At 68.5% G+C, this 56,765-nt stretch carries 54 protein-coding genes and 1 tRNA gene (2 of these 55 cut by a window edge); 27 read left to right on the forward strand and 28 right to left on the reverse strand.

Features of this window, described 5'->3' with window-relative positions; all coding sequences use genetic code 11:
* Positions 1-1,592: the 5' portion of an SdrD B-like domain-containing protein gene (locus BM417_RS17310; protein ID WP_143138684.1), read on the reverse strand. It extends 1,018 nt beyond the left edge of the window; the window shows 1,592 of its 2,610 coding nt (coding positions 1-1,592); the start codon lies at positions 1,590-1,592; the stop codon falls past the left edge of the window.
* Positions 1,593-1,763: 171 nt separating this feature from the next.
* On the opposite strand from BM417_RS17310, the gene BM417_RS17315 reads away from it, so the two are divergent.
* The 4 genes from BM417_RS17315 to BM417_RS17330 all read left to right on the forward strand — a co-directional run bounded on the left by BM417_RS17315 (position 1,764) and on the right by BM417_RS17330 (position 4,932).
* Positions 1,764-2,195 carry a helix-turn-helix transcriptional regulator gene (locus BM417_RS17315; protein ID WP_218164494.1) on the forward strand — a complete coding sequence of 144 codons (432 nt, stop codon included), beginning with the start codon at positions 1,764-1,766 and terminating at the stop codon, positions 2,193-2,195.
* 10 nt (positions 2,196-2,205) lie between these two features.
* Entirely contained in the window at positions 2,206-2,616 is a 411-nt protein-coding gene (locus tag BM417_RS17320; protein ID WP_093594657.1) for a VOC family protein, read from the forward strand.
* Positions 2,617-2,773: 157 nt separating this feature from the next.
* Positions 2,774-3,481, forward strand: a complete 708-nt coding sequence (locus BM417_RS17325) for a class I SAM-dependent methyltransferase (RefSeq protein ID WP_245821970.1) — start codon at positions 2,774-2,776, stop codon at positions 3,479-3,481.
* 29 nt (positions 3,482-3,510) lie between these two features.
* Complete coding sequence (locus tag BM417_RS17330) at positions 3,511-4,932, forward strand: M28 family peptidase (protein WP_093594660.1); 1,422 nt, start codon at positions 3,511-3,513, stop codon at positions 4,930-4,932.
* On the opposite strand, the gene ypfJ is transcribed toward BM417_RS17330, so the two are convergent.
* The 4 genes from ypfJ to BM417_RS17350 form a co-directional block, all read right to left on the reverse strand.
* Positions 4,929-5,825: a KPN_02809 family neutral zinc metallopeptidase gene (gene ypfJ / locus BM417_RS17335; RefSeq protein ID WP_093594663.1), complete on the reverse strand. Its 897-nt coding sequence runs from the start codon at positions 5,823-5,825 to the stop codon at positions 4,929-4,931. The genes BM417_RS17330 and ypfJ overlap by 4 nt on opposite strands.
* Before the next feature lie 575 nt (positions 5,826-6,400).
* Positions 6,401-7,165, reverse strand: a complete 765-nt coding sequence (locus BM417_RS17340) for a hypothetical protein (protein ID WP_093594666.1) — start codon at positions 7,163-7,165, stop codon at positions 6,401-6,403.
* 55 nt (positions 7,166-7,220) lie between these two features.
* A complete protein-coding gene (locus tag BM417_RS17345) occupies positions 7,221-7,784 on the reverse strand; it encodes a hypothetical protein (RefSeq protein ID WP_093594669.1) in 564 nt (187 codons plus the stop codon).
* Between the two features lie 97 nt (positions 7,785-7,881).
* Positions 7,882-9,594 (reverse strand): bifunctional metallophosphatase/5'-nucleotidase, encoded by a 1,713-nt coding sequence (locus BM417_RS17350; RefSeq protein ID WP_093594671.1) that lies wholly within the window; start codon positions 9,592-9,594, stop codon positions 7,882-7,884.
* Between the two features lie 164 nt (positions 9,595-9,758).
* Between BM417_RS17350 and BM417_RS17355 the strand changes: the two genes are divergently transcribed.
* Together BM417_RS17355 and BM417_RS17360 are read left to right on the forward strand one after the other, a co-directional pair.
* On the forward strand, positions 9,759-10,190 hold the full coding sequence (locus tag BM417_RS17355; protein ID WP_245822022.1) for a MarR family winged helix-turn-helix transcriptional regulator: 432 nt from the start codon (positions 9,759-9,761) through the stop codon (positions 10,188-10,190).
* Positions 10,191-10,218: 28 nt separating this feature from the next.
* Positions 10,219-10,303, forward strand: a tRNA-Ser gene (locus tag BM417_RS17360).
* A 216-nt stretch (positions 10,304-10,519) separates the two neighbouring features.
* On the opposite strand, the gene BM417_RS17365 is transcribed toward BM417_RS17360, so the two are convergent.
* Together BM417_RS17365 and BM417_RS17370 are read right to left on the reverse strand one after the other, a co-directional pair.
* The gene (locus BM417_RS17365) at positions 10,520-12,028 is read right to left on the reverse strand and encodes a M28 family metallopeptidase (protein WP_093594677.1); all 1,509 of its coding nucleotides are present in this window, start codon (positions 12,026-12,028) and stop codon (positions 10,520-10,522) included.
* Between the two features lie 78 nt (positions 12,029-12,106).
* Positions 12,107-12,739, reverse strand: coding sequence for a GNAT family N-acetyltransferase (locus BM417_RS17370; RefSeq protein ID WP_093594680.1), 633 nt, complete (start codon positions 12,737-12,739; stop codon positions 12,107-12,109).
* 45 nt (positions 12,740-12,784) lie between these two features.
* On the opposite strand from BM417_RS17370, the gene BM417_RS17375 reads away from it, so the two are divergent.
* Positions 12,785-13,750, forward strand: a complete 966-nt coding sequence (locus tag BM417_RS17375) for an NAD(P)H-quinone oxidoreductase (RefSeq protein ID WP_093594683.1) — start codon at positions 12,785-12,787, stop codon at positions 13,748-13,750.
* On the opposite strand, the gene BM417_RS17380 is transcribed toward BM417_RS17375, so the two are convergent.
* Both BM417_RS17380 and BM417_RS17385 read right to left on the reverse strand, forming a co-directional pair.
* Positions 13,734-14,378, reverse strand: coding sequence for a class I SAM-dependent methyltransferase (locus BM417_RS17380; protein ID WP_093594686.1), 645 nt, complete (start codon positions 14,376-14,378; stop codon positions 13,734-13,736). The genes BM417_RS17375 and BM417_RS17380 overlap by 17 nt on opposite strands.
* 17 nt (positions 14,379-14,395) lie before the next feature.
* Positions 14,396-15,595, reverse strand: coding sequence for a cysteine desulfurase-like protein (locus BM417_RS17385; protein ID WP_093594689.1), 1,200 nt, complete (start codon positions 15,593-15,595; stop codon positions 14,396-14,398).
* Positions 15,596-15,685: 90 nt separating this feature from the next.
* On the opposite strand from BM417_RS17385, the gene BM417_RS17390 reads away from it, so the two are divergent.
* The 9 genes from BM417_RS17390 (at position 15,686) to BM417_RS17430 (ending at position 23,011) form a co-directional block, all read left to right on the forward strand.
* Positions 15,686-16,162, forward strand: coding sequence for a bacterial proteasome activator family protein (locus BM417_RS17390; protein WP_245822023.1), 477 nt, complete (start codon positions 15,686-15,688; stop codon positions 16,160-16,162).
* A gap of 56 nt (positions 16,163-16,218) precedes the next feature.
* Entirely contained in the window at positions 16,219-17,070 is an 852-nt protein-coding gene (locus BM417_RS17395) for a class I SAM-dependent methyltransferase (RefSeq protein ID WP_093594694.1), read from the forward strand.
* 59 nt (positions 17,071-17,129) lie between these two features.
* On the forward strand, positions 17,130-18,044 hold the full coding sequence (gene wzm, locus BM417_RS17400; RefSeq protein WP_093594697.1) for a galactan export ABC transporter permease subunit Wzm/RfbD: 915 nt from the start codon (positions 17,130-17,132) through the stop codon (positions 18,042-18,044).
* 17 nt (positions 18,045-18,061) lie between these two features.
* Positions 18,062-18,880 carry a galactan export ABC transporter ATP-binding subunit Wzt/RfbE gene (gene wzt / locus BM417_RS17405; protein ID WP_093594700.1) on the forward strand — a complete coding sequence of 273 codons (819 nt, stop codon included), beginning with the start codon at positions 18,062-18,064 and terminating at the stop codon, positions 18,878-18,880.
* A gap of 3 nt (positions 18,881-18,883) precedes the next feature.
* Positions 18,884-19,786: a galactofuranosyltransferase GlfT1 gene (glfT1, locus tag BM417_RS17410; RefSeq protein WP_093594703.1), complete on the forward strand. Its 903-nt coding sequence runs from the start codon at positions 18,884-18,886 to the stop codon at positions 19,784-19,786.
* Between the two features lie 76 nt (positions 19,787-19,862).
* Entirely contained in the window at positions 19,863-20,057 is a 195-nt protein-coding gene (locus tag BM417_RS17415; RefSeq protein ID WP_093594705.1) for a hypothetical protein, read from the forward strand.
* A gap of 40 nt (positions 20,058-20,097) precedes the next feature.
* Positions 20,098-21,327, forward strand: coding sequence for an ABC transporter substrate-binding protein (locus BM417_RS17420; protein WP_245821971.1), 1,230 nt, complete (start codon positions 20,098-20,100; stop codon positions 21,325-21,327).
* Positions 21,324-22,202 carry a carbohydrate ABC transporter permease gene (locus tag BM417_RS17425; protein WP_093594708.1) on the forward strand — a complete coding sequence of 293 codons (879 nt, stop codon included), beginning with the start codon at positions 21,324-21,326 and terminating at the stop codon, positions 22,200-22,202. Before BM417_RS17420 ends, BM417_RS17425 begins: the two co-directional genes overlap by 4 nt.
* The gene (locus BM417_RS17430) at positions 22,199-23,011 is read left to right on the forward strand and encodes a carbohydrate ABC transporter permease (RefSeq protein WP_093594711.1); all 813 of its coding nucleotides are present in this window, start codon (positions 22,199-22,201) and stop codon (positions 23,009-23,011) included. The genes BM417_RS17425 and BM417_RS17430 overlap by 4 nt, the downstream gene beginning before the upstream one ends.
* Here the strand turns inward: BM417_RS17430 and BM417_RS17435 are convergent, their stop codons facing one another.
* The 4 genes from BM417_RS17435 to BM417_RS17450 form a co-directional block, all read right to left on the reverse strand.
* The gene (locus tag BM417_RS17435) at positions 23,012-23,755 is read right to left on the reverse strand and encodes a class I SAM-dependent methyltransferase (protein WP_093594714.1); all 744 of its coding nucleotides are present in this window, start codon (positions 23,753-23,755) and stop codon (positions 23,012-23,014) included.
* 83 nt (positions 23,756-23,838) lie between these two features.
* A complete protein-coding gene (locus BM417_RS17440) occupies positions 23,839-25,743 on the reverse strand; it encodes a glycosyltransferase (protein WP_281251330.1) in 1,905 nt (634 codons plus the stop codon).
* A 173-nt stretch (positions 25,744-25,916) separates the two neighbouring features.
* Positions 25,917-27,101 (reverse strand): UDP-galactopyranose mutase, encoded by a 1,185-nt coding sequence (gene glf, locus BM417_RS17445; protein WP_093594717.1) that lies wholly within the window; start codon positions 27,099-27,101, stop codon positions 25,917-25,919.
* A 147-nt stretch (positions 27,102-27,248) separates the two neighbouring features.
* Positions 27,249-28,154: an LLM class flavin-dependent oxidoreductase gene (locus BM417_RS17450; protein WP_093594720.1), complete on the reverse strand. Its 906-nt coding sequence runs from the start codon at positions 28,152-28,154 to the stop codon at positions 27,249-27,251.
* A 67-nt stretch (positions 28,155-28,221) separates the two neighbouring features.
* Here BM417_RS17450 and BM417_RS17455 point away from each other — a divergent pair, with 67 nt between their 5' ends.
* Positions 28,222-29,025 (forward strand): HAD family hydrolase, encoded by an 804-nt coding sequence (locus tag BM417_RS17455; RefSeq protein ID WP_093594723.1) that lies wholly within the window; start codon positions 28,222-28,224, stop codon positions 29,023-29,025.
* Between the two features lie 10 nt (positions 29,026-29,035).
* On the opposite strand, the gene BM417_RS17460 is transcribed toward BM417_RS17455, so the two are convergent.
* Complete coding sequence (locus tag BM417_RS17460; protein ID WP_177320472.1) at positions 29,036-30,049, reverse strand: lysylphosphatidylglycerol synthase transmembrane domain-containing protein; 1,014 nt, start codon at positions 30,047-30,049, stop codon at positions 29,036-29,038.
* Between the two features lie 227 nt (positions 30,050-30,276).
* On the opposite strand from BM417_RS17460, the gene BM417_RS17465 reads away from it, so the two are divergent.
* Both BM417_RS17465 and BM417_RS17470 read left to right on the forward strand, forming a co-directional pair.
* Entirely contained in the window at positions 30,277-31,374 is a 1,098-nt protein-coding gene (locus BM417_RS17465; protein ID WP_093594730.1) for a DegT/DnrJ/EryC1/StrS family aminotransferase, read from the forward strand.
* Positions 31,371-32,342: a Gfo/Idh/MocA family protein gene (locus BM417_RS17470; RefSeq protein WP_218164495.1), complete on the forward strand. Its 972-nt coding sequence runs from the start codon at positions 31,371-31,373 to the stop codon at positions 32,340-32,342. Before BM417_RS17465 ends, BM417_RS17470 begins: the two co-directional genes overlap by 4 nt.
* Positions 32,343-32,561: 219 nt before the next feature.
* Here the strand turns inward: BM417_RS17470 and BM417_RS17475 are convergent, their stop codons facing one another.
* Complete coding sequence (locus tag BM417_RS17475) at positions 32,562-34,808, reverse strand: alpha-N-acetylglucosaminidase (RefSeq protein ID WP_143138685.1); 2,247 nt, start codon at positions 34,806-34,808, stop codon at positions 32,562-32,564.
* Between the two features lie 184 nt (positions 34,809-34,992).
* Here BM417_RS17475 and BM417_RS47810 point away from each other — a divergent pair, with 184 nt between their 5' ends.
* Positions 34,993-36,597, forward strand: coding sequence for a hypothetical protein (locus tag BM417_RS47810; RefSeq protein ID WP_177320473.1), 1,605 nt, complete (start codon positions 34,993-34,995; stop codon positions 36,595-36,597).
* 57 nt (positions 36,598-36,654) lie between these two features.
* Here BM417_RS47810 and BM417_RS17485 read toward each other — a convergent pair whose 3' ends face one another.
* A complete protein-coding gene (locus tag BM417_RS17485) occupies positions 36,655-38,781 on the reverse strand; it encodes a glycosyltransferase family protein (RefSeq protein ID WP_143138686.1) in 2,127 nt (708 codons plus the stop codon).
* 254 nt (positions 38,782-39,035) lie between these two features.
* Between BM417_RS17485 and BM417_RS17490 the strand changes: the two genes are divergently transcribed.
* The 3 genes from BM417_RS17490 to BM417_RS17500 all read left to right on the forward strand — a co-directional run bounded on the left by BM417_RS17490 (position 39,036) and on the right by BM417_RS17500 (position 42,790).
* Positions 39,036-39,782, forward strand: a complete 747-nt coding sequence (locus BM417_RS17490) for a glycosyltransferase (protein WP_093594739.1) — start codon at positions 39,036-39,038, stop codon at positions 39,780-39,782.
* 163 nt (positions 39,783-39,945) lie between these two features.
* Positions 39,946-41,109, forward strand: a complete 1,164-nt coding sequence (gene lhgO / locus BM417_RS17495; RefSeq protein WP_407656158.1) for an L-2-hydroxyglutarate oxidase — start codon at positions 39,946-39,948, stop codon at positions 41,107-41,109.
* Positions 41,110-41,239: 130 nt separating this feature from the next.
* Positions 41,240-42,790, forward strand: a complete 1,551-nt coding sequence (locus tag BM417_RS17500; RefSeq protein WP_093594744.1) for a hypothetical protein — start codon at positions 41,240-41,242, stop codon at positions 42,788-42,790.
* Positions 42,791-42,846: 56 nt separating this feature from the next.
* Here BM417_RS17500 and BM417_RS17505 read toward each other — a convergent pair whose 3' ends face one another.
* From BM417_RS17505 to serS, 8 genes are all read right to left on the reverse strand, one after another.
* Positions 42,847-44,073, reverse strand: a complete 1,227-nt coding sequence (locus tag BM417_RS17505) for an acyl-CoA reductase (RefSeq protein ID WP_093594748.1) — start codon at positions 44,071-44,073, stop codon at positions 42,847-42,849.
* Positions 44,070-45,125, reverse strand: coding sequence for a LuxE/PaaK family acyltransferase (locus tag BM417_RS17510; protein WP_093594751.1), 1,056 nt, complete (start codon positions 45,123-45,125; stop codon positions 44,070-44,072). Before BM417_RS17510 ends, BM417_RS17505 begins: the two co-directional genes overlap by 4 nt.
* Positions 45,122-46,495, reverse strand: a complete 1,374-nt coding sequence (locus BM417_RS17515) for an AMP-binding protein (RefSeq protein WP_093594754.1) — start codon at positions 46,493-46,495, stop codon at positions 45,122-45,124. Before BM417_RS17515 ends, BM417_RS17510 begins: the two co-directional genes overlap by 4 nt.
* A complete protein-coding gene (locus BM417_RS17520) occupies positions 46,492-47,226 on the reverse strand; it encodes an SDR family NAD(P)-dependent oxidoreductase (protein ID WP_093594757.1) in 735 nt (244 codons plus the stop codon). The genes BM417_RS17515 and BM417_RS17520 overlap by 4 nt, the downstream gene beginning before the upstream one ends.
* Positions 47,219-47,458, reverse strand: a complete 240-nt coding sequence (locus tag BM417_RS17525; RefSeq protein WP_093594760.1) for an acyl carrier protein — start codon at positions 47,456-47,458, stop codon at positions 47,219-47,221. The genes BM417_RS17520 and BM417_RS17525 overlap by 8 nt, the downstream gene beginning before the upstream one ends.
* A gap of 31 nt (positions 47,459-47,489) precedes the next feature.
* Positions 47,490-48,188: an acyl-ACP--UDP-N-acetylglucosamine O-acyltransferase family protein gene (locus BM417_RS17530; protein ID WP_093594763.1), complete on the reverse strand. Its 699-nt coding sequence runs from the start codon at positions 48,186-48,188 to the stop codon at positions 47,490-47,492.
* Between the two features lie 110 nt (positions 48,189-48,298).
* Complete coding sequence (locus tag BM417_RS17535) at positions 48,299-49,666, reverse strand: hypothetical protein (protein ID WP_143138687.1); 1,368 nt, start codon at positions 49,664-49,666, stop codon at positions 48,299-48,301.
* 95 nt (positions 49,667-49,761) lie between these two features.
* Complete coding sequence (gene serS / locus BM417_RS17540; protein WP_093594768.1) at positions 49,762-51,009, reverse strand: serine--tRNA ligase; 1,248 nt, start codon at positions 51,007-51,009, stop codon at positions 49,762-49,764.
* 95 nt (positions 51,010-51,104) lie between these two features.
* Here serS and BM417_RS17545 point away from each other — a divergent pair, with 95 nt between their 5' ends.
* Positions 51,105-51,479 (forward strand): hypothetical protein, encoded by a 375-nt coding sequence (locus BM417_RS17545; protein WP_143138688.1) that lies wholly within the window; start codon positions 51,105-51,107, stop codon positions 51,477-51,479.
* A 189-nt stretch (positions 51,480-51,668) separates the two neighbouring features.
* On the opposite strand, the gene BM417_RS17550 is transcribed toward BM417_RS17545, so the two are convergent.
* Genes BM417_RS17550 through BM417_RS17560 form a run of 3 tightly spaced genes read right to left on the reverse strand, consistent with a single transcriptional unit; the run spans position 51,669 to position 53,975 of the window.
* A complete protein-coding gene (locus BM417_RS17550; protein ID WP_093594774.1) occupies positions 51,669-52,118 on the reverse strand; it encodes a DUF350 domain-containing protein in 450 nt (149 codons plus the stop codon).
* Positions 52,119-52,139: 21 nt separating this feature from the next.
* On the reverse strand, positions 52,140-53,303 hold the full coding sequence (locus BM417_RS17555; protein ID WP_093594777.1) for a glutathionylspermidine synthase family protein: 1,164 nt from the start codon (positions 53,301-53,303) through the stop codon (positions 52,140-52,142).
* Positions 53,304-53,309: 6 nt separating this feature from the next.
* Positions 53,310-53,975, reverse strand: a complete 666-nt coding sequence (locus BM417_RS17560; RefSeq protein WP_245821972.1) for a hypothetical protein — start codon at positions 53,973-53,975, stop codon at positions 53,310-53,312.
* 207 nt (positions 53,976-54,182) lie between these two features.
* On the opposite strand from BM417_RS17560, the gene BM417_RS17565 reads away from it, so the two are divergent.
* Together BM417_RS17565 and BM417_RS17570 are read left to right on the forward strand one after the other, a co-directional pair.
* The gene (locus tag BM417_RS17565) at positions 54,183-55,190 is read left to right on the forward strand and encodes a septum formation family protein (RefSeq protein ID WP_245821973.1); all 1,008 of its coding nucleotides are present in this window, start codon (positions 54,183-54,185) and stop codon (positions 55,188-55,190) included.
* On the forward strand, positions 55,187-55,537 hold the full coding sequence (locus BM417_RS17570) for a metallopeptidase family protein (protein WP_093594783.1): 351 nt from the start codon (positions 55,187-55,189) through the stop codon (positions 55,535-55,537). The genes BM417_RS17565 and BM417_RS17570 overlap by 4 nt, the downstream gene beginning before the upstream one ends.
* 24 nt (positions 55,538-55,561) lie before the next feature.
* Here the strand turns inward: BM417_RS17570 and BM417_RS17575 are convergent, their stop codons facing one another.
* Positions 55,562-56,164 carry a TetR/AcrR family transcriptional regulator gene (locus tag BM417_RS17575; RefSeq protein ID WP_093594786.1) on the reverse strand — a complete coding sequence of 201 codons (603 nt, stop codon included), beginning with the start codon at positions 56,162-56,164 and terminating at the stop codon, positions 55,562-55,564.
* An 86-nt stretch (positions 56,165-56,250) separates the two neighbouring features.
* Between BM417_RS17575 and BM417_RS17580 the strand changes: the two genes are divergently transcribed.
* Positions 56,251-56,765, forward strand: partial view of an MBL fold metallo-hydrolase gene (locus tag BM417_RS17580; protein ID WP_093594789.1) — the 5' portion only. It continues 268 nt past the right edge of the window; the window shows 515 of its 783 coding nt (coding positions 1-515); its start codon is at positions 56,251-56,253; the stop codon falls past the right edge of the window.

The raw sequence follows: 56,765 nt of genomic DNA on the forward strand, positions 1-56,765 counted from the left end.
CCGCCGGAGGCCTCCACCAGGACCTCGGGTGCGGCCTCGCCCGGATCTTGCTGGCCGTTGCCGTTCTTGTCGGCGTAGACCACACCGGTGATGTCGCCCCGCGTCTCCACGACGTCGGCCACGGCGCGGTAGCCGCTGGTGATCTCCTCCTGACCGAGGTAGTGCAGCTCACCGTTGACCACCAGCTCGCCGTCCCACGTGTCGACGATCCTTCCCGAGACGCTGAACGTGCGGGACTCCCCTGCGGCGAGCCGGATACCAGGACGGTTCGTCAGGAAGTCGCCCCACTGCTCCGGGGCGACGTCCAGCACGGTGACATCGCCCCACAACTTGACCTGCTCGGCCGTCTTGCCGCCGACGTTCGTGATCGTCAGGTCCAGGGTGACCGTCTCGTGCGACTCGTAGCTCTGCTTCCCGAACTTGGCGGACGCGCGCACGTCCGCGGGGTTCGCGTGTTTCAGCAACCCGTAGGCGAAGCCGCCCTGCTCGGTGACCTCCACCTGCTCCTGGCCGGCATCGCTGAACCCCCATGATCCGAGGACCGCGGCCCGGTAGACGCCGGCCTTGACGCCGAAGAACTCGATCCTTCCGTCGGCGTCGCTCGTGCCCTCCGAGACCTGGCCCCTTGCCTTCGGATCCAGCAGGACGACCTTCACGCCGCTGACGGCCTCGTCACCGTCGATGCGGTCGTCGGCGTTCTTGTCCTCGCCCACGACCATGGAGTAGTTGGTGCTGCTGCTGACCTTCGCCCTGGCCCGCGCCCACACTCCGTCGCTGTTCCAGTCGGGGTTCGGCGCGAACTCGCAGTCGAGCATGACGTTGCCCGCCCTGCCGGCACCTTCCGGAATCACCTCGGTGACAGGGATCGACCGCCGCTCACCGGGTGCGAGCGAAACACCGTTCGTCACCAACGCGTTCCAGGCCTTGCCGCGGCCGAGCGCGTTCGGGAAGCCCTCGTGGTCGCACCTGGCCCGGATGTTGCTGATCTTGTTGTTGGTGGCGTTGGCGAACGTCAGCGTGACGGTCGCGGTCGCCGGCATGCGATAGCTGTCGCGGTCGAGCGACGCGCTCACTGAGAACTGCTCCGCGTAGGGCCGCTCCGCGCGTGCCACGACCTGAGCCGTCTTGTCCGGCTCGACGGTGATCAGGTCACCGTCGCTCCCGACGCGGTGCACGATCCACGGGTCTTCCAGCCAGTAGGTCGCGTCGTACCTGCCGGGCGCGAGGTCGTGGAAGCTGAACTTGCCTTCGGCGCCGGTGGTCGTCCGGTGCTCAGCGCCCTTGGCGGAGACCATGAGTTCGACGTCGGGTGCCGCCTCCCCCGCGTCCTGCTGCTTGTTGCCGTTCTTGTCCGTGTAGAGGACACCGTCGATGTCGCCGGTGGCCGCGGCGGTCACGACCGGGGGCGGTGCCGGTTCGCTGCTCGGGGTCGGCGCGGGCTCCGAGGACTGCGGCGCCGACGTCTCGGTGGGCGTCGGCGGCGTGCTGCTCGGGTCGTCCTGCGCGAAGGCGGCAGTGCTGAACGCCAGCACCGCGACAGTGGCCAAAGCACCGATTCCGAGCACGGCACGACTGACAGATCTATCGGACAACGGATCCCCCCGAGTCCCCAGTGATCTGCGGAAAGTACCGCAGGCCCATGCCGTCCGAAAAGGGTCGATGAGATGGGAAAACGCATTCAAGATTTTCTTCTGGCGAGGGCAACCGATGGTGTTCGGAAAGCGTGAGCGTCGCGGGGACTCGTCTGCTCTCGTTTCGGTGGCATGCTGTTGTTCGTGACGCCGGAGGATCTCGCGCACCTGCGCCGGGCACGTGACCTGATGGACCGCGAGTACGCGCGGCCGTTGGACGTGCCGGCGATGGCCCGTGCCGCGCTGATGTCGCCGTCGCACTTCGCCCGCCAGTTCCGCGTGGCGTACGGCGAGACGCCGTACGGGTACCTGATGACGCGGCGGATCGAGCGGGCCAAGGCGTTGCTGCGGCTCGGAACGCTCTCGGTGACCGAGGTCTGCGTCGAGGTCGGCTGTACATCGCTCGGCTCGTTCTCGGCCCGGTTCACCGAACTGGTCGGGGAGACGCCGTCGGCCTACCGGGCGCGTGCTCACGATTCGCTGGCCGCGGTTCCCGGATGTCATTTGATGGGGCTGACGAGACCGAGCAGATTTCGAGAAGCGACGCGTTCGCGGCGTGCCTAGGGTTTCGCCCATGAAGCTCTCGCACACGTTCCTCTTCGTCCACGACCAGGACGCCGCGCTGAAGTTCTACCGCGACGTCATCGGGCTCGAGGTGCGCACCGACGAGTCCGTCGAGGACTACCGCTGGCTCACCGTCGGGCCCGCCGACCAGCCCGACGTCGAGATCGGCCTGTCGCGCATCGGGCCGCCGGTCCCGCCGACCGACTACGAGGCGCTGCACTCGTTGCTGGCCAAGGGATCGCTGCAGGGTGTCATCTTCGAGCTCGACGACGTGGACGCGAAGTTCGAGCAGGTGCGCGCGGCCGGTGGCGAGGTGTTGCAGGAGCCGGTCGACCAGTTCTACGGCGTTCGCGACTGCGCGTTCCGCGACCCGTCCGGCAACATGATCCGCTTTTCGACGCCGCGTTCCGTCCGACCGTAAATCGCTTTCGCTCTCGTGAGCGGGCGTGCTTCAGTGGCACCTTCAGGCGTTCTCAGAGACAAGGTCGATGCCATGGGCAGCCCCGGACACACCGGGTGCCTTCGCAGTACCCGGTGACTCTCGCGTTCTGTTTCTCGCGATCACCAGGAGCACCACCTTGACTTGGTACACCTCTTTCTTCACCGATCTCGCCAACGGCTTCTGGCGCGGTGCGGTCCAGCCTTCGCAGACCTCGGCCGAGGTCGACTTCCTCGTCGGCCTCGGCGCAGGTCCGCGCGTGCTGGACGCGCCGTGCGGCAGTGGCAGGCACAGCATCGAACTGGCCCGCCGCGGCTACACGGTCACCGGCATCGACATCTCGGACGAGGCCATCGCACACGCACGTGTGCTGGCTCCCTCGCTCGACTGGCGGCAGGGCGACCTGGCGTCACTGGGCTCGTTCGGCGTGACGGCCGATCTGGCCGTGTGCATGGGCAACAGCTTCGGCTACCTCGACCACGCCGGTTCGCAGCGGTTCCTGCGTGATCTGGGCGCCGCCGCACCGGTGCTGGTCATCGACTACGGCTGCGCGGCCGAGGCTTTGCTGCCCTCGTTGCCGGGCGAGATCCGGATGTCCGCGGGCGGCGTCGACATGGTCGCCGTCAACACCTACGACGTGGCGACGGCGCGTTTGCTGATCGACTTCACGTTCACCGATGGCGAGCGGACGCAACAGTCGGCCTGCGTGCAGCACGTCTACACGGCCGGTGAGCTGACCCGGATGCTGAACGACGCCGGGTTCTCGTCGGTCGAGTTGTTCGGCGACACCGACGGTGGTGCGTTCGAGGTCGGCAGCCACCGGTTGCTGGCTGTGGCGCGCCGCTGATCTCACTTGGCCCAGGTGGTAGCGCTCTCATGGCCACCTGGGCCAAGGTCGAACTCATGCGTGCCAACATCGCGGTAGCAGCCCTCGCCTCGTCCATGGTGCTGCTCGGCTCCACAGCGAGCGCCGCCACCGATCCCGCCCGCGACCTGTCCACCCGAGTCAGCGCGGAGGGTGCACACCGCCACCTGATCGCGTTCCAGCGCATCGCCGACACCCACGGCGGCAACCGCGCCGCGACGACCAGCGGTTACGCGGCCAGCGTCGACTACGTGGCCGGGCGGCTGCGCGACGCCGGGTTCGACGTGACGACACCGGAGTTCGAGGTCAGGCGGAAGGTCGACGACGCGGGCCGGGCGACCGTGGGAACGGTGTCGCACGAACTCGTGCCGTTCGGCGACACCCCGAACACCCCGGACGGCGGCCTCACCGCGCCGCTGCGGGTCGTGCCCGAGGACGGCACACCGGGCTGCGAGGCCACTGACTTCGCAGGTCAGGACTTCAAGGGGGCCGTCGCACTGATCCGGCGCGGCACCTGCACGTTCGTCAGCAAGTACGCCAACGCCGTCAACGCGGGCGCCGCCGCCGTGATCATCTCCAACAACGTCGACGGCCACCTCGACCTGCGCGTCCCCGGCACGATCCCGGGTGGCAGCGCCTCGAAGACCGATGGCACGGCGCTGGCCGCTCTGGCAGGACAGGCCGTCACCCTCGACCTGCGCCACCACGACGAGGTCCACCTCGACCGCAACGTCATCGCGCAGACGCGCACGGGTCGCACCGACAACGTCGTCGTGGCCGGCGCGCACCTCGACAGCGTCGACACCGGTCCCGGCATGAACGACAACGGTTCGGGATCCGCCGCACTGCTCGAGGTCGCGCTGAAGATGGGCGCCCGGCCCAAGCTGCCCAACGCCGTCCGCTTCACCTGGTGGGGCGCGGAGGAGGCCGGTCTGATCGGTTCGCGTGCCTACGCGTCGGCGCTGTCGTTCGAGCAGCAGCTCGACATCGCGCTGTACCTGAACTTCGACATGGTCGGCTCACCCAACCCCGGCTACTTCGTCTACAACGACCCCGGCCTGCCGTACGGGTCCAAGCACGTCGAGAAGGCGTTCAGCGACTTCTACACGGCCCGCGACCTCGGTCCCGAGGGCCTGAACGTGCGCGGTGCCAGCGACTACGGCTCGTTCACGGCGCTCGGCATCCCGGCCGGCGGCATCATCTCCGGCGGCGGCGAGGTCAAGACCGAGGCGCAGGCCGCCAAGTGGGGCGGCACGGCGGGGATGGAGATGGATCCCTGCTACCACCGCGCGTGCGACAACCTCGGCAACATCAACCGTGAGGCGATGGGCCGCAACGTCTCCGCCGCGGCCCACGTCATCGCCTCCTACGCCGTCACCACCGAGGGCGTGAACGGCGTCCCGTCCCGCAAGGAACGGGCCTCTCTGCGTTAGCCCAGGTTGTTCGTGTCGAACGTGTTGCAGCGGGCGGGGTCGCCCGTCTGCAACCCGGTCGTGAACCACTTCTGCCGCTGCTGCGAGCTGCCGTGGCTGAACTTGGTCGTGTCGACCCGGCCGCCACCGAGGTTGCTCTGGATGAAGTCGTCACCGATGCGCGCCGCCGCGTCGAGGGCGGCGTCGATGTCCGCCTGGGTGATGTTCGAGATGAGGGGCTGGCCGTTGGCCGACGGGATCGTCGTCGCGGCCTTGCCCCAGGCACCCGCGTAGCAGTCGGCCTGGAGTTCGAGGCGCACCGAGCCCGAGGTGGGGCCGGTCTCGCGGCCGACCCGGTCCGAGGTGCCGAGGAGGTTCTGCACGTGGTGGCCGTACTCGTGGGCGAGCACGTAGGCCTCGACGAACGGGCCGCCGGTCGCGCCGAACTTGGTCCGCAGCTCGTTGAAGAAGTCCAGGTCGATGTACACCTGGGAGTCCGCGGGGCAGTAGAACGGGCCGACCGCGGAGGTGGCGTTGCCGCAGCGGGTGTTCACGCTGTTGCGGAAGAAGTTGGTCTTGGTGACCTGGTAGGTGTTGCCCGAGCGGGCGAACTGGTCGGTCCAGAAGCCCTGGATCGAGTTGATCGTGGCCACGACCCGGCAGTCGCTGTCGCGGTTCGCGTCAGCGCCGGTCTTGCACTTCTCGAGCAGCTGACCGGACTCGACCTGGGTGTTGTTGCCCAGGCCCTCGAGCCCGCCCGCCGGCAGCTGGATGCCGGTGAACTGCTGGATCAGGAAGTAGATGATGAGGCCGACCACGCCGAGACCACCGCCGACACCGGCGACTCGGCCGCCGACGCCTCGTTGGTCCGACACCTGCGAGAGGTCGAGTTCCGCGCCTTCGTTGAACTGCACCGCGTGCCTCCATGCCAAGGACCCGTAGGCGGCACACGATAAAGCACAAAAGACGCCCAGGTGCGGGACCCGACGTCGGGGCACCGCACCTGGGCTTTCCCATTTGGAAGTGACGACTACGGCCCACGAAGGTTGGCGTGGCGCTCAGCCGGTGACGCCATGAGACGACACCGAAGCCGAGCTCAACAGCGTCGAAGTGCGCCGAGCGACGCCTGATGGCGCCTGGGCACCCGAAACCTCGTGTCCATCGCTACACAGTCGCGACCGGACCGGTCACGTCCAGTCCACTCGCGGGGATGCGACAGACCGCGTTTCGCCACAGCGAGGAGATACCTGCACAGCACCACCTACCCCTTCTGGGCGTGGCCTCCGGGTGGTCTTGTTCATTCACCTACCGGTTGCCAGCTCGTTATCGACTATGCGCTTGATCGCCACATTTCTCAACACCTCACGCGAAACCTGAATTGGTGAAGTCGGACGGGTGACCTGCGGAGATCGACACTGCAGACAGCAATCGCCCGGCGAGAGAATCTCTCGCCGGGCGATTGGGGAAAACGATCAGATATTGATCAGGATCAGGCCTTGGTGATTCGGCGCGCGCCGCGGCGGGCCATCACGCCGGCCGTCATCAGGCCGAGGCCCACCAGCAGGAACTCGAGCGGGTCCGCGCCGGTCCTCGACAGGTTCGGGATGAGCGCCGAGGCGCGCTGCGAGGCCTTGTCGCCGGTCTGCGGGGTGCCGGCGCCGGAGTCGTCGCCCGTGTTGCCGCTGCCGGAGTTGTCGCCGTTGTTGTTGTTGCCGCCGTTGTTGTTGCCGCCACCGGGGTTGCCGTTGCCGGGGTTCTCGTTGCCCGGGTTCTCGGGGTTCTCGCCCGGCTGCTCGGGCTGCTCCGGCTGTTCGGGCTGCTCCGGCTGCTCGGGCGTCTCGGTCTTGCCGCAGTCGCCGCTCGCGGTGCCGAGCACCGCGGCGCTGGTGCCGCAGACCGTGATCGGGGCCTCGACGGTGCCGTTGGGCTCCTCCGGCTTGGTCTCGCCGCAGCTGCCGGTGCCACCGCCGGCGACGCCGGCCGAGTTGCCGCACACCGTGACGGGCGCGGAGACGAGGGCCTTGTCGGCCTGGGTGCGCGCGGCGGGCTTCTCCTCGCAGGTGGCGTCGCTGTTGCCCAGGACGTTGATCGCGTTGCCGCAGACCTTGACGGGAACGCTCACGAGGTTGCCGACGCGGACCTCCTCGTCGATGTCGAGCGGCACCGGGATGGCCTGGGCCCAACCGGCGGACGCGACCATCAGGCCGCCGGTCAGCAGGGCCGCGGACATGGTGCGGTTGAGGTTCTTGCGCATGACTGTTCTCCCTGAAGTGTGGTGACGGATCCCTCTGCTGGTGCGGCAGGCGGGATCAGTCCGGGGAGAACGTCGGTTCCTCCGCGCGCACGACGTGCGGCACGTCCTGCTGTTCGGTGTTGACAAGAGACGCCGTGGTGGCGGGCGGCCGCATCGCGTGCGGCAGCGTGCCCGCCGGAATCTGGTTGCTCGTGCTCGAACCCGCGCCGCTCTGCGGGAGCGTGCCGGGGATCGGCTGCTCGGCCTGCGGTTGCGGCTGGTGCGGGACGGGCACGGGGTTCGTGGGGCGCGTCGTCAGCGTCGTCGGCGGCTGCGGTGTCGTCTGCTGCTGGAGCACCTCGGTCTGAACAGGCGCTTCGACTGGACGCGCCGGCGCCGGTGCCGCAGGTGGTTCTGGTGCCTCGACGCGCGGGTCCGGCTTCGGCGGAACGGGCGCTTCGGGTTGCTGCTGCGGCCTGGTCTCGACCTTGAGTCCGATGTCGACGACGGGGAGCTTGACCTCGACCTTGAGCTGGTCGATCTCGACCCGGACGTCGGCGTTCGCCTCGCCTGCGGCGCCCAGCAGCCAGGCGCCGGTCACCAGACCGGCGAGCAGCAGGAGCCGACGCAACCACGACATCGGCCCTCACCCTAGATCAAATGGAGCAATCAGGCACACGAAAAGGGCCATCCCGGCGCCTTGCGTCGCCGGGATGGCCCTTGGCCGCGTTCCGCGGTTACGGCAGCTGCGTGATCCGGCCGGTAGCCGGGGGCAGCTGGCCGGGGTGCGTCGCGAGGTACGCGGCGAACCCGTCGAGGTCGATGCCACCACCGGTGATCTCGGTGCCCTTGGTGAACTCGGCGAAACCGTCACCGCCGCCCTGCAGGAAGCTGTTGATCGTCACCCGGTAGTTCGCGTTCGGATCGACAGGGGTTCCGTTGAGCGTGATGCCGGAGATCTTCGAGCCGATCGGCGCGGACAGCGACCAGCTGTAGGTGAAGCCGGACGAGGGCTGCAGGATCGTGGTCTTGCCCACGACGAACTGCTGCTCCAGCGCGTTCTTGATCTGCGCGCCGGTCAGCGTGACCGTCTGCAGGATGTTGCTGAACGGCTGAACGCTGAACGCCTCGTCGTACGTCACCACACCAGGGCCCTCGGTGCCCTTCGGCGCGTAGGTGAGGTCGGCGCGCACACCACCGGGGTTCATCAGCGCGACCACGGCACCGTTGGCCTTGGTGGCCTCGAGCTGGGAGTCGGCGATCAGGTTGCCCAGCGGCGAGTCACCGGAGGCGGCCGCGGCCCGGACGATGTCCGCGCCGATCGAGCCGATCGGCCGGTTCGCGATCGGGCCGGACTTCGTCTTGGCCAGGTCGATCACGGACTGGATCACCGGGTCCGGCGCGACCGTGCGCGTGACGATCTTGTTGTCGGCCTTCGTCTCGCCGCGGACGACGTCGCGCGTCCGGCGGTCGATCTTGAGGTCGACGACGCTCAGCTCACGCCCGAAGGCCAGGCCCTCGATGAACGGCCGCGGGTTGCCGGCCGGGTCCTTGACCACGCAGTTGTAGTGCTGGTGGCTGTGGCCGGAGAAGACCGCGTCGATCTTCGGGCTGACGTTCGTCGCGATGTAGCTGCCGGGGTTCTCCGGAGCCACGTTGCACGCGTTGGGGCCGCCACCCGTGGACGTGACCTGGTCGCCCTGGTGCACGAGCAGCACGATCGACTTCACGCCGATGGCGTCGAGGAGGTTGGCGTACTTGTTGGCCGCCTTCACCTCGTCGCCGAACTTGAGCTCCTTGATGCCGTTCGGGTCGACCAGGATCGGCACGTCCTTGAGCGGCATGCCGATGAAGCCGATCGGAATCCCGTCCCGGATCTCCACCCAGAACGGCGGCAGAGCCGGCAGCCCGGACTTGGCGTGCGTGACGTTCGCACCGAGGATCGGGAACTTCGCACCCTCGTACGTGTCGCGGAACTGGCAGCCGTCCACGGGGTGGCAGCCCCCGCGCTGCATGCGCAGAAGCTCCTTGTAGCCCTCGTCGAACTCGTGGTTGCCCGCCGCGGTCGCGTCCATGCCGACCTTGTTGAGCACCTCGATCGTCGGCTCGTCGTGGAACAACGCCGACACCAGCGGCGATCCACCGATCAGGTCGCCCTGCCCGACGATGACGGAGTTCTTGACCTCCTTCTGGAGGTTCTTGATGTGCGTCGCGTTGAAGGCGGCGCCACCGGCGTCGACGGTCGTGCCGTCCGGCAGGATGACGCGCCCGGACGACCCGGTGGGCGGCTCGAGGTTGCCGTGCAGGTCGTTGATGCCGATCAGGCGCACGTCAACCGTGCCCCGACCGCGCAGTGACTGGGCATCGGCCTGGGCTGCCCCGGTAGAGCTGATGACAGTGGCCGCGGCGGCGGTGATCGCCAGAACGGAAAGCCGTCTGAACGAACTCATGCGTGGAGCCTTTCGATGGCGTGGTTAACGCGCGTGTACGGCGCAGGAGTCTGCCTTCCGAACGCCACGTTTTCCAGAGCAATGACTGGATCGTCATGCTCAGGACTAACCTTGTTCGCGTGACACCAAGTGAGCAGGAGCCGCACTGGCTCGACGAGGGCGAGATGCGCGCGTGGCGCACCTACGTGAACGGTTCCTCCATGCTCATGGACCGCCTGCACCGAGAGCTTCAGGACACCCACGGAGTGTCACTGGCGGACTACGAAATCCTCGTGCGTCTGTCGGAACAGCCTCATCACCGCATGCGAATGACCCAACTCGCCGAGGATGTCGCCTCCTCGAAGTCACGCGTCTCGCATCAGGTCGCACGCATGGAGAAGGCGGGACTCGTCTCCCGTCGTGAGTGCACAGAGGACGGTCGAGGCGTGCTGGCCGAACTGACCGCCGCCGGGATGGCGCAGCTGGTCGCGGCCGCCCCCACGCACCTGCGCGGGGTCCGGGAGCACATCGTCGACCTGATCACCCCCGAGGAGGGTGAGGTGCTGGCCAAGGTGTTCGACCGGGTCATGACACACCTGCGGGAGTCGAACGGCTAGGCTTTGACGCTGACACCGGTGGTGTCTGGGAAGCGTGGCAGAGCGGCCGAATGCACCCGCCTTGAAAGCGGGAGACGGGCAACCGTCCGGGGGTTCAAATCCCTCCGCTTCCGCGAGTGGGTGAGGTGTGTCGACGGAAAGCGTCGACCGGAACTCGCTCCAGGTGTTTTTTGGGGGCTGGTGCCCCATTGCTGCCCGGCTCGGCAATAGCTAAGCGGGCCGAACGTGCGCAAGGCGCGTTCCTGGCTGCGGCACGGGGCGAGTTGAGGTGCTGAACGAAACGGCGGCGGTGCCCGAAGGCGCCGCCGCCGTTTTCGATCAAAGAGCTGCTACGAGGCGGCCAGGTGCGTGTGGTCGTCGTGCACTGCGGTCTTCTGCAGTGCCGCCGACTTGCGGGCCTCGGCACGCTTCGCGCGTGGCGGCACGCCGTTGACGTCCTCGGTCGAGACGCCGTAGGCCGCGGTCACGAACGCGATGGCGCCCGCGTTGCGGCCGAGGGCCACTCGGTCGATGTTGCCGAGGTTGTCGCACTTCGAGTGGTAGCACGGGTCGTAGGCGATGCCTGCCGTGCCGCCCCACTTGGCTGCCTGTGCCGCGGTCTTGACGCCTTCGGCGCCGGTGAAGAGGCCGCCGGCCGGGATGCCCTGCGCGATGAACTCGCCGTAGTCGGAGCGGCCCGAGAAGTCGGTGCCTTCGGTGGGGACGCCCTTGGCGGCGAAGTAGTCGGCGAAGGCCTTTTCGATCTGGGCCGAGCCGTACGGGCCCGGGCCCGCGCCCGTTGCGTCGGAGTCGTCGCCGTCGTAGATGAAGTACGCGGCGTTCGGGGAGCCGACCATGTCGAAGTTCAGGTACAGCGCGATGTCCAGCTGCTGTTCGAACGTCTGCTGGCGGACCCATTCCTCGGAGCCGATCAGGCCGCGCTCTTCGGCACCCCACCAGGCGAACCGGATGGCGTTGTCGACCTTCGGGCGGGAGCCGAGCTGCAGCGCGGTCTCCAGAAGCGCTGCGGAGCCGGAGCCGTTGTCGTTGATGCCGGCGCCGAGTTCGACGCTGTCGAGGTGCGAGCCAGCCATGACGACGTTGTTCTTGCGGCCGGTACGGGTCTCGGCGATGACGTTGCGCTCGGTGCGGGACTCGGTGTGCGAGCGCATGTCGACGGTGACGGACGCGCCTGCCTTGCCGGCGAGCGTGGTGCCGTCGGCCTGGGAGATGCCGCCGGTCGGGATCTTGCCGGGGTTGGTCAGCGTCACGTTCGACAGCGGGCCCGCGGTGTTGTTCGCGACCAGCACGGCGATGGCGCCGGCGGCGAACGCGTTGAGGTGCTTCTGCTCGAACGTGCACGCGCCTCGGCGGATCAGGGCCACCGAGCCGGTGAAGTCCTGGCCGGCGAAGTCGCTGGCCTCACAGCCGGGGGTGGCGTCCTCCGGGACCACGCGCAGCGGGCCGGTCACGCCGCCGACTGGGGTCTGCGGCGACTGGACCAGGATCAGCGACTGGTAGTTCACGCCGTCCACGCGGGCCGTCTCGGCGTCGTTGACGTTGATGTCGTACGTGAACGTCGGTGTCGTGACGATGAAGCCCTCGTCGCGGAGCTTGCCCGCCACGTAGTCGACGCTGGCGTTGTAGCCGGGCGTCAGGGCAGCGCGGTTGCCGCCGTTGCGGTCGGCGAGGCGCTGGAACGCGATCAGGTGCCGGTTGACACCCTCGACGGTCACCTTCTTCGCGAGCTTCTTGGCGAGTGCGGGGCCTGCCGGTTCGGCGGCGGACGCCGTGGCGGTAGGGGCTGCGACTAGTGCCGAGATGGCAAGCACAGTCGCCAGCTTGGTTCTGCCGGACATGAACGTTCCCCTTCGTTCGAGATGGCTGAACCCTCACAAAAGGGAGACCCAGGACACAATCCGTCGGTCGGCGGGAGTTCACCTGGTGATCAGCTGAACACACTCCGCTAGCCCGTCGACAGCGACCTTCCACTCCGGTCGCACGAAGTTCGCCTCATCCAGACGCAATCGCACGTGCTCAAGGCGTTCGCCGCGCGGTGCTGCGCCGATCGTGCCGTCGTGCACGTATCCGAGCTTGGCGCTGACACGGTTGGACGCGTGGTTTCCCTGCCAAGCCGCCGAACGAGCGATGTGCGCGCCCAGGTGGTCGAACGCGAACTGGAGCACGGCGACACGCATCTCGGTACCGAAACCGTTGCCCTGGAACTCCTTGCCTAGCCACGAGCCGGTGTTCACCTCGCGCAGCACGCCGAAGTCGCGCGCGCCGACGTCCTGCACGCCGATCGCCCTGCCCTCGTGCCGGACGATGAAGCTGATCACCCAGTCGTTCGCGGCGAACTTCGCGCGCTGACCCCAGAAGTGCTGGAGCAGGCCGAGCCCGCGGTCGTCGGGAAGCGTGTCGGTCCACGGCACGTAGAACGGCATCTCCGCCGGGTCGTGCACGCCCGCGAGTGCCACGTCGATGAGCTCGACCAGCCCGGAGTCGTCGTCCGGGCGCAGCTCCAGGCGCGGGGTGCGGAGGACCAGATGTCGTAGCGGCCAGGCGTCCATGATCCGATGGTGCCGGACCTGTCGAACGGTATTACGGTCGACTGTATGCGTGCCATCACTGTTCGCGAACCCGGCGGCCCGGACGTGCTCGAGTGGACCGAGGTCGCAGACCCGGTGCCCGGCCAGGGCGAGGTGCTGATCGACGTCGCCGCGAGCGCGGTCAACCGTGCGGACCTGTTGCAGCGGCAGGGTTTCTACCCGCCGCCGCCCGGTGCGCCGGACATCATCGGACTGGAGTGCTCCGGCACGATCTCCCAGCTCGGCGAGGGCGTGACCGGCTGGAACGTCGGCGACGAGGTGTGCGCGCTGCTGGCCGGCGGCGGCTACGCGGAGAAGGTCGTCGTGCCCGCGGCCCAGCTGCTGCCCGTCCCCCAGGGCGTCGACGTCGTCACGGCGGCCGCGCTGCCCGAGGTCGCGTGCACGGTGTGGTCGAACGTCGTGATGGACGGCCGGCTCAAGCTCGGCGAGACGTTCCTGGTGCACGGCGGTGCGGGCGGCATCGGCACGCACGCCATCCAGGTCGCCAAGGCGCTCGGCGCGACCGTCGCCGTGACTGCGGGATCGGACGAGCGGCTCGCGAAGTGCGCCGAGCTCGGCGCGGACATCACGGTCAACTACAAGACCCAGGACTTCGTGGCCGAGGTCAAGCAGGCAGACGTCGTCCTCGACAACATGGGCGCCTCCTACCTGCCCCGCAACATCGACGTCCTCGCCCCCGACGGCCGGTTGATGATCATCGGCATGCAGGGCGGCGTGAAGGGCGAACTGCCGATCGGCAAGCTGCTCGCGAAGCGGGCGTCCGTGATGGCGACCGGGTTGCGCGGCCGCAGCGTCGACAGCAAGGGCGCGATCGTGGCGCAGGTCCGCGAGCACCTGTGGCCGTTGATCGAGAGCGGCGCGGTGAAGCCGATCGTCGGCCAGGTCGTGCCGATGTCGGACGCCGCGCAGGCGCACCGGCTGCTGGAGACCGGCGACGTCTTCGGGAAGGTCCTGCTCAGGCGAGAGCCGTAGCCGCGGCCAGCGAGGTCCGGGGAGCCGTGCGGAACTCCAGCCCGAACTCCTCGGACCACCGCGCCAGCACCGCCTGTTCGTCCGGCCGGTCGACGTCGTCGGCCAGCACCGTCGCCCCCGGCGCCAGCACCGCACGCAGCACGGGCAACGCCGGATAGCGCGAGTCACCGAACCCGGGCCCGTCGACCAGGAGCAGGTCCACCAGCCCGAACCGCTCGACGTACCCGAGCACCTCGTCGTGCACCAGCTTCGGCGCGTACCACTGACCGTGCCGCGGCAACGCCGCCGGATGCCTCGACAACGGCGCGTGCACGACGCGGGCGACCGAGCCCAGACCTTCGCGTCGTAGTTGTGAGGCAACGAAAGCAGCGATGCGTTCGTCGTGCTCGATCGACAACAGGTGCCCGAAACCGCGCTGCTGCAACAAACGCGCCAGCAGAACCGAAGAAGAGCCGCAGCCCAGTTCGACCAGGACGGTCCGGGCACCGAGCACGATCTCGTCCATCACCGCGACGAGCGCGGCCGGGCGCAGGTCACCGGACAGCGACGGCAGGTACTCGGTGTTCAGCGAACCGATGCGTTGCAGGGCCGAGAGATCAGCGAGCTCGCGAGCAAGCGAGTCGTCCAAGAATGATCTCCAAGCTCTCAGCCCAGTTCGGCCACCGCCCGCACCAGGTCGTCCATCTCGACGGCGTTCGTGTAGTGCGCGAGCCCGATGCGGATGGCGCCGCCGATCTCGCCGACACCCAGCACCGAGAACACTCCGTGCTGACCGGGATCGGCGAACGCGCAGACGCCCCGCGAAGCGAGGTGTTCGACGCCGTCCTCCGCCTTGACCCCGGCGATCGAGAACGCCAGCGCGGGCACCCGCCGCATGGCGTCGCCGATCACCATCACGTGCCGCAGCGAACGCAGTTCGTTGATGAGATTAGCGAGCAGCCCGGCCTGGTAGGCCTTCACCGATCCCAACGACGTGAGCAGCCGCTCACGGCGCGTGCCGGACGCCGCGTCGTCGAGGTCCGCGAGGTACTCGACGGATGCAACGAGACCGGCGAGCATCGGGTACGCGTGCGGGCCGAGCTCCAGCCGTTCCGGGCCGCGGGCCATCGGGTCGACCGAGACCGACGGCAGCCGTTCCAGCACCGACGGGTCGCGGAACACCAGCGCGCCGACCGGCGGACCACCCCACTGACCGGCGGAGAGAGCCACCACGTCAGCACCCATGCCAACGATGTCCAACGGCACGAAAGGCGCCGCGGCGGAGGCGTCGACCACCATCAACGACCCGTGCGCGCGGGCCACCGCGGAGATCTTGGCGAGGTCCGGGCGGGTGCCGACCACGCCGGACGCCGCCGTGATGGCGATCAGCTTGGTGCGGTCGGTGACCAGTTCGTCGAACTGCCAGCTCGGCAGCTCGCAGGTCTCGATGTCGATCTCTGCCCATTTGACCGCGCTGCCGGTGCGCTGGGTGGCCCGCAGCCACGGCGCGATGTTCGCCGGATGGTCCAAGCGGGAAACCAGGACCTCGTCGCCCATGAACCAGTCGTCGGTCATCGCGTCCGCGAGGCGTTGCAGCAGCACAGCGGAAGACGGGCCGAGCACGACACCAGCGGGATCAGCCCCGACGAGGTCCGCGACGGACCTGCGGGCGGCGTCCACGATGCCCTGGGCCCGCTGGGACGCCGGGAAGATGCCACCGGGTCCGGAGACCGGGGCGCGCAGCGCGGTGGAGACGGCGGTGGCGACCTGTTCGGGCACCTGCATGCCGGCCGGTGCGTCGAGATGGACCCAGCCGTCGCCGAGCGCGGGGAAGAGCCCCCGTACCCGTGCGACGTCGAACGCCATGACACACACCGTACGTATGCGAGCAAACACAGCAACGACCAGCCCCACCCGGATTACGGTCAAAACGTGAATCACGCGAGGATGGAGACCATGAACCAGGAGCAGCCCGTCGTAATCGTCGGCGGCCAGGACGGCGACATCGCCGACCTCGTCGAACAGCCGGCCAAGGTCATGCGGATCGGCACGATGATCAAGCAGCTGCTGGAGGAGGTCAGGGCGGCACCTCTGGACGAGGCCAGCCGCAACCGTCTCAAGGAGATCCACAAGCGGTCCATCGAGGAACTCGAGGACGGCCTGGCACCGGAGCTGCGCGAGGAGCTGGAGCGCCTGTCGCTGCCGTTCACCGAGGAGGGCACCCCGTCCGACGCCGAGCTGCGGATCGCGCAGGCTCAGCTCGTCGGCTGGCTGGAGGGCCTGTTCCACGGCATCCAGACGGCTCTGTTCGCCCAGCAGATGGCGGCCCGTGCCCAGCTGGAGCAGATGCGTGGCCGCGCCCTGCCCGCCGGCAGCGGTGGCGACGGCGCCGAGGGTGGCATCACCGGGAAAGGCACCGGCCAGTACCTCTAGCCGGGACACCCGGTGGTGGTTCTACGATGCGCTGAACTTCCTGGAGAGGAGCCATCGTGCTCGAGCAGGTGCGCCGTGCCCTGTCGGCGAAGCAACTGCGCCACAAGCTGCGTGTGAAGGCGATCGAGATCGTGACGGACGCCGTGGCCCCCATCCGCGCGCAGGTCGACGAACTGCAACGCCAGGTGGACGACCTGGGCAGGCAGGTGCGCGACGAGATCCGGCACCAGGGCGACCGGGCCGTCGACCAGGCCCGTCAGCTGGAGATCCGCACTCGCCGCGACCTGGTGTTCGCGGGTGAACAGGAGGCGGCGCTGCAAAGCGCCAGGTTCGTGCGCGACCACATGCCGCACGCCCCTCAGTTCGGCCACCCGCACGAGACGCTGGAACACGCGCTGACGCTTGCCCCCGAGGGCGGGCTCGCGCTGGAGTTCGGCGTCTACCAGGGCACCACGTTGAAGATCATCGCTACCGCGCGCGGCGGCGAGGGCGTCTTCGGGTTCGACTCGTTCGAGGGCCTGCCGGAGAACTGGCGCAACGGCTTCCCCGCCGGCGCGTTCAACGTCGACGGCCTGCCCGAGGTTCCGGGTGCCGAGCTCGTCGTCGGCTGGTTCGACGAGGTGCTGCCGGAGTTCCTCGAGAAGAACGAGGGTCCGGTCACGTTCCTGCACGTCGACTGCGACCTCTACTCCTCCACGAAGACCGTGCTGGAGCTGGTCGGCCCGCGCCTGGTCGAGGGCAGCGTCATCCACTTCGACGAGTACTTCAACTTCCCCGGCTGGATGGACCACGAGCACAAGGCGTGGACCGAGTACGTCGAGCAGACCGGGATCGAGTTCAGCTACGAAGCGTTCACCTTCGACAACGAGCAGGTGACCATGCGGGTGACCAAGATCCCCGCCCGTTGACCACTCCGTGACGTACCGGCGTCCAGGTCCGATCTGAGACGCCGGTACGCTCAGTCCTCGTGCAAGCCACCAGTACCCTCGACCACCCCGAGGCGCCGCCTGCCATCAAGTCGCGCAGCTTCAAGCGCGCGTTCGCCGATGTGCGTGAGGCGTGGGACCACCGCGAGCTGTGGGGTCACCTCGGTTGGCAGGACATCAAGCAGCGCTATCGCCGGTCGGTCATAGGTCCGTTGTGGATCACGATCTCGATGGGCACGACCGCCCTCGCGCTCGGCTTGCTGTACTCCGTGCTGTTCGACACGAACGTCCCGACGTTCCTCCCGTACGTCACGGTCGGCTTCATCGTCTGGAACTTCATCCTCGGCTGCATCACCGAGGGCACCGACGTGTTCATCGCGAACGAGGGGCTCATCAAGCACCTCCCCGCGCCGATCACCGTCCACGTGATGCGCATGGTGTGGCGCCAGGTGCTCTTCCTGCTGCACAACCTCGCGGTCTACGCGGTCGTGCTGGCGATCTTCTTCACCTCGCTCAACCACCCGTACACGATCAGTGAGGGCGGTCCCGTCCATCCTGGTCTGAGCTGGACCATCGTGCTCGCGATCCCCGGTTTCGCACTGCTCGCGATCAACGCGGTGTGGGTCGCGCTGGCCTTCGGCGTCATCAGCACCCGCTTCCGCGACATCCCGCCGGTCGTGACCAGCTTCATCAACCTGGTCTTCTTCATGACGCCGATCGTCTGGGACGCGGGCGTGCTGCAGAAGGTCACCGGCGGTGGCAGCAACGACTGGCGCGTCCTGATCGCCGAGCTCAACCCCGTGTACCACTTCGTCGAGGTCGTCCGCGCCCCGCTGCTCGGCCACGAGGTCGACTGGCACCACTGGGCGATCGTCGGCGCCTTCACCGTGCTCGGGTGGACGCTCGCGATGGTCATCCTGCGCAACTACCGCGCCCGCGTTTCCTACTGGGTCTAAAGGAGGTCGGCTAAACCATGGTCAGCATCGACGTCTGGAACGCTTCGGTCGACTTCCCGATCTTCGACGCCAAGTCGAGGTCACTGAAGAAGCTCGCGTTCGGCAAGGTCGGCGGCAAGATCGGCTCCGAGGGTCGCGTGCCGATCATCGAGGCGCTGCACGACATCTCGCTGTCGCTCAAGGACGGCGCGCGCGTCGGCCTGGTCGGGCACAACGGCGCAGGCAAGTCCACGCTGCTGCGCCTGCTGGCGGGCATCTACGAGCCGACCCGCGGCCAGTCGCGCATCGTCGGCAAGGTGGCGCCGGTCTTCGACCTCGGCGTCGGCATGGACCCGGAGATCTCCGGGTACGAGAACATCATGATCCGGGGCCTGTTCCTCGGCATGACCCGCAAGCAGATGGAAAAGCGCGTCGACGACATCTCGGAGTTCACCGAGCTCGGCGACTACCTCCAGATGCCGCTGCGCACCTACTCGACCGGCATGCGCGTGCGGCTCGCGCTCGGCGTGGTCACCTCGATCGACCCCGAGATCCTGCTGCTCGACGAGGGCATCGGCGCGGTCGACGCGGCGTTCATGGCGAAGGCCCGCGACCGCCTCAAGGACCTCGTGGCCCGCTCCGGCCTGCTGGTGTTCGCGAACCACTCCGACGAGACGCTGCTGGACTTCTGCGACAGCGCGATCTGGATGGACGAAGGCCGTGTCAAAATGCACGGCGGACTTCGCGAGGTGCTCACCGAGTACAAGGGCTTCGACCCGTTCGAGCGGATGAGCACCGACCAGCTGGCCAGGCTCGGCTACTCCACTCCCGTCCTCAGCGGAAACGGCGGCGAATAGACAGTGAACCTCGAGGCACTGCCCAAGGGCTCCGTCGTCGCGGTGGTGGTCACCCGCCACCGCAGGGAGCTGCTGGCCGAGTCGCTGAAGGCGCTGGCCACCCAGACTCGCGTCCCCGACCACCTCGTCGTGGTCGACAACGGCCCTGACCAGCCGGTCAACGACCTGGTCGAGCAGTGCCCGCTGCCCACCACGTACCTCGCGTCGCACCGCAACCTCGGTGGCGCGGGCGGTTTCGCGCTCGGCATCCTGCACGCGCTCTCACTGGGCGCGGACTGGGTGTGGCTGGCCGACGACGACGGCCGCCCGGCCGACGAGAACGTGCTGGCCGTCCTGCTGGAAGAAGCAGAGCGCCGCAACCTCGCCGAGATCTCGCCGGTCGTCACGAACATCGACTCGCCGGACAAGCTCGCGTTCCCGCTGCGCAGGGGCCTGACCTGGAAGCGCTCGGCCGCCGACCTCGGCACCGACTTCCTGCCGGGCATCGCCTCGCTGTTCAACGGCGCCCTGTTCCGCGCCTCGACGCTCGACGTCGTCGGCGTGCCGGACTACCGCCTGTTCTTCCGCGGTGACGAGGTCGAGGTCCACCGCCGCCTGGTGCGCAGCGGGCTGCCGTTCGGCACCTCGCTGAAGGTCGCCTACGTCCACCCGGACGGCTCGGACGAGTTCAAGCCGATGCTGGGTGGCCGGTTCCACGCGCAGGACCCGGAGAACCAGATCAAGCGGTACTACACCTACCGCAACCGCGGGTACCTGCTGTCGCAGCCGGGCATGCGCAAGCTGGGCGCCCTCGAGGTGTTCCGCTTCGGCCTGTACTTCCTCGCGGTGAAGAAGGACCCGAAGGCGTTCGTCGAGTGGCTGAAGCTCGTGCGCCTCGGTCAGCGGGAGCGCTTCTTCCGCAAGTGACGTGATCTGCCGAGGGCGGAATCGCTGCGAGCGGAACCGCCCTCGGCACGGCACCGGAACGCGGTTTGCTGAACGCATGAGCCGACTCGTGCTGTTCCTCGCCGCCAATCCGAACCCCATCACCCTCACGGTCACCGACGAGACGCGCGACGACCTCGCGTCCCGGCTGACGCAGATCGTCCGCAACGGCCACACGCAGCCGATCGCGGCCCCGGACGGCCGTGAGTACGTCGTGAACTTCTCCAACGTCGTGGTCGCACACTTCGAGTAACCGCTCGCGCACCCGACGTGATCGGAGTAAGACGGGATGAGTGATCTCCCGACGCAGACTTCTGTCTCTGGCCGGCGCGAGCGCACTGCTCGCGGCGTGCGGTTCGAACACCGGCAGGGACGGCAACGGCCAGGCCCTCAAGCAGTGGTACCACGCGTACGGCGAGCCCGGCGTCCAGCAGGCGGTGGAGCGCTACGCCAAGGCGTTCACCAAGACCCCGGTCGACGTGCAGTGGAACCCCGGCGACTACGACTCCAAGCTCGCGACGAGCCTGCTGTCCGGCGGCGGACCGGACGTCTTCGAGTCCACCCCGCAGATCAGCTCGGTCCGGGCGGGCCAGCTCGTGCCGCTCGACGACGTCTTCGGCGACGCCAGGAACGACTTCACCGACTCGATTCTCGCGACGCACACCGTCGACGGGAAGCTCTACGGCGTTCCGCAGGCCGTGGACATGCAGATGCTGTTCTACCGCAAGAGCTTCCTCCAGCAGGCGGGAGTTCAGCCACCGTCCACTGTGGATGAACTGGTCGACGCGTCCCGACGCCTCACGAAGGACGGGGTCAAGGGGCTCTTCGCCGGCAACGACGGTGGCGGCGGCGTGCTCGGCGGGCCCGCGCTGTGGTCGGCCGGGCTGGACTACGTGCGCGACCACCAGGTCGGGTTCGACGATCCCGTTGCGGCGCAGGCGATCGGCAAGCTGCGTGAGCTCTACTCCAGCGGCAGCCTGCTGCTCGGCGCGGTGAAGGACTGGGCGGAGCCGGACGCGTTCACGCAGGGCCTGGTCGCCATGCAGTGGACCGGGTTGTGGACGGTGCCGGCGATCCAGAAGGCGCTGGGCGACGACTTCGGCGTGCTGCCGTTCCCGAAGTTCTCCTCGTCCGGCAAGGCCAGCGTGCCGGTCGGGGCGTTCGGCGCGATGATCAACGCAAAGTCGAAGCGGATCGACGAGGCCAAGGAGTTCGTGAAGTGGCTGTGGATCGAGCGGACCGACTACCAGGAGGACTTCAACCTGAGCTACGGCTTCCACATCCCGCCGCGCAGGAGCATCTCGGAGAAGGCCTCGAAGCTGACCACGGGTGCGGCGGCTGACGCGGTGAAGTTCGTGCGGGACAACGCGAAGGCGTCCAACCCGCCGGACTGGACCTCGGTGATGCGGACCGCGTTCAACGACGCCGTGTCGCGGGTCGTGCGGGACGGCGCTCCGGCCGACGCCGAGATCAAGGCCGCCGCGGACAAGGCACGGGACGAGCTGAAGCGCCTGTACGGATGAGGCACGGACGCGCGTTCTGGTTGTTCGTCGGGCCGTTCGCGGTGGGGCTGCTCGTGTTCGTGTACGTGCCGATCGGGTGGAGCCTGCTGCTGTCGTTCTTCGACGCCCGCAACACGGTGACGCCCACATCGTTCGTCGGGCTTCGCAACTACGCGGACATGCTGACCGATGCGCCGTTTCTCAGGAGCCTCGGCACGTTCAGTGTGTTCGCGGTGTTCATCGTGCCGCTGACGTTCGTGCTCGCGCTAGCGCTGGCGTTGCTGGTGAACCAGATCAGCTTCATGAAGGCGTTCTTCCGGTCGGTGTTCTTCCTGCCGACGGCGTGTTCGTACGTCGTGGCGTCGCTGGTGTGGAAGCTGTCGATCTTCAACGGCGTGCGCTTCGGCCTCGCGAACACGGTGCTGGGGTGGTTCGGCGCGGAGCCGATCGCGTGGACGGTGTCGACGTCACCGCCCTGGTACTGGCTGGTGCTCGTGACGTTGCGGCTGTGGTTGCAGCTGGGGTTCTACCTGATCCTGTTCATCGCCGGGCTGCAACGAATTCCGCAGCACCTCTACGAGGCAGCGTGGATCGACGGGGCGTCGCGCGGCTGGCAGACGCTGCGGTACATCACGCTGCCGCAGCTGCGCACGACGTCGATCGCCGTGCTGTTGCTGCTGCTCATCGCGGCGTACCAGGCGTTCGACGAGTTCTACAACGTGCTGGGCACCGACCGCGGCTACCCGCCGTTCGCGCGGCCACCGTTGATCTACCTCTACTACACGGCGCTGGGGTCCGGCGGGCAGGACTTCGGGCACGGCAGCGCGGGCGCGGTGATCCTGACCTTGCTGATCGCGGGCGTGACCTTGTTGCAGGGCAAGGTGATCACGCGATGAAGGCCGTCCGGTACCTGGCGCTGTCGCTGGCGGCGGTGCTGTTCCTGATCCCGTTCTACCTGGTGCTGCGCAACGGTCTGGCGACCGAGCAGGAGATCACCGCACCGACGTGGACGTTCTGGCCCCAGCAGATCCGCTGGGAGAACCTCGCCGAGCTGTTCTCCAACCCGGCCGTGCCGATGGTGCACAGCATGGTCAACTCGCTGGTCGTGGCGGTGTTGCAGACGGCAGGACAGCTGCTGCTGTGCGGGCTGGCGGGATACGGGCTCGCGCGGATCCCATACCGGTACTCGAACTTCGTGCTGTACCTGGTGATCGCGACGCTGATGATCCCGGCGGCGGTCACGTTCGTACCGACGTTCGTGGTCGTCTCGACGCTGGGCTGGGTGTCCGACCTGCGCGGGCTGGTGATCCCGGGGCTGTTCAGCGGGTTCACCACGTTCCTGTTCCGGCAGTACTTCCTGAACTTCCCGCGCGAACTCGAAGAGGCCGCACGGATCGACGGCCTCGGCCACTGGGGCACCTACTGGCGGGTCGTCGTGCCGAACTCGAAGGGGTTCTTCGCGGCGCTCGGCGTGATCGCGTTCGTGACCAGCTGGAACCAGTTCCTCTGGCCGTTGGTGATCGCGCAGGACCAGGACTCGTGGACCGTGCAGGTGGCGCTGTCCACGTTCCTGACCTCGCAGTCGATCGACGTGACGCAGCTGTTCCTCGCGGCCGCCGTCTCCATCACGCCGTTGGTGGTGGTCTTCGTGGCGCTGCAACGGTTCCTGGTGCGCGGCGTGACGGAGACGGGGATCAAGGACTGATCAGCGGGCGACCAGCAGGAAGATGCTCGGCCCGAACCTCATCCTGGCCAGCGCGGGCTGGGCCGCCTTCTCCAGGCCGAGCAGCACACGATGCGGCACGACCCTCTTCAGCGCGCCCGACCGCAGGTTCGACACCGAGAGCGAACGCACGACCCGCAGTCCGGCGTCGGAGAGTTGCCTGGTCACGGTGTCGAGGTTGTGGTTGACGAACGGGATCTCGTCGTCGTGCCGGTTCTCCGGTGACCGGATGTCCACGGGCTCGGCGGGAACTCCCCTGCCGAGCCGGCGCAGGCGGTTGCGGGCGTGCCCGAGGTTGGCGACTTCGATGACTGCGATGCCCTCCGGGGCGAGGACCCTGGCGATCTCGGCCAGTTCCGCGGCCGGGTCCGGCAGGTGGTGCATGACCCGGATCATCGTCACCAGGTCGATCGAGCCCGTCGCGAACGGCAACCGCGCGGCCTGCGCCTGCACCTGCTTGATCTCCTTGCCGAGGAACTTCGCCGCGACGTCGAGCTGGCGGCTGCTCGGCTCGGCCAGCGTCACGTGGTCCGCGTACTTCGGCAGCAACGCGGTGATGCGGCCGTAGCCCCCGCCCACGTCCACCGCGCGTGCGAAGTGCCGGCCAGTCAGCAGCCGGTCGATCGCGATGCGCTCGGCGTCGTGCTCGTAGTCGCGGCCCTTCCAGTAGCCCAGGTAGTCGTGGGCCGGTCCGTCGTAGAAATCTGCTCTCTTGATATCCCCCATGCATCCCGGACGTCCGACCACGAGGTGAGGTTGCGCAGCAAAAAAGGCCCCCGAAAGTTCGGGGGCCCTCTTCACGGACGTGATCAGCCGTTGTTCTCGAACACCTTGCGCCACGACTCGACCGAGGTCAGCTCGGGCAGCGCGTCGCGGTACACCTTCTGCATGCGCGGCCACTCGGCCGACAGGCGGCGGTAGTTGCGGACCGCGCGCTTCATCAGCTGGCGGAACTCCTTCGGGTCGCGCTTGCGGAACGCGACGCCGCTGCCGTCGGCGTTGGACACGGTGGCGCTGTCCAGGTTGCCGAGCAGGAACCACCGGGCGTTGGACGCCGGCACGTTGATCTGCGGACGCTCTGCGGTGGCCGCCTGCGGTTCGCGCAGGTTGTGCATGAGCGCCTTGGCCGCCTCGGACGCGATCGTGACCGGGTTCGTGGGCGGCGTCAGCATCTGCTCGGCGCGGACCATGTCGAACGTCGGCGTCGGGAACTCGCGGGCCGACGGGAGGACCTGGGCGTCCGAGTAGTTCTTGCGGAGCTCGCGGATCTCCGGCAGGGCCGTGCGCAGCGAGTCGAACAGCTTCGACGGGCCGGCCAGGAAGTCCTCGATCGCCTTCTGCTGCACGGCGACCGTCGAGTACTCCATGGACAGCAGGTGCCGCAGCGACAGCTTCAGGCCCTGCTTGAGCAGCGTGGACCGCACGTCGTACGGGCTGTGCAGCGCGGCGAGGACGAGCCGGTTGCGGGTGTGGAAGTACGCCTGCCAGTCGGTGGCGTCGTTCTTGTCCGTCCACGGCATGTGCCACACGGCCGAGCCGGGCAGCGAGACCGTCGGGTAGCCGCGCTCCAGGGCGCGCAGCGAGTACTCCGCGTCGTCCCACTTGATGAACAGCGGCAGCGGGTAGCCGGTGCGCTGCACGACCTCACGCGGGAACAGGCACATCCACCAGCCGTTGTAGGTGGCGTCGATGCGGGCGTGCAGTTCCTCGGTCTCGCGCAGCGACTCCGTGCCGAAGTCGTGGTCGGTGACCGCGCCGGGTGCTGCCCGCCAGTAGCAGGTGCCCAGGTCGACGACCTCGCCCATGCTGTGCAGGCGGGAGCGGGCCTGGAGGTTCAGCATGTGCGAACCGACGATGACCGGCTGGGCTGCGGCGCGCGCGAACGCGTTCGAGCGCAGGACGGCGTCCGGCTCCAGACGGATGTCGTCGTCCATCAGCATGATCTGGTCGGCGTCGGTGTGCTCGATCGCCTCGTACAGACCGCGGGTGAAGCCACCGGAGCCACCGAGGTTGTCCTGCTCGATGATCTCCAGCTTGTCGCCGAGGGCCTTGACGGCCTCGTCGTAGCCGGGGGTGTTGCGCACCTTGACGGCACCCTGGTCGGCGACGAAGACCTTCTTCAGCACCGACAGGACGGCCGGGTCCTCACCGAGGGCGCGCAGCGCGATGACCGCGTCGACCGGGCGCATCGTCGTCATGCCGATGGCGACGGTCTGGGCCGGCAGCGGCTGCTCGGTGGTCCACGCGGCGTCGTCGATCTCCATCGTGGTGTCGTCGGTGAAGACGTCGAACCAGATCCAGCCGCCGTCCTCGAACGGCTTGAGCGACACCGTCAGCGCGACGTCGAACCACGCCTTCGGGCTGCGGATGACCTGGCCGTCGAGGTGGATCGTGTCGCCGTTGGGCTTCGACCGGTAGACGTCGATGCGACCGGCGCCACGCACGCGCATGCGCAGCACGACGTCGTCGACGACCGTCCAGCGCTTCCAGTAGCTGGCGGGGAACGCGTTGAAGTACGAAGCGAACGACACCTTGGCCGAGGTCGGCACCGTCACCGCGCGGCGGCCCGAGACGTGGCTGTGCACGTTGGTCGGCTCGTCGAGGTAGAGCGGACGCACGTCCAACGGGTCCTCGTCCCGCGGCATGATCACCCGCTGCAGAACCTGGGTCGGGTTGATCTTGGTGGCGCTTGCGGCTTTGGCCTGCTCGGTCACGTGCTTCCTCCGGCGAACCGAATTCGGGCGGTTCGGGTCAGCTTCATGGATGGCTACCGCCACGGAAGAGTTGTCGTGGCGCGGCGCGTCAAGCGCCCATAGTACTCAATGTTCAATGACGAACGCCCGGCCGTACAGGTTGTACGGCCGGGCGAAATGCGTCTAAACCGACATCAGTCGAGATCGCCGTTGATGGCGGACCCATCGGTCAGATGCGGCGCGATCTTGTTGTCGAACGCGCTGAGAGCAGCGCCGATCGCCATGTGCATGTCGAGGTACTTGTAGGTGCCCAGACGGCCGCCGAACAGCACGTTCTTCTCGGCGGCCTCCTTCTTCGCCAGCACGCGGTATCGCTCGAGCTTCTCGCGGTCCTCCGCGGTGTTGATCGGGTAGTACGGCTCGTCGTCCTTCTCCGCGGCACGGGAGAACTCGCGGACGATGACCGTCTTGTCCTTCGGGTAGTCCCGCTCCGGGTGGAAGTGGCGGAACTCGTGGATGCGGGTGAAGGGGACGTCCGCGTCGTTGTAGTTCATGACCGGCGTGCCCTGGTAGTCGCCCGTCTGGACGACCTCCTGCTCGAAGTCGAGCGTGCGCCAGCCGAGCCAGCCCTCGGAGTAGTCGAAGTAGCGGTCGACCGGACCGGTGTAGACGATCGGCGTGCCCGCCGGGATCTCGTCCTTCACGTCGAAGAAGTCCGTGTCGAGGCGGACCTCGATGTTCTCGTGCTCCGCCATCTTCTCGAGCCACGCGGTGTAGCCGTCGACCGGCAGGCCCTCGTAGGTGTCGTTGAAGTAGCGGTTGTCGAAGTTGTAGCGGACCGGGAGGCGGCTGATGACCGCGGCCGGCAGCTCCTTCGGGTCGGTCTGCCACTGCTTCGCGGTGTAGTCGCGGATGAACGCCTCGTAGAGGGGACGGCCGACCAGCGAGATCGCCTTCTCCTCGAGGTTCGTCGCGTCCTTGCTGTCGATCTCGGACGCCTGCTCCGCGACCCACGCGCGAGCCTCGTCCGGGGACAGGTAGCGGCCGACGAACTGGGTGATCAGCCCGAGGCCCATGGGGAACTGGTAGGCGGTCCCGTCGTGCATCGCGAACACGCGGTGCTGGTAGCCGGTGAACTCGGTGAACTGGTTGCAGTACTCCCAGACCCGTTTGTTCGAGGTGTGGAAGAGGTGTGCGCCGTAGCGGTGCACCTCGATCCCTGTCTCGGGCTCAGCCTCCGAGTAGGCGTTGCCGCCGATGTGGGCACGACGCTCGAGCACCAGCACCCGCTTGTTCAGCTGGGACGCGGCGCGCTCGGCGACCGTGAGACCGAAGAATCCAGATCCGACGACGATCAGGTCATAGCCAGCGAAGCTCACGAATGGGGAGGGTACCGGTGCCGCACGACGCGACCCCAACACCCCCTCCCCCAATCGCACTGCCTTGATCAGGTAAAACGCATGCGGGAGCCCATTCGGCCGAACGAGACGGCCGTGCCGGGTCACACGGGCCCGAGGCCGCGGAAGTCAGCCCCTGGCCTCGAACTCCGCGAGGCCGGGCAGGACTTCCCCTGCCACCTGCTCCAGCACGGTCTCGTGGCCGAAGTAGACGCCCTCGCTGCGCGGCCAGTGCACGATCAGGTCGGTGAACCCGAGCTCACGGGCCCGGCCGGCCGCGTCCTGGAACGCCTCGACGCTCGTCAGCGAGTAGACCGGCGCCGAGTCGAGGTTGAGGTACCGGTCGATGGTGCCGCTCGCGCGGTTGATCGACGCGAGCTCGTCGTTGAACCGCCTGGTCACCTGCGCGACCCCGCGCCACCAGTCCTCGTAGCCGGGGTTCTCGATCCGCCGCGAGCCGGTGGTGATCCAGCCGGTGCCGTACCGGGCGGCGATGTTCATGGCCTTCGGCCCGTCCGCGGCCACGACGAACGGCACCCGCGGCCGCTGCACGCAGCCGGGATGGCCGCGGGCCTCCTCAACGGTGAAGTGCTCGCCCTTCCAGGTGGTCCTGTCCCTGGTCAGCAGCAGGTCGAGCAGCTCGACGAACTCGGCGAACCGCTGGGTGCGCTGCCCGGCCGTCAGCTCCTGCCCGCCGATCGCGGTCGTGTCGTACGAGCCGGTGCCGCCCGAGCCGAGGCCCAGGTTGAGCCGGCCGTCGGACAGGTCGTCGAGCGTGAGGACCTCGCGGGCGAACGGCACCGGATGCCGGAAGACGGGGGACGCGACGAGCGTGCCGAGCCGGATCCGGGAGGTCACCGCGGCGGCCGCCGTGAGGGTCGGCACGGCCGAGAACCACGGGCCGTCGACGAGCGTGCGCCAGCCGAGGTGGTCGTACGTCCACGCGTGGGAGAAGCCGAGCTCCTCGGCCGCTCTCCACTTGGGTTCCGCCACCCACCACCGGTACTCGGGCAGGATCACCACGCCAACTCGCACCGGCCGACCCTAGCGACGTGATCCGCAACTCGACGAATCCGCTTCCGGCATCAGCGAGGATGGACTCGTGGAGAAACCAGCGCTGGTGGCATCGGACGTGGACGGCACGATCCTTGGCACGAACGAACAGGTGAGCGAGTACACGACGCGGGCCGTGGGCAGGGTGCTGGCGGACGGAACCCCGTTCGTACTGGTCAGCGGCCGTCCGCCGCGCTGGATCCCGCGTATCGCGAACGCCGTCGGTGCCACCGGGTACGCGGTCTGCGCCAACGGCGCGGTGCTCTACGACGTCGGCGCGGACCGCGTGATCTGGCAACGTGGCATCAGCCCGGTCCGGCTGAACGACCTGGGCAAGGCTCTGACCACGGCGCTCCCGGGCAGCGCGGTGGCCGCGGAACGGGTGGGCGCACGGGCGTCCGACATCGAGTCGTTCGTCGCGGAGGAGGCGTACCGGCACGCGTGGCCGGACGGGCACGACGTGGCCCCGAGGGCGGAGGTGCTGGGGCACACGGCGGTGAAGCTGTTGGTCAGGCACGTGGGCATGACCAGTGCCGAGATGGAGGCGGCCGCGACGGCGGTGCTGGGCGACGAGTTCGCCGTCACCTACTCGACCAACGCCGGGCTGATCGAGGTGTCCGAACGGAACGTGACCAAGGCCACGGGCTTGGCCGACGTGGCGGAGCGGCTGGGGGTGGCCGCCGAGAACGTGATCGCCTTCGGGGACATGCCGAACGACATCCCGCTGCTGCGGTGGGTCGGTCATGGCGTCGCCATGGCCAACGCGCACCACGAACTGCTCGCGGTGGCCGACGAGGTCACCGGCACGAACGACCAGGACGGCGTCGCACAAGTCCTGGAGCGCTGGTTCTAGCCCTCGGGGCTCAGTCCTCGGCCGGGATCGGAACCGGGACGCCGCGGCGCTTCTGCACGTACGCGACGAGCGCCGCCGCACCGGCTGCGGCCAGGTCGGCGATGGTGAACATCAGGCGCGAGACCAGCGCCAGCGCGATGGCCTGGCCCGCCGGCAGCACGGTCGCGACCGTGGCGGTGATGACCAGCTCGCGGGCGCCGAGGCCGGACGGCAGGAAGAAGGCCAGCAGACCCGCGGTCATCGACAGCGCCATCGCACCAGCGGACAGGACGAGCGTGTCCAGGCGCGGGGAGCCGAGCGAGTCGACCAGCAGCCACAGGTGCACGCCGTAACAGAGGTAGATCGCGACGGCCGCGCCCAGCGCCTTGAGGATCTTGGAGGCGGTGAAGTGCTGCTCGAGCGGCCGCTTGCGCAGCACCTTCAGCACGAGGTTGACCGACCACGTCAGCAGGCGCGGGTGCAGGAACGGCAGGCCGACCGCCAGCAGGAGGAACAGCCACAGCAGCTGGTTCGATTCGGGGCGCCCGGACAGCATGACGGGCAGCGCGGCGAGGCCCGCGATCAGCGAGGCGAGGACGCCCATGCCTGTCGCGACCAGGCCCGCGGTGAAGCTGCGCGCGCGGTTGACGCCCGCCTCGCGGGCGAGCTCCATGGAGAGCAGGACGGCCCAGACGGCGCCGGGGATGTACTTGCCCAGCTGACCGACCAGGTAGAACTTCGACGCGTCCAGGAATCGGACGGGGGCGCCCAGATCGGACAGCACGATCTTCCAGACCAGCGGACCGAGGAAGATGCCGGCGAAGACAGCGGCGAGCGACAGCGCGAGCGACTGCCACGGCAACCCGATCAGCGTCGGGTATACCTCGTCCCACTGGGAGTAGACCGAGTAGACGGCGGCGGCCAGCACCGCGACGATCAGCACTCGCTTCGCCCAGGCGATGACGACCGCCTTGCGCGTCTTGGCCGGAGCCGGAGGGGCGACCTGCTGGGCGTCGGTGGCAGCCACGTCGGGCTCGACGGTCATCGGTTCTCCGCTTCCTGCTTCGCTTCCCAGCGACGGGCCGGGCACGGCGGACTGGGCGTCCATGAGGGGGTCGTACTTCCTACGCGGCGGATCCACAACGGACCCTGAAAAGGATCACTCCATCAGGCAGGTAGCCTGTGGTCCGCGCCTGGTCTGCACCTGGCAGTAACACCGGGGTAACTGTACCGGACGCATCCAACCGTCTCCGGAAGTGGAAAGTCTGCTGCATGATTCCGATTACCGTCGTCGACGTCCAGGACGCCGAGCCGCTCGTGCTGGAAGTGCTCCGCTCCGGTGTCATCGCACAGGGACCGATGGTCAAGCGGTTCGAGGATGCTTTCGCCTCCGTTGCGGGTGTGCCTCACGCGGTCGCCGTGAACAACGGCACGACCGCGCTGGTCGCGTCCATCCAGGCGCTCGACCTGAAGCCCGGTGATGAGGTCATCACCACGCCGTTCACCTTCGTGGCCACGCTGAACGCGATCCTCGAAGCAGGCGCCACCGCTCGGTTCGCCGACATCAGCGCGGTCGACTTCAACCTCGACCCGGAGAAGGTCAGCGGCGCGGTCACCGACCGCACCAAGGTCCTCATGCCGGTCCACCTGTACGGCCAGATGGCCGACATGGGCCGTCTCGTGCCGCTGGCGCAGCAGCACGGCCTGACGATCGTCGAGGACTCGGCGCAGGCGGTCGGCGCGACCTTCGAGGGCAAGCCCGCCGGCTCGTTCGGCATCGGCTGCTTCTCGCTGTACGCCACCAAGAACATCACCACCGCCGAGGGCGGCGTCATCACGACGTCGGACGACGCGCTGGCGGACAAGCTGCGCGTCATGCGCAACCAGGGCATGCGCGCCCGCTACCAGTACGAGATGGCGGGTCACAACTACCGCCTCACGGACCTGCACGCGGCGCTGGGCATCCCGCAGCTGGAGAAGCTGCAGCAGCTCACCGACGCGCGCCGGCGCAACGCCGAGGCGCTGTCCAAGGGCCTCGACGGCGTGACGGGTCTCACCGTCCCCGCCGTGCTGCCGGGCCGTGAGCACGTGTGGCACCAGTACACGATCCTGGTCGGCGACGACGCCCCGGTGACCCGCGACGAGCTCGCGGCGAAGCTCACCGAGAAGGGCATCGGCAACGGCATCTACTACCCGAAGCTCGTGTTCGACTACGACTGCTACCGGGACAACCCTCAGGTCATCGCCTCCGACGTGCCGGTCGCGCAGAAGGTCGCCGAGCAGGCGCTTTCGCTGCCGGTGCACCCGAAGCTGACCGACGCAGAGCTCGAGACCATCGTCTCGTCCGTCCGGGAGGTGTTCGGCGCGTGACCGCCCGTCCCAAGATCGCCCTGGTCGGCGCCGGCACGATGGGCTCGCTGCACGCCCGCGTGCTGTCGCAGTCCGATCGCGTCGACTTCAAGTTCGTCGTGGAGCAGAACGCCGAGACCGGTCAGGCCATCGCCGACCGCTTCGGCATCGAGCACACCAGCTCGCTGGACGGGCTGAAGGACGTCGACGCCGTCGTCATCGCGGCCGCCACCGAGGCGCACTACGCCATCGCCAAGCAGGCGCTGGAGCTCGGCAAGCCGCTGCTCATCGAGAAGCCGCTAGCCGCGACGTACGCGCAGTCCGAAGAGCTCGTCGCAGAGTCGGAGAAGCGCGGCCTGCCGCTCGTCTGCGGCTTCCTCGAGCGCTTCAACCCGGCGATCCTCACCGCGAAGCAGTTCGTCGGCGAGGTCGTGCAGATCAACGCGATGCGGCACTCGCCGTTCGTGCCGCGGATCAAGACCGGTGTCGCGGGCGACCTGCTCATCCACGACGTCGACCTCGCGATCCGCTTCGTCGGCAACGCCCCCGCCGCGGTGAAGGGCTCGTTCGGCTTCTTCCACAAGCAGTCGCAGGACAACGGTTCCGAGGACTCCGCGGACGCGACCATGTCGTTCGAGAGCGGTGCCCTCGCCACGATCTCGGCGTCGCGGATCAGCCAGCGCAAGGTGCGGCAGATCTCGGTGCTGGAGATCGACCGCCTGATCGAGATCGACCTGCTGCGCCGGGACATCACGATCTACAAGCACGTGGCGGACTCGCCCGCGGCGGACGGCGTCGGCTACCAGTCGCAGACCGTCATCGAGCTGCCGACGATCCTGCAGAGCGCCGAGCCGCTGGCCGCGCAGCTGAACCACTTCCTGAACCTGCTCGAGCTGGGAGCCGGTTCGGACGAGGTTACGGCTGAGCGCAACGCGATCCTCCCGGCGCACAAGGTCGTGCACCACGCCACGGAGTCGGCTCTGGCCTGACGCCGTCGCAGTCGGAAGGGGTCACCGGCCTTTGTGGTCGGTGACCCTTTTCGCGTTCCGGGGATCCCGGCAGGAGCAGCGAAGTCAGCCCGTCGGCGGGAGCGGTTGCCGTGCAGGGAACGTTCCCGCGGCACGTACAACTCCGTCTCGAACGGGCCAGGCAGCAACACCGCGGTCGACGCCGTCCACAACGGACACCTCGCAGTGGACGGAGTGCTGCTAGAGACCGAGCTCCTCAGCAATGCGCGCCGCCACCTCGTAGGTAGAGCCGAGGGGTGCGGTGGCGTACTCGTTCGTCTGCGCCGTGAACTCCCGCCCGTACGCACACCAGTCGATGGTGGGCGGCTTCCCGGCATCCACGCTGCCGGCGAGCTCGGCGAAGTAACGCTGCCACCGGGGCTGGTAGTAGCCACCCATGAGGCCCTCCCAGTCGCGGTTGGCGTAGTCGCGCAGCACACCGCACGCCTGCTCGGACCAGATGGTGATGATGCCGCGCGCGTCGCGTTCCAGCGCGGCCTTCTCGGCGTCGGTGCTCCCCCATGAACGCGCCGAGCTCAGCCACGTGCCGAGCAGCCAGTCGCGCTGGGTGCCGAGCAGTTCGTCGGTGCGCGTCATGTACGCCAGGAACTCGTCGGTCGAGGTGTCCAGCACGGCGATGTCCTTGGCGGCGTACGCCTCGGTGATCTCGACGAGCTTGGCGCGCCCGCGGTCGGCGAGCACCTGCCGTGCCACGTCGACCAGGTCGTACTTGTAGGTCTCCAGCTGCCGCACCGACGAGGGTGCCTTCAGGAGCTGGCGCAGAGCGGGCTCGAACGTCTCGGCCGCGTAGCGAGGCTCCTTGGGACCCCAGTTCGACGCGGACGTCATCTTCAACGACGGCAGCGCGACGAACGGGCTCTCGTGAGGGCCCTCGCCGCTCTCGTGGCCGGTGGCGCGGAACGAGTACGCGGTCTTCAGCAGCGTCTTCCACGCCTCGCGCAGGTTGGGGTCGTCGACGCCGTAGCGGCGCTTCGCGTAGTCGGTGATCCACGAGTCCAGGTCGACGGGGTCATCGCGCCACACCATCTCGCCGAACAGGTCCTGCACCACCGGGTTCAGGTGCGTGCCCTCCATGACCATCGCGGTGCCGACGAGGTCTCCGCGCACGCCGGGTCCCGCCTTGCGGACCTCCGGCAACGTCCGGCCGGGCTCGTGCAGGTTGCCGAACGTGCCGAGCCTCCCGCCGAAGTTCTGGATCGTCCCCCACGCCCACGGCGCGCCCCAGAACTCGTCCTTGCGCTTCCACCCCGGGCCGTCGTCGGCGTCGAGGTCGAGCACCAGCACCCGTCTGCGGTCGATCGCCTCGATCAGCTCGCGCATCGGGTTGTCCTGCCACGCCTGAAGCACCCAGATCGCGTCGTGGTGCGCGGCCGTCAGGGCGTCCTGCACCGCGCGGCCCGCGTCGCCGAGGTCGACGCCGCCCAACACGCCGCCCTCGTGCAGGAGGTCGTTCGAGTAGTGCGTGGTGTCGCCGAACCGGGCGCTCTGCGCCTCGTAGAACCGGGCCGCGACCTTGCCGTACAGGGCGTCGGTGGGGTCGAGCCAGTACGGCCGGGGGTGGCCGGAGTAGCCGCCCTGCGGGATCACGTGCGCGTCCGGGTTGCGCTCGGCGAACACCTTGTCCGGCACGTGGCCGGAGAACGCCGGGAACACCGGCGAGATGCCGAGGTCGCGCATGCGGTCCACGATCCGCCTGCCCAGCTCGGCGCGTCGTTCGATCAGGTCCTGGCTCACCGGGCCCGCGTGCACACCGCCGTTGGGGTCGTAGCCGGACGTCGAGCCGTACCACTGCCACGGCTGCAGCGACGGCTGCGCGATCCACGCCCGCACCTCGGACTCGGACAGCCCGAACGACTGGAACGTGTCGTACCAGACGGCTTCCTGGCCGACGAGCACGAGCGCGCGGTTCACGCCGCTCGCCGCGAGGTAGTCGATCTCGCGCTCCCACTCGGCCCACGTCCAGTACGGCATGGTGTAGCCGAAGACCGTGAAGTTGTAGGCGTACCGGTCGGTGAGAGTGGTGCGCCTGTTGATGGGCCTGTCAGGCGCGGGCAACGTCTCCGGCAACGCGATCCGGTCGCCGTTGGTCGACAGGTGCCCGCCCGCCACGTACTTCAGCCACCACCCGAACCCGGAGACGAGTGCGACGTCGCTCGAACCGGACAACACCACGCGTCCGTCCTCACCGCCGATGCCGAACGAGTCCGCGAGGCCCGGTCGTGCCGGGAGACGTTGGAGTTCGAACTGCGCGGCACGCTGTTCGTCACCGCCGAGCAGCCGGGTGATCGCGGCGCGGGCGGACGGCGAGTCGGTCGGCTGGTGGTCGTCCACCCTGCCCGACGACGTGACCACGACCAGGGCCGCAAGCAGCACAACGACCATGACCACGACGATGGTTCTGCGCGGCACGCCCCGACCGATCTCCACGCTCTCCACATCGCGCGCGCCTGGTGCCGCATTACGCAGATCAGCGAATTTCCAGGGTTTCACACTTGCGCCGCATTCGTCTGCAAATGCGCTGCAGACAACCTTGCAGAGGTTCTGCAGGCGTGGGCACAACACTTCGCATCATTGGTTCTTCCGGCAACGGAATTCTTGGGGGACAAGGACGATGAGCAAGAAATTCGCCGCGCACGTCACAGCGGCGCTGGCCGCACTGCTGGTCGGCACGGGAACGGCATCCGCGGCGCCGAGCGACCTCTCACCGCAGCAGGTCATGGCCGAGTTCCCGGCGATGCCCTGCGTCGCGGGCGGCCCGACCGCGGAGGACTCCGCACAGGCCGCCGCGCTCAACGCCCTGCTGACCGCCAAGATGCGCGGCAGCATGACGGCGTACAACACCTCGTGCGCCCGCGCCGTCGTGCAGGCGACCATGGCGCGGGGACTGCCGCTCCGAGCCGCCACGATCGCGCTCGCCACCACGATCGTCGAGACCGGCAACGCCAACCTCGACGGCGGTGACCGGGATTCGATCGGCCTGTTCCAGCAGCGCCCCAGCATGGGCTGGGGCACCAGGGAACAATGCCTCGACCCCGTGTACGCGACCAACAAGTTCCTCGACTACATGGTCACGAACGTGCCGAACTGGCAGACCAGGCCGGTCGGCGACGTGGCCCAGGCGGTACAGCGGTCCGGGTACCCCGAGCGCTACCAGCCCCAGGCCAACGATGCCGCGATCATCGCCGAAGCGCTGGTGCGCACGAACGAGTCAGCCTCGGTGGTGGTCGAAGCCAACGGTGCGATGCAGGTCTTCAACCGCGACCGCAACACCGGTCTGCTCGCCACGAACTGGCAGAACGGACCCGGCCAGAACTGGGCCGGCTGGCACACCCCGCTGAACGTCCCCATGGCCGGCACGCCGTCGGCGTTGCTCGACCACCAGGGTCAGATGATCACGTTCTCCCGCCGCGGCGACGGACACCTCGTCCAGATGGCGCAGGACGGCCCCGACGGCGAGATCAAGACCTGGTGGGACCTCGGCGGCGACTTCGCCGGTGACCCCGTCGCGATCAAGCAGCCCAACGGAAACAAGGTCGTTTTCCTCCGCGGCACGGATGGCCAGCTCTGGCACAAGTGGCAGAACACCCCGGACGGCGAGTTCCAGCCGTCCGCGCTCGTGCACCCCGACCTGGGCGTCGTCACCGGCAGGCCGTCCGTTCTCGTCGACGAGAACAACCTGCTCACCGTGTTCACCGTGCGCTCGGACGGTCACCTGATCATGGCCGCCCAGCCCAGCAAGACCGCGGCCTGGGTGCAGTGGGACCTCGGCGGTGACTTCGCGGGCGACCCCGCTGTGGTCCGCACCGCCGACGGCAAGTTCGTCGTCTTCGTCCGCGGCACCGACGGCAAGCTCTGGGTCAAGTGGCAGAACGAGAAGGGCGGGATCTTCCCCGCCTCCGCACTCGTCAACCCCGGCTTCGGCCAGATCACCGGCGCACCCGCGGCCGTGATCAACCCCGACGGCCTCGTCCAGGTCTTCGCACGCCGCGCCGACGGACACCTCGCCAGCGCCTGGCAGAGCAGCACGAGCGGCGGCGTCTACCAGGGCTTCGACGACATCGGCGGCAACCTCGCCAGCGACCCCGCCGTCGGCATGATGTCCAGCGGAGCCAAGGCGGTCTTCGCACGCTCCGCCGACGGCTCGATCATCACCACCTGGCAGCCCAAGCCGGGCGATCCCTTCAACCGCGCCTGGTCCTACCTGATCAGCAACTGATCCGAACGAGAGAACACCGCGGGCCGGTCTGACCGGCCCGCGGTGTCTTCTCGGCAATCAGTCCGAAGCGGACACCTGGGACCGTCGCCGACCGGCAACTGCCAGGTACAGGGCGTGCATCAACCCCAACGCCAGGGCACCGACCAGCAACTTCCAGCCGAACCCGAGCCCCGGCGGCGAGAAGGTGAGGTCCACGGTGGACTCACCCGACGAGGCGGGGAGGTCGAGCTGGATCAACCCGGCGGGGCCCTGCTCCACCTTCACGTCCTTGCCGTCCACAGTGGCCGTCCACCCCGGCCACGCGAGCGCGGCGAACAGCGCCTTTCCGGACCCGCGGTAGGTGACCCGCTCGCCCTCGAACCCGGTGGAGGCGGCGGAGACCACCTGCACGCCCGGTGACGCGTACGACAACCGCGATCCCGCGAACGGCAGGGGCGCGTCGCGCTTCAACACCGTGACCACGGAGTTGCGCTCCTGCACCGACCACCCGGCGGGGAGGCGCTCAGGCCCGTTCTCCTTGACGTACCCGTTCGCGACCACGACGGTCTGCAGCCGGACGGCGTCGGCCAGCGGCGTGGAGAACGATCCGGCGTTCTTCCACAGCGCGTTGTAGGCGGCGGGGCAGGTGCCGCCGAAGTAGTTCATGCAGAACGTCTCGGAGAACGCGGAGTACCCGAGCCCGGTGTAGGAGTTGAGCGCGTCCACGCCCGCGATCTCCCACTGCGAGCCGAACAGCGCGTGCTGCCACGAGGTCTCGGGCGAGACGCCGCCGGAGTTCTTCTCGAGCACCCCGAGGTCCGCCACCAGCAGGGTGTTGCCCTGGTACCGGTCGTCGAAGTTCTTCTTCATCTCCGCCACGTTGTGCGGGAAGTTCCACGGGTTGACGTTGAGGTTGCCCCGGTAGTGCGCGACCTGCAGCCCCAGCGTGGCGGCCGTGCCGAAGACGAGCACCAGCGCGACCAGCCTGGGCTTGGAGCGGGCCGCGTAGAGCACGGCGCCCAGCAGCACCAGCACCACGACCGCCGCCAGCCCGTGCCAGCGCCACGCCGTCGGCGTCGAGGCCACGGACAAGTAGAAGCCGAGGCCGACGAGGACGCCGGTCAGCACCGCGCGGACCCGCCACGCCGACGTCTGGAAGCCCCTGGTCAGCAGCAGCGCGACGACCACCGACAGCGGCAGGTAGACGTACTCGAGCAGGCGCGCGGGCCAGCGGAACAGCCACAGGTTCGACGGGCCGATGAGCAGCAGCAGGTAGATGCCCGCGAACACGTAGAGGCCGAGGTAGTCGCGCCAGCGGTCGCGCAGCACCGACCAGGCGAGCCACGGCACCAGCGGCACCACGAACCACGCCAGGTAGGTGATCGGGAAGCTGATCCAGCTGCCGGTCCAGGTGTTGAACTGCGCCTGGAACGTGGGGGCGCTCATGCCGAGCAGGTCGGCGAGGTTCGGCACCAGGAAGCCGTCGTTGCGGATCGAGTTGTCGGTGCGCCAGGTGACGGCGGCGCTGCCGAGCAGCGGGAAGAACACGACCAGCGACGAGGCGCCGACGAGGCCGCCGGTGACGACCAGGTGGCCGAGCTTGCGCCAGTTCTTGCGCACGGCGAGTTCGAGCGCGACGCCGAGCAGGATGAAGACGACACCGAGCGCGCCGTAGGGGTTGCCGACGGTCATCGCCAGGTAGCCGAAGACGAGCAGCCAGATCGGGTTCGACTTGCCGGTCGCGAAGCGGCGGGCGGCCCACCAGACCCAGGGCAGCCAGGCGAACGCCATCAGGCCGGCGACCCAGGCCGAAGCGTCGAAGAAGAGCGTGTAGCCGGAGAACGGCAGGGCGGTCGCGACGACGGCTGCGGCACCGCGGTTGGCGCCGTACTCCCTGGCCAGCAGGTACACGCCGACGGCGAGCAGGACGAGGAACTCGGTCTTCACGAACGTCGCGGCCACGGCGACGTCCGGCAGCAGCGAGACGATCACGTAGTTGCCCAGCGACACCGGGTTCCACAGGCCGAGCATGGCCTCGCTGGCGTAGTTGCCGCCCATCCAGCTCTCGGGCATCAGCGTGGGCCAGTCGCCCTGCCGCAGCAGCTCACCGATGCGGTACCAGTGCGGGAGGAACGCGGCGGCCGAGTCGTCCCAGTAGTAGAAGATCCGGTTGCGGATCAGCGGCAGTTGGGCGACGATCGCCACGAACGCGACGATCCCCGTGACGGTGAGAACACCTGACCAGCGACTCCGTGACCCCGGCCGCACGCCCTCTCCCGGGTCGGCCGACCCGGGACGATCAGCGGCTCTGGGTTCCGTGAGAGTCACAATCAAGATCCTTTCAGGTGCGGCACCGCTCCGGGCATGCCCGAGCCAATCGGCATTCTGGGGTCACGTTAAAGTTGCTCGCCGTTACGGTCGTGTAAGACCGCCCGGACACAGTCTGCCAGGGAGAAAACGTGGGAACACCAGAGCCCACCGATCGGCTCGAGCTCAGCTACGTCATCCCCGCGTACAACAGCTCAGACGCGATCGAGGCCACGCTCAAGGAGCTGGGTGACCGGCTCCAGGGAACCCATTCCGAGATCCTCGTGGTGGAGAACGGGTCGACCGACGGCTCGCCGGAACTGCTCGCCAAGCTGGAGCACGACTGGCAGTTCGATGGGGTCGAGCTGCGCGTGCTGACCTCGGAGAAGGGTCTCGGCCACGCGCTGAAGAAGGGCATCGGCTCCTCGCGGGGCTCGTCGGTCGTGCTGAGCGCGGACGACCTGCCGTTCGGGTTCGACGACCTGGACGAGGCGCAGAAGATCGGTCTGAACAAGCACAAGGTCATCATCGGTTCGAAGGCCCACCCGAAGTCGGACATGGACCGCACGCTGCTGCGCGCGGTGCTGAGCACCGGCTTCCTGGTCCTTCGCTGGCTGATCCTCGGCATGAAGACCCGCGACCCGCAGGGCACCTTCGTGCTCGACGGCACGTGGGCGCGCGGTGTGGTCGGCAAGCTCACGGCGCCCGGCTTCCTGCTCACGACGGAGCTGGTCTACCTCGCCGAACTCGAGGGCAACCACCCCGTCGAGGTCCCGGTGAAGCTGCGCCGCATCCACTCCGGCGCGGGCAGCACCATCCGCGTGTTCCACGACGCGTACACGATGGGCATCGGCCTGTTCAAGATCCGCAAGCTCCACCGCAGGACACACGGTCGCTGACGCGCCATCTGAGCTGGTCATGCACCACAACGCGCACGTGCCGATTCACCGGCGCGTGCGCGTTGTCGTTGTCGACGCGTAGCTCGGAACACCGCCGGCCTGCGCCGCCGGGCTGGCTATCCTCAGGCGACTGCCGAAGACCAGGAGGTGGCGAGTGCGTCAGATGATCGTCGTCGGGGGCGGGATCGTAGGGCTCTCGGTCGCCCGTGAACTGGCGCTGCGCGGCAACGCGGTCACCGTCCTCGAGAAGGAGGCCGGCTGGGCCGAGCACCAGACCGGTCACAACAGCGGCGTCCTGCATGCCGGTCTGTACTACAAGCCGGGTTCGCTGAAGGCCCGCATGTCGGTGGCGGGCAACGCGTCCATGGCCAGGTACGCCGAGGACAACGGCATCCCGATCGACATCTGCGGCAAGCTCGTCGTGGCCACCAGCGCCGAGGAGATCCCCCGCCTGCACGCACTCGCCTCCCGCGCGGAGGCGAACGGCGTACCGGCCAAGCTGATCACCGCGGCCGAGGCGCGCGACTACGAGCCCGAAGTCTCGTGCGTCGCCGCGCTGCGCGTCGAGAGCACGGGCATCATCGACTTCCCCGCCGTCTGCGCGTCGCTCGTCCGCGGCCTCGGCGACCACGACCTGCGCCTGCGGTCACCGGCCCTGGCCATCCGCACCCGCGGCGACCGGGTCGAGGTGGCGACCCCTCAGGGCGTGGTCAGCGGCGACGCCCTGGTCAACTGCGCGGGCCTGCACAGCGATCGCGTCGCCCGGCTGGCCGGACTCCGGCCGGCCGCGACGATCGTCCCGTTCCGCGGCGAGTACTACGAACTGCGCCCCGAACGCAGGAACCTGGTGCGCGGCCTGATCTACCCGGTCCCCGACCCCGCGCTGCCGTTCCTCGGCGTCCACCTGACCCGCATGATCGACGGCAGCGTGCACGCCGGCCCCAACGCCGTGCTGGCGCTGCGCCGCGAGGGCTACCGGTGGCGTGACTTCTCCCTCGGCGACGTGGCCGACATCGCCCGCTTCTCCGGCACGTGGAAGCTGGCCCGCCGGTTCGCGAGGACCGGTGTCGACGAGGTGCTGAGGTCGTTGTCCCGCAAGCGTTTCGCGGCCAGCCTCGCCCGGCTCGTGCCCGCCGTCGGTGAGGCCGACCTGGTGCGCGCCAAGGCGGGCGTGCGGGCGCAGGCCATGCTGCCGGACGGCTCACTGGTCGACGACTTCCTCATCGAGTCCGCACCGCGCCAGATCCACGTCCTGAACGCGCCGTCCCCCGCCGCCACGGGTGCGCTGGAGATCGCGAAGCACGTCGCCGACCTGATTCGGAAGTGACGTGTAGAGCCTGTGGGAGTCGTCTCCAGACGGCTTGCAGATGGCTTGCAGAAGGCTTGCAGCCGTAGCCCGGATCGTTTGTCCTGCCGGACGGAGAGTCCAGCGGAACGAACTCGATGGGGGCTACGAGATGAACGTCCGAACCACCGTGGTGGCGACCACAGCGATCTTCGCGGCGATGCTGGGGGCGCAGGCACCAGCCGCCACCGCGGCGGAGCAGGGCAACGACCTGCAGATCCTTCTGGCCTGCAGCTCGTACGCGACGAACAAACCGGTGACACGCAGCGAGGTGATCAACAGAGCCCAGTCGTGGATCGACGCGGGGGTCACCTACAACCAGGGCGGCTGCTACGGCAACCAGTACGGCGAGTACCGCATGGACTGCTCGGGGATGACGTCCATGGCGTGGGGGCTCAGCTTCTCGCACACCACCTACACGCTCGACCAGGTCTCGCACGTCATCCCGCGCTCCGAGCTCAAGCCCGGTGACGCGCTGAACAAGTACGACGAGCACGTCGCGATCTTCGCGGGGTGGGCGGACGCGGCGCGAACGCAGCCGATCATGCTGAACCACGGCGGCGATCCGGTCTACGCGCACCGCACCGTCTGGTCGGCCGAGTTCGCGGCCCGCTTCACGCCGATCCGCTACGACAACATCGTCGACGACGTCGTGACGGGGAACGAAGCTCCGTCCGTGGTGGTGGAGGGCAACGGGGCGATGCAGGCCTTCGCCCGCGACACCAACACCGGCAAGCTCGTCACCTCGTGGCAGTCGGCCGCCGGCTCCAACTGGAGCGGCTGGACGAACCTGCCCACCAACGCGGTCGGCACGCCGTCCGCGCACCTGGACCACCTCGGCCAGATGAACGTCTTCACCCGCCGCGACGACGGCCACCTGATCCACCTGTGGCAGGACGGCCCGGATGGTGCCATCGACCGCGGTGCCGACCTCGGCGGTGACTTCTCCGGCGATCCGGTCGTGATCACCAAGTCGGACAACACGAAGGTCGTGTTCATCCGCGGCACGGACGGCCGGCTGTGGCACAAGTGGCAGACCACGCCCAGTAGCGCGTTCAGCGCCTCCGCCCTGGTCCGCAGCGACTTCGGCACGATCATCGGCAAGCCATCCGCCCAGGTCGACGCCCAGGGAAGGCTGACCGTCTTCGCCGTCCGCTCCGACAACCACCTGATCAACGCGTGGCAGACCGAGCCCGGCGGCGAGTTCACCATCGCCGACCTCGGCGGGGCGTTCGCCGGTGACCCCGTCGCGATCACCAAGTCGGACAACACGAAGGTCGTGTTCATCCGCGGCACGGACGGCCGGCTGTGGCACAAGTGGCAGACCACCCCCGGTAGCGCGTTCAGCGCCTCCGCCCTGGTCCGCGACGACTTCGGGCAGGTCCTCGGCGCACCCGCCGTCCAGGTCTCCAACGACGCCATCCAGGTGTTCGCCCGCCGCGCCGACGGCCACCTGATCACCGCCTGGCAGTACTCCTCGGGCGGCGCCTTCACCGGCGTCGACGACATCGGCGGCAACCTCAGCACCGACCCCGTCATCAGCAGGCAGGCCAACGGCACCAAGGCCGCCTACGCCCGCTTCACCGACGGCTCGATCATGACCACCTGGCAGAACACCGCCAATGACGCGTTCCGCAAGACCTGGTCCTACCTCAGCAAGTGAGAACGACGACAAGCGGCCGGCGCTGGGGGTGCCGGCCGCTTGTCGTGTGTGGACTGTCAGCTTTGGACGGTCACCAGGCGGGTGAACTCCGCGGGCAGGTTGAAGCCGTCCCAGTGGTCGGAGAACGTCAGCGCGTTGCCGAACGGCACGATGCGGTCGATGCCGCGCCCGGCCAGTTCGTGCGCCAGCGTCTCCAGCTCCTCCTGCGAGAAGCCGAACACCGACAGCGTCTGGTCCTTGCGCTGCACCATGGGCACCAGCGCGGACAGCGTCGGCAGCGTGGCGAACGGGAAGGTGCCCGCGCCCAGCCACTCGCGCGGCACGTCCGCCGCCGCCGTCAGCTCCAAGGTGGCCACCGCGTTGCCGTCGAACGAGATGGACTTCGCGTGGCCGTCCGCCGCGACACCGTAGGCGGAGACGCGCTTCTGCACGGCCATCGCGGGTTCGACGACGTGGTTCTTGGCTTCGAGCACGGCGGTCAGCTCGGCCCGGAACTCGGTCCGCGCCTGCTGGCCCGCGACCTCGTCACCGACCCAGAACAGGGCGCGCGGCGACGAGCAGGCGGCCTGGTCGAACCAGTACGAGTCGTTGTAGAAACCGACGGCCACTTCGCGCTTCTTCTCCGGCGTCGCGGAAACCCAGCCGTCGACGGAGATCAGGGCGAACGAGGCGCGGTCGGGGAACGTGACGTCGCGCGCGTGCGGCGCGAGCGGCATCTTGCGCACCTCGTTGACGGCGCGGTCACCGCCCCAGATGACGCGCAGGTCGCACGCCGCGGACAGGGCGGCGGTGACCTTGTCGTCGCGGTCGTAGGTGACCATGACCTGGGTCTGCGCGACGGCCGGGTGGGCGTCCTTCAGCGCGTCGTTCAGCGCCTCGACGACGGCCTCCGCCGCACCCGCCGAACGCGGCGAGATGCGCACGACGTTGCTGTTGCCCGCCAACGCGGACAGCGCCCACGAGTACACGAAGATCGTGTCGACGTTGGCCGGCGGGATGTGGAAGACGAGACCGCGGCCGAAGCGCAGCACGCCCTGCGGGGTCTCCAGCTGGCGCAGCACCTTGTTGATCTCGCCGCGGCGCAGGAAGAAGCCGAGCGACGCGAGCTCCGGGTAGCGGCGGGCCATCTGCGGGGCGAGCAGCTTGCGCGCGAACTTCACCAGGAAGTCGACGATCCGCTCGTCGCCGACCTTCAGCCGGCCGTCGGTGGGCTCGCCGGAGATGCTCGCGAGGAGCTCGTCGACCGAGGAGACGTCAGATCCTGCCGGGAAACGGCGCTTCATGAGGCCACAGCTCCAGAGAAGGTGTCCGAACAGCCGCGCGCCTCGGCCCGCGGAAGCCTGCCGAGCACGGAGAACCGCTTGCCCGGCCAGTCGCCGTCGTCGATGCCGTGCACCACACCGAGGTCCTCGGTCAGCAGCACGTGGCCCGGGTAGCTGCGGGGCAGCGTCGAGACGACCTCGATGACACCGGGAACGCCGACGGGCTGTTCCTCCCAGGTCTCCGGGTTGCGGATGATCACGTCCGCGAAGTCCGGGCAGTACAACGAGTTCCCGGAGCGGCCTTCGAGGAAGACCGTGCCGATCTGCTCGATCATCCCGTAGTAGTTGTAGATCTGGGTCAGACCCGTGTCCTGCGCGAAGCGCTTGCGGAACTCCGCGTTGTCGACCGCGATGTCGATCAGCTTCTTCCAGCCACCGGAGTGGATCAGGATGCCGTTCGACAGGTCGAGCTTGTGCTCACGCGCGACCTCGTAGAGGTACTGCCACACCATGAAGGTGAAGCCGAAGATCAGGAACGGCTCCGAGCCGTGCTTGGCGAGGAACTCCTTGACCGCCTCGACGTCCGGCTGGTCGTTCTCGTCCAGCGCGTAGACGTGACTGCGGCCGAACGTCGCCATGCCCAGCACGCCGGCGCCACGAGCGGAGAACGAGCGGCGGTTCTTGATGATGCTGATGGTGTCGACCATCAGCATCGGCAGCCGCTTGCCGCCGAGCACCTCCTGCAGCGTCGCGCCGAGCTGGCGGGTCTGCACCGCGGCGGCGTCCTTGTCCAGGTAGATCCGCGAGGCGCCACCGCCGGTCGTGCCGGACGACGTGAGCACCTTGAAGACCTCGGAGTCCGGAATGGACTTGAGCTCGTGCGTCTTGAACATGCGCACCGGCAGCCACGGCAGGTCGTTCAGCGACCCGAACTGCTCGCCGGACTTGATGCCGAGCGACGACAGGATCCGGTCGTACTGCTCGGAGTTCGCGCGGTGGTGCTCGGTCAGCTCGGTCAGTTCGGCCAGCAGCGCGGTCTCGCGCTCGGCCTGATTGCGCCCGAAGACGCTCATACCTGTGCCTCCAGTGACCGGTAGTCGATCTTGCCGCTGGGCAGTTGCGGGAAACCCTCGGCCGGACGCACGTCGAAGCCCGTGACGTGCAGGTGCAGCGTCTCGGACAGCAACTTCGCGGCCTGCTTGCAGGTGTCCTTCTCGGCCCCGTCGAGGAAGACGACGACCTTGTCGCCCGCGGGCACGGCGGCGGCCGCGCCGAAGCCCTTCACGATCTGCTCCAGGTCGTCCAGGTTGACCCGGTTGCCGAACACCTTGCCGATTCGCTTGAGCCGGCCGGTGATGTAGAGGAACCCGTCGGCGTCGAGGTAACCGAGGTCGCCGGTGACGAGCACGCCGCCGGTCTCGTCGCCGAGAGCGAGCTCGGCTTCGGACTCGGCGTAGCCCATCATCACGTTCGGCCCGCGGTACACCACCTCACCGGCAACACCGGCCTCGGCGATTTCGTTCCCGGCCTCGTCGCGGATCGCGAACGTGCCGCCGGGAAGCGCGGGACCTGCGGAACCGACCTTCTCGGCGAGCCGCTCGGACGGCACGGTGGCCATCCGCGGCGCGGCCTCGGTCTGGCCGTACATCACGAACATCTGCCCGCCGGCGGCGCGCATCTTGTCGTTGAACTCGCTGATCAGGTCGCTGCGGAGCTTGCCGCCGGCCTGCGTCAGCGTGCGCAGCGTCGGGTACTTGGCCGGGTCGAACCGCAGCCTGCGCAGCATCTCGTAGTGGTACGGGACACCTGCGAGCGACGTCACGCCGTACCGCGTGACCGCGTCCCAGAACGGCCGCGCCACCACGCCGGAGCCCTCCAGCAGCACCGTCGCGCCCTGGCGCAGGTGGCTGTTGAGCACGGACATGCCGTAGCTGTAGTGCAGCGGCAGGCTGGTCGGCGCGACCTCGTTCTCGTCGATGCCCAGCACCTCGGCGATCGCGTCGGCGTTCGCGAGGATCGCCGAGCGGGACAGCCGCACGAACTTGGGGTTACCGGTCGAGCCGCTGGTCGGCAGCATCACCGCCAGGTCGGGGTGCGGGGCGACGCCGTCCGCGTCCTCGCGCACCCAGTCCGGCGAGTACCCCGGCGCGGGTTCGTCGTCGATGCCCAGCACGGCCGCGGGGCGGAAGCGGGCGACGAGCCCGTCCAGCACCTCGCGGTCCTGCGCCGGGTCGAGCAGCGCGACCGCGCGGCCCGCCTCGAACGCACCCAGGTACCGCAGCACGCTCGTCAGGTCCAGGCCGACCCGGAGGAACAGCACCCCGGACGGCAGATCGGCGAGTTCCTTCGCCGCCTCGGACACGCGACCGGCGAGCTCGGCACCGCCGAGCAGCTCACCGGTCGCGGCGTCACGCAGGCGGGCCTGAGCGTGCAGCAGCGTCACAGCACCAAACCTCCGTCGATCCCGAGCACCTGACCGGTGACGAACGAGGCGTCGTCACTGCTCAGGAATCGGATCACCTTGGCCACTTCTTCCGGCGTGCCGAGCCGGCCGAGGGCGGTGTCGCCCTTCACCCGCTCCAGCACCTCGTCGGACTGCTCGGAGATCAGGTCGGTCTGGATCACGCCGGGCGCGACCGCGTTGACCCTGATCCCGTACCGGCCGAGCTCCTTCGCCGCGGACTTCGCCGCCGCGACCAGCGCCGCCTTGGACGCCGCGTAGACCATCTGACCCGCGTTGCCGCGTTCGCCGACGATCGAGCCGATCAGCACGATCGAGCCGGTGCGCTTGCGCATCATGGCCCGCGCCGCCGCCTGCACGGAGTTGATCGTGCCGGCGACGTTCGTGGTCAGCGTCTTGTTCACGTGCTCGTCGGTGAGCATGCCGATGAGGCCGCCCTCCAGCACGCCCGCGCTGGCCACGAGCACGTCGATGCGCCCGTGCTCCTTCGCGATCGCCTTGAAGACGTCCTTGATCGCGGCGGAGTCGGCGACGTCGAGCGCCACGCCGTGGACGCGTTCGCCCAGCTCGGCAGCACGCTTCTCGGTGGTCTCGCGGTCGCGGCCGGTGATGACGACGGTGGCGCCCGCCTCGGCCAGCGCCGCGGCGGTGGCGAAGCCGATGCCGCGCGTGCCGCCGGTGACGACCGCTACCTTGCCGGCGAAATCACTCACCCGCGCCGAAGCCCTTCAGCATGTCGACGGCGACCTTGAAGCTGCTCATGTCGATGACCTGCTCGGTCTCGAACTGGACGTCGAACTCGTCCTCGATGGCGGCGACGAGCGCCATGTGGCCGACCGAGTCCCACTCATCGATGTCGCGGTACTTCAGGTTCTCGACGTCAACCGAGTCGTCGAGCTGGAGGGCGTCCACGAAGACACCACGAAGACGGTCGTTCAGGGACATCGTTCTCTCGTTCTCTCGGACGGTCTGGGTCTCAGTGCTCGTTCGAACGCTCGGTCCACGCCTTGAGCAGCGCGGCGAGCTCCTCCGGCAGGCCGGCGGGAACCTCCGCCTCCTTGCCGGTCAGGAAACCGGTGAGAGCGGCGATCGCGTCCTCGTCGCAGCCGCGCCGCGACAGGCCGATGACGTTGACGCCGGTCGTGCGGGCCGGGTTGCCCAGCGTGATGGTGAACGCACCGACCTCCTTGCGGATGGCCGAGCCGAGCCCGATCATCGCGCCGGGGCCGATCTGGACGCCCTGGTGCACGACGGTGCCGAGGCCGATGTTGGAGCCGCTCCACACGTGGCAGTGGCCGGCGATCTGCACGGCGCTCGTGATCACGACGCTGTTGTCGATCGTGCAGTCGTGCGCGACGTGCGCGCGGCCCATCACGTAGTTGTCGCTGCCCAGCGTCGTGGCGTGGCTGACGCCCTGGTTGATCGTGACGAACTCGCGGATGCGGTTGCGGTCGCCGATCACCACGCCGGGGCCGTCGTTCTCGCCGTCCCAGCCGGCCAGGTGCGGCGCGCTCAGGTACTCGGCGGGGCCGCCGATGCTGACGTGCGGGCCGATGAAGTTGCCGTCACCGATCCGGGCGGGCCCGGCGATGATCGTGTACGGCCCGATCACGTTGTCGTCGCCGATCTCGACGTCCTTGCCGATGATCGCGGTCTCGTGAATGCGGTTCGCCACTGATCCCTGTCCTGCCCGTGAGTTGATGTGTAACCCACGTCACCAGGGCACTTCCACCCGACGGGGCCGGTAGGCCACTCTACTTCACGGGCAGAACAGGGCCTGAGCGGCTAGGAGTTGAGCAGGCTGAGACTCGCGTCCATCACGATTCGTTCAGTGGTACCGGCGGCGGGCACCGCGGTGTCCGAGAACTTCAGCGGGCCCGGCCACGCGTAGGAGACGCAGTAGCTGCCGAGCCCCGCGATGACGTTGTCGCCCTGGTTCCACCCCGCCTCGTAGCCGCCGTGCAGGTTGCCGCCGGAGCGCAGCGTGTCGTTGTCCGCGACGTAGCCCTCGCACTCGTTGGCGTATCCCATGACCCAGAGGTTTCCGGGGAACGCCGCGTGGAGGTTCACGTCGTAGGCCGACACCGGCTCGTGGGCGAGAGCGAGGATGCTCAGGCCGCCGAACCGCCAGCGCTGGATCGGCATCGGCATCGAGGTGGGCAGTTCGCCCGCGTCGATCAGCTTCACCATCATCGCGGCGTGCCGCCGGTTCGGGTCCGTCTGCGGCATCACCTTGAGCCGGAGCTTGTACTTCGCGCGGACCGCGGCCCGCACGTCCGGATCGGCGGTGTCGGTGTGGAACGGCAGGTCGACCTCGGTCATCGCCGTGCTGATGGGTCCCGTGACGGCGTCGAAGTCGTCGCCGAGGACGTCGAGGACCGCCTGGCCGAGGACCGTGCCCAGTTCCTCGGTGGTGGCCGGGACGTGCGGGTCGTTCGCCTCCTGGTCGCCGCACGCGCCCTGGACGAACAGCGCGGGCACGCCCAGCTCGTTCTCGACGAGCTCGGAGGCGACGGCCGGGAACTCGCTGTCGAACACCTCGTCGTTGCCGCGCGAGACCGGGTGGCACGCCGCTCCGAAGACCACGGCGAACAGGTCACCGCCGGTCGTGTCGAGGCGTAGCACCGGCACGGTGTCGAGCACGGCGAAGTCGTCCGCCACCCGGTTGTGGCCGATCTTGGCCTCGCCCTCGGCGTAGGACAGCGTGACGTCGGTGCGCTCCAGGTCCAGCGTGTCGCGGACCAGCTGCACCAGCGCGTCGGTGATCAGCCACGTCGTGCCGTTGACCGCGTCGATGTCGGCCTGGGTCAGGCCCATCATCACCTGCGGGCTCGGCTTGGTGTCCCCGTACAACGGGCCCGAGTGCGTGTGGCTCGCCAGCAGCATCAGGTCGTCCGCGGCGACCAGTCCCTCGCTGACGAGGGTCCCCCTGATCGCCTGGTTGACGTCCCTCGGGATGCTGATGAGATCCGCGCGCAGCAGGACCTTCGGCGCACCACCGTCCCAGAGCACGAGGCACTGGGCACGTAACCGGCGGGCGATCGCGCCGTGGTTGCCGCGCGGGCTCCACCCGTACCCGCCCATCCACAGACTCGGATAGGGCGGGTGCACCGGCGTGATGTCGACTTCGCCGACCGCTGCTTCAAAAGACATGACAACTACCCCCTGCTTGCCGACACCACACCCCCATGTGGGTTCTGCAATGAGGACGCCGTCAGGCCCGGCGAAATACAGGTTTTGGGAAAGTTCTACCTGAGAACTTCCAGACCGCCCATGAACGGACGCATCGCTTCGGGGACGACGACGGAGCCGTCGGCCTGCTGGTGGTTCTCCAGGATCGCCACGATCCACCGGGTGGTGGCCAGCGTGCCGTTGAGCGTGGCCGCGATCTGCGACTTGCCGTTCTCGTCGCGGTAGCGGACGTTGAGGCGGCGCGCCTGGAACGTGGTGCAGTTCGACGTCGAGGTCAGCTCGCGGTACTTCTGCTGCGTCGGCACCCACGCCTCGCAGTCGAACTTGCGGTGCGCCGACGTGCCGAGGTCACCCGTCGCCGTGTCGATGACGCGGTAGGGCACCTCGATCTTGGCGAGCATCTCCTCTTCCCACCCGAGCAGCCTGGCGTGCTCCGCCTCGGCGTCCTCGGGCTTCACGTAGGAGAACATCTCGACCTTGTTGAACTGGTGCACGCGGATGATGCCGCGGGTGTCCTTGCCGTACGACCCGGCCTCGCGGCGGTAGCACGACGACCAGCCCGCGTACCGGCGTTCCCCGTCGAGGATCTCGTCGGCGTGGTAGCCGGCGAGCGGCACCTCCGACGTGCCGACGAGGTACAGGTCGTCCGCGGGCAGGTGGTAGATCTCGCTCGAGTGCGCGCCGAGGAACCCGGTGCCCGCCATGATCTCCGGCCGCACCAGCGTGGGCGTGATCATGAGCTCGAACCCGTTGGCCGTGGCCTGCGCCGCCGCCATGTTGAGCAGCGCGATCTCCAGCTGGGCGCCGACGCCCTTGAGGAAGTAGAACCGCGAGCCGCCGACCTTCGCGCCGCGCTCCATGTCGATCGCGCCGAGCTTGGTGCCCAGATCGAGGTGGTCCTGCGGCTCGAAGTCGAACACGCGCGGCTCACCGACGGTCTTGACGACCACGAAGTCGTCCTCGCCGCCGACCGGCGCGTCCGGGTGCACCAGGTTCGGGATCCTGGCCAGGAGCTCCTGGACCTCGTCGTTGGTGGCGTGCTGCTCGGCCTCGGCGGCCTTGACCTCGGCGGCCAGGTCCTTCGCCTTGGTGAGCAGGGCGGCGCGCTCGTCGCCCTTGGCCTTGCCGACCTCCTTGCCGAGCACCTTCTGCTCGGCGCGCAGGGTGTCCGCGCGGGAGATGGCGGTCCGCCGGCGCTCGTCAGCGGACAGCAGGCTGTCGACGACGCCCTCGTCCTCGCCACGAGCACGCTGCGACGCGCGCACTGTCTCCGGGTTCTCGCGCAACACCTTGAGGTCAATCACCCTGAAAAGGGTAGACCCCACCTGATCCGCACTTCATCCGGATATCGAGGTCAGGAGGCAACGCGCGGGTGTGCGGCGGCGTCCAGACCTATGTGATGCGCGAGCGCAAGGGAAACGGATCGGCCTTCACACTGTTCGCGGGACTCGCTCTGATCGCCGCGGGTGCGCTTTCGTTCCCGGAGGCGTACCAGAACGCCGTCGACGGCTTGCCCGGCAACTACAGCGTGCGGGACAGCGCGTTGGCCACTGACGTCGCCGTGGCCACGCGATCCGACCTGGACCCGGCCCCGAGTGAGGCCGAGTTCGGCGACACCGTCGAGGTGGTCAATGCCGACGACCGGGTGTTCGAGTCCGAAGGCCGGGGCCCGCTGGTGCTCGTGCCGCCGATCCTGCTCGGGGTGGCGGGTCTGGTCACCTCCGCAGTGGGGCTCCGGCGACTCCGCGAACGAAAAGGACCCGGCGCCACGTGAGCACCGGGTCCCTCGGCAAAGCGGGTACTGGTGGCGCGACCCAGAAAGTTGGCTGGGTAATTCACGCTCAGCAGGGCACCTCGCGGCGCCGCCCCCACGCCCCCGTACGTCCGTACGAGGACGTGGGGGCGGCGCCGCGATGCACCCGTCTGACCGCGAATTCGCCCGGCAACTTTCTGGGCCACACCACTAGATGATCGCGACAGCCACCACGAGGCCGAGCGCGACGTGCGCCGAGGCCACGACGACGGAGGCCGGGGCGAAGCGGTCCGACTCGATCAGCGAGCCGATGTCCAGACGGGTCACCCACTCCAGCAACCGGACGGCCGCCACCTGCACGACGATGCCGAGAAGGCCGTAGATCAGGGAGGAGAGCAGGCCCTCGTCGAGCTTGCCTGCCGAGCTGTAGATGGCGACGACGACGATCAGCGCCATCGACACGAGGCCGGAGGCGGTCACGATGACTGCGTTCGGGGCTCCGTTGCGGACGAGGGCGGACAGCTTGCCCGGCGTCGTCCAGTCGATCGCGTAGAAGCCGAACACCATGAGGATCAGACCGACGACGGCGTACAGCGCGATCGCGCCGATGCCCCGGCCGATCGCCGAGCCGAAGCCGGGGTCCAACGCGAGCTCGTACATGTGCTGTTCCCTTTCGGAGTCTTACTCAACAATTCGATGCGGCACGAACGCCGCGCCATCGTCGGTCACCAGACCGACCGTTTCCCGGATGCCGAGGCCTGCCGACGTGTCGCCCACGACCCAGGCGCCCAACGCGGGGCGGTAGCCGTCGAACTCCGGAAGCGGATCGAACAGCTGGTAGACGAAGCCTTCTTTGCCGTACACGCCGCCGGTCTGCGTCTCGTAGCCAGGAGCGACGATCTGGATGTTCGACCCCTCGCGGCCGAGCAGCGGCTTGCGCACGTACTCGGTGAGCATGCCGGGGTCGTTCAGGAAGGCGGGGAGCAGGTTGGGGTGGCCGGGGTACATCTCCCACAGGACCGCGAGCAGCGCCTTGTTGGAGAGCAGCATCTTCCACAACGGCTCGACCCACAGCGTGCCGGGCAGCGACTCGACGGCGTGGCGGCCGAACTGCTCCTCGACCACCCACTCCCACGGGTAGAGCTTGAAGACCGTGCCCATCGGGGCCTCTTCGAGGTCGACGAACCGGTTGAGCAGCGTGTCCCAGCCGACCTCCTCGATCGCGAGGCCCACGGTGTTCAGACCGGCCTCTGCGGCGGTCTCCTGCAGGCAGGCGATCGTGAGGTGGTCCTCACCGGACGGGTCGGCGCCCGACCAGGTGAAGTGCAGTTCACCGGAGGGCAGCTTGGCGCCGATCTCCGTCCACCGCTCGACCAGGCGCTCGTGCAGCGAGTTCCACTGGTCGTCGTCCGGGAAGACGTCTTCCTTCCAGTGCCACTGGATGTATCCGGCTTCCAGCAGTGACGTGGGGGTGTCCGCGTTGTACTCGAGCAGCTTCGCGGGACCCGAGCCGTCGTAGCGCAGGTCGAAGCGGCCGTAGACGTGCGGGTCGCGGCGGCGCCACGACTCGGCGATGTGCGGCCACACCCACTCGGGGATGCCGAAGTCGCGGTACCGCTCGGTGAGCACCACGTTGTCCACCGCGTCGAGGCACATGGAGTGGAGCAGCTCGACGTCGGCTTCGAGCGAGAGGATGTCGCTCATCTCGAACACGTAGTGCACCGACTCGTCCCAGTACGGACGGTCGGTGCCGTTCGCGTACTTCGCGGGCAGGCCGAACACCAACCCCTGGTCCGAGACCGTCCGCTGCCAGTTCGGCCGCGGCTGCGAGGTTTCACGACGCAACTGTGCTCAGCCTCCGCTGCTGGAGGAGCCGCTGCTGACGCCGAAGCCACCGCGCTGCACCGACGTGCCCGACTTGGTGCTGACGTTCGCACCCTTCGGGATCGTGTAGCTGCCGCCGGTCACCTTCTGGCCGACCGCGCCCGAGCCGCCGTAGTTGTAGCGGTACGAACTGCCGCCGATGTAGATGAAGCCGCCGCTCGAGTACCCGCCGTGGCTGCTGTAGTACGACTGGTCGCAGTAGTCGTCGTCGACGATCACGTTGTTCGAGTCGGTGCACTGCGCCGTGACGTTCTTGGGGCTGGCGGCCGCGTACCAGATCGCGACCAGCGCGATCACGCCCACGGTCACGCCACCGCCGATGAGCAGGCGCTTGCGCGTCTTGCGCTTCTTCTCGAAGGCGGCGGACTCGGCGGCGAACCGCTCCTGCTGCGCCTTCAACGCGGCGGCGCGAGCGCGTTGCTCGGCGACCGTCGCCTGGCGCGGCTTCGTCATGCCGGCCTGCTGCTGGCGCACCTTGCCCTTGGCAGGCGGCTGCTGCGCCGGCTGGTTCGAGCCGGGCTGCGGTGCCGCCGGCTGGTACGGCGGCGGCTGTTGCGGCTGGCCGGGCTGTCCCGACTGCGGCCCAGGCTGGGGCGTCGGCTGGCCAGGTCCTGGCAGGTTGTTGTCAGTCATCACCACTCCCGCGGGCAAGGTACCTAGCGAGACAGCTGAAACATGGCCAATTCAGTGACGAGTGTCCTAATAGCAACACTCGACCCAACCCGGCGCACAGCCGTCTCACACGGCACGGGCATCATGGTTGAGATGTCTCCGAGCGCCGGTTGGTTGAGTCGATCTGGTCACATCCGCGACACGCGGCTTGTGATGGTCGGCGCTTTCGTGGGCGCGTTCGGCTTGTTGATGTTGTCCGCGTTCACGTCCGTGCTGGCAGGAGGCCCGCTCGGTACCAAACGCGAGCTCGTCAACGCCGCGTACCAGGCCGTCGCGGGCGAATGCCTCAACTGGGAGAAACCGGACCTGTCGGACGCGCAGAAGGTCGACTGCGCAGCCGCGCACAAGTTCGAGGTCAGCGGAACGGCCGACATCACCGCCGCGTACCCGAAGGAAGCGCCGTTCCCGAGCGGCGAGGCCTGGGAGAAGATCGCGCAGGACAACTGCGCGCAGGCGTCGACCACCTACATGGCCGGCAAGCTCGACCCGAAGGGCAAGTACGGCGTCAGCACGCTGAACCCGGACGAGAGCCGCTGGTCGAGCGGCTACCGCCAGCTCAGGTGCGGCCTTCAGGTCACCGCTCCCTCCGGCGCCGCCCTGCCGTCGTTCGGCAGCGCGAAGACCCAGGACCAGTCGAACGTCTACGACCCCGGCGTCTGCGTCGCGCTCGCCGAGAACAACACGGTCGGTGACCCGATCGAGTGCGCCAAGCCGCACGCGTTCGAGATCGTCGGCGTCGTGCAACACCCCGAGGGCGCGTTCGTGGCACCCGAGCAGCAGGACACCGTGATGTCCGAGAAGTGCGCCGCGATAGCCGCCGAGTACACCGGCGGCGCCGACCTGAAGGCCAAGAACCTGCTCATCACCTGGGACACGCGTGCAGAGGAGAGCTGGGCCGTCGGCTCGCGCAAGGCCAACTGCAAGATCGGCGCCGTCCCCCAGGGCGAGAAGCTCGTGGCGTGGGAGGGCACCGTCCGCAACCCCAACGGCGCGCCGCTGACCACCGCGAACCCGCCGCAGACCACCTCGGTCAAGGCCCAGGACGAGCCCACCGGCGCCCCGCTGCACTCCGAGTCCGGCCAGCCGCCCTCGGGCGAGTCCGGCAAGCCCACGGACTCCGGCAAGCCCGACAAGCCGTCCTCCACCGCACCGCCTTCGAGCACTGAGAACCGATGACCGTCGAGATGACCCGCGCTCGTTTCGACGAGCTGGTCGAAGAGGCCCTGGACCTGGTCCCGCCCGACTTCATGCACGCGATGAACAACGTCGTGGTGCTGGTCGAGGACCGAAACCCCGAGGAGCCGTCACTGCTCGGGCTCTACCAGGGCATCGCCCTGACCGAGCGCAACTCCGACTACGGCGGCGCGCTGCCCGACCACATCTTCATCTACCGCGAGGCGATCCTCGACATCTGCGACACCGAGGACGACGTGATCGAAGAAGTGATCATCACCGTCGTGCACGAGATCGCGCACCACTTCGGGGTGGACGACGCGAAGCTGCACGAGCTGGGCTGGGGCTGACGGCTCGGGACACGAGCGTCTGAGTCACGACTGGTGGAGTGCCCGCTCGATCGCCCGGCGTGCCCGCCCGACCGCCGCCTGGTCGTGCTGCAACTGCATGGCCGCGTTCAACGCGAGCCCCGCGGCCAGGATCTCGAACAACGCCTGGTCGACGTCGAACCCGCCGGCCAGCTCGCCGCCCTCCACGGCCGCGACCAGGTCCGCCTTCAGCTGTCCCTGCCAGCGCGACCACACCTGCGCCACCGCGTCCCGCACCGCGCCGGGCCTGCCGTCGTACTCGCTCAGCGCCGCGGTCATCAGGCAGCCGCCGGGCAGCAACGGTTCCGCCAGGTAGTCCACGGAGTTCGCGCACACCACGCGCAGCCGCCGCAGGCCGGGCGGTTCGGTCAGCGCCGGTTCGACCACGCGGTGCCAGAAGTCGACGAACGCCTTGTCGAGCGTGTCGATCTGCAGGGTCTCCTTGGTGCCGAAGTGCTTGTGCACCCCGGACTTGCTCATCTCCAACTCCTCGGCGAGGCGGCCGATGGTGATGCCGTCGAGCCCTTCCTCGGAGGCGATCTCGGCGGCGCGGCTCAGGATCCGGCCTCGGGTGAGGAGCGCGTCGGCTGCGGAGCGTCGCGGGGACATGTGACGAGAATAGCGTACGCACGTTCGCTATTGATTTGGCGAACGCTCGTACTCTAAGTTCGGCTCACCGACGCGAGGAGTGCGAGATGCGAGTGCGACGACTGGGCTGGGCCGGCGTTGAGATCGAGGCCGGCGGGGCGCGGCTGGTGATCGACTACGTGCAGGACCTGTCACCGCTGTTCACCGGCTGGCGGCCAGGCATCGGACTGACCCAGGCGAGCGGGAAGGTCACCGCCGCGCTGGTCACCCACCTGCACCGCGACCACACCGACGCGACGGCGCTCGCCGAGGTGCTGACGCCGGGAGCGCCGGTTCTTCGCCCGGCACCCGGCCACGGCGACGACGTGGACAACGTGACGACGTTGCTGAGCGAGCACGAACTGGCCGAGCACCGGCTGGCCGCCGAGGTGGTGGACACCTGGTCCGCACGCGAGATCGGACCGTTCCGCGTCACCGCCGTCCCGTCCGTCGACGGGCTGGGCGATCCCCAGCTGAACTGGGTGGTGGAGACGGACGGGCAGCGCGTCTTCCACGGCGGCGACACGATGTTCCACGGCTGGTGGTGGCTGGTGGCGCGCCGGTTCAGCCCGTTCGACGCGGC

Source organism: Lentzea waywayandensis (assembly GCF_900115955.1).
Taxonomy (GTDB): Bacteria; Actinomycetota; Actinomycetes; order Mycobacteriales; family Pseudonocardiaceae; genus Lentzea; species Lentzea waywayandensis.

Bases quoted from the DNA above. Each gene is read 5' to 3' on its own strand.
- BM417_RS17315 (WP_218164494.1), top strand. From the start codon at position 1,764: ATGCTGTTGTTCGTGACGCCGGAGGATCTCGCGCACCTGCGCCGGGCA.
- BM417_RS17320 (WP_093594657.1), top strand. From the start codon at position 2,206: ATGAAGCTCTCGCACACGTTCCTCTTCGTCCACGACCAGGACGCCGCG.
- BM417_RS17330 (WP_093594660.1), top strand. From the start codon at position 3,511: ATGGCCACCTGGGCCAAGGTCGAACTCATGCGTGCCAACATCGCGGTA.
- BM417_RS17340 (WP_093594666.1), bottom strand. From the start codon at position 7,165: ATGCGCAAGAACCTCAACCGCACCATGTCCGCGGCCCTGCTGACCGGC.
- BM417_RS17345 (WP_093594669.1), bottom strand. From the start codon at position 7,784: ATGTCGTGGTTGCGTCGGCTCCTGCTGCTCGCCGGTCTGGTGACCGGC.
- BM417_RS17350 (WP_093594671.1), bottom strand. From the start codon at position 9,594: ATGAGTTCGTTCAGACGGCTTTCCGTTCTGGCGATCACCGCCGCCGCG.
- BM417_RS17355 (WP_245822022.1), top strand. From the start codon at position 9,759: ATGCGCGCGTGGCGCACCTACGTGAACGGTTCCTCCATGCTCATGGAC.
- BM417_RS17365 (WP_093594677.1), bottom strand. From the start codon at position 12,028: ATGTCCGGCAGAACCAAGCTGGCGACTGTGCTTGCCATCTCGGCACTA.
- BM417_RS17370 (WP_093594680.1), bottom strand. From the start codon at position 12,739: ATGGACGCCTGGCCGCTACGACATCTGGTCCTCCGCACCCCGCGCCTG.
- BM417_RS17375 (WP_093594683.1), top strand. From the start codon at position 12,785: ATGCGTGCCATCACTGTTCGCGAACCCGGCGGCCCGGACGTGCTCGAG.
- BM417_RS17385 (WP_093594689.1), bottom strand. From the start codon at position 15,595: ATGGCGTTCGACGTCGCACGGGTACGGGGGCTCTTCCCCGCGCTCGGC.
- BM417_RS17390 (WP_245822023.1), top strand. From the start codon at position 15,686: ATGAACCAGGAGCAGCCCGTCGTAATCGTCGGCGGCCAGGACGGCGAC.
- wzt (WP_093594700.1), top strand. From the start codon at position 18,062: ATGGTCAGCATCGACGTCTGGAACGCTTCGGTCGACTTCCCGATCTTC.
- BM417_RS17415 (WP_093594705.1), top strand. From the start codon at position 19,863: ATGAGCCGACTCGTGCTGTTCCTCGCCGCCAATCCGAACCCCATCACC.
- BM417_RS17425 (WP_093594708.1), top strand. From the start codon at position 21,324: ATGAGGCACGGACGCGCGTTCTGGTTGTTCGTCGGGCCGTTCGCGGTG.
- BM417_RS17430 (WP_093594711.1), top strand. From the start codon at position 22,199: ATGAAGGCCGTCCGGTACCTGGCGCTGTCGCTGGCGGCGGTGCTGTTC.
- BM417_RS17435 (WP_093594714.1), bottom strand. From the start codon at position 23,755: ATGGGGGATATCAAGAGAGCAGATTTCTACGACGGACCGGCCCACGAC.
- BM417_RS17460 (WP_177320472.1), bottom strand. From the start codon at position 30,049: ATGACCGTCGAGCCCGACGTGGCTGCCACCGACGCCCAGCAGGTCGCC.
- BM417_RS17465 (WP_093594730.1), top strand. From the start codon at position 30,277: ATGATTCCGATTACCGTCGTCGACGTCCAGGACGCCGAGCCGCTCGTG.
- BM417_RS47810 (WP_177320473.1), top strand. From the start codon at position 34,993: ATGAGCAAGAAATTCGCCGCGCACGTCACAGCGGCGCTGGCCGCACTG.
- lhgO (WP_407656158.1), top strand. From the start codon at position 39,946: ATGATCGTCGTCGGGGGCGGGATCGTAGGGCTCTCGGTCGCCCGTGAA.
- BM417_RS17500 (WP_093594744.1), top strand. From the start codon at position 41,240: ATGAACGTCCGAACCACCGTGGTGGCGACCACAGCGATCTTCGCGGCG.
- BM417_RS17505 (WP_093594748.1), bottom strand. From the start codon at position 44,073: ATGAAGCGCCGTTTCCCGGCAGGATCTGACGTCTCCTCGGTCGACGAG.
- BM417_RS17510 (WP_093594751.1), bottom strand. From the start codon at position 45,125: ATGAGCGTCTTCGGGCGCAATCAGGCCGAGCGCGAGACCGCGCTGCTG.
- BM417_RS17525 (WP_093594760.1), bottom strand. From the start codon at position 47,458: ATGTCCCTGAACGACCGTCTTCGTGGTGTCTTCGTGGACGCCCTCCAG.
- BM417_RS17535 (WP_143138687.1), bottom strand. From the start codon at position 49,666: ATGTCTTTTGAAGCAGCGGTCGGCGAAGTCGACATCACGCCGGTGCAC.
- BM417_RS17545 (WP_143138688.1), top strand. From the start codon at position 51,105: ATGCGCGAGCGCAAGGGAAACGGATCGGCCTTCACACTGTTCGCGGGA.
- BM417_RS17550 (WP_093594774.1), bottom strand. From the start codon at position 52,118: ATGTACGAGCTCGCGTTGGACCCCGGCTTCGGCTCGGCGATCGGCCGG.
- BM417_RS17560 (WP_245821972.1), bottom strand. From the start codon at position 53,975: ATGACTGACAACAACCTGCCAGGACCTGGCCAGCCGACGCCCCAGCCT.
- BM417_RS17570 (WP_093594783.1), top strand. From the start codon at position 55,187: ATGACCGTCGAGATGACCCGCGCTCGTTTCGACGAGCTGGTCGAAGAG.
- BM417_RS17575 (WP_093594786.1), bottom strand. From the start codon at position 56,164: ATGTCCCCGCGACGCTCCGCAGCCGACGCGCTCCTCACCCGAGGCCGG.